The 42,206-nt window shown below is 68.5% G+C and carries 35 protein-coding genes; 17 read left to right on the plus strand and 18 right to left on the minus strand.

Translation table 11 applies throughout. The features are described 5' to 3' along the window. Both KDH83_RS09885 and KDH83_RS09890 read right to left on the minus strand, forming a co-directional pair. Positions 1 to 517, minus strand: a 517-nt coding sequence (locus KDH83_RS09885; RefSeq protein ID WP_212314942.1) for a TRAP transporter large permease subunit, incomplete at its 3' end; no start/stop codon positions are given. Between the two features lie 30 nt (positions 518 to 547). Further along, positions 548 to 1,090, minus strand: a complete 543-nt coding sequence (locus KDH83_RS09890) for a TRAP transporter small permease (RefSeq protein WP_212314944.1) — start codon at positions 1,088 to 1,090, stop codon at positions 548 to 550. Between the two features lie 156 nt (positions 1,091 to 1,246). Here KDH83_RS09890 and KDH83_RS09895 point away from each other — a divergent pair, with 156 nt between their 5' ends. Next, entirely contained in the window at positions 1,247 to 2,272 is a 1,026-nt protein-coding gene (locus KDH83_RS09895; RefSeq protein WP_212314946.1) for a LacI family DNA-binding transcriptional regulator, read from the plus strand. Between the two features lie 44 nt (positions 2,273 to 2,316). Here the strand turns inward: KDH83_RS09895 and KDH83_RS09900 are convergent, their stop codons facing one another. The 10 genes from KDH83_RS09900 to KDH83_RS09945 all read right to left on the minus strand — a co-directional run bounded on the left by KDH83_RS09900 (position 2,317) and on the right by KDH83_RS09945 (position 14,520). Next, entirely contained in the window at positions 2,317 to 3,216 is a 900-nt protein-coding gene (locus tag KDH83_RS09900) for a DMT family transporter (protein WP_212314947.1), read from the minus strand. A gap of 8 nt (positions 3,217 to 3,224) precedes the next feature. After that, positions 3,225 to 4,283: a histone deacetylase family protein gene (locus KDH83_RS09905; protein WP_212314949.1), complete on the minus strand. Its 1,059-nt coding sequence runs from the start codon at positions 4,281 to 4,283 to the stop codon at positions 3,225 to 3,227. A gap of 10 nt (positions 4,284 to 4,293) precedes the next feature. Further along, positions 4,294 to 4,590, minus strand: coding sequence for a cupin domain-containing protein (locus tag KDH83_RS09910; RefSeq protein ID WP_212314951.1), 297 nt, complete (start codon positions 4,588 to 4,590; stop codon positions 4,294 to 4,296). 31 nt (positions 4,591 to 4,621) lie between these two features. Then, positions 4,622 to 6,286 (minus strand): ABC transporter ATP-binding protein, encoded by a 1,665-nt coding sequence (locus KDH83_RS09915; protein ID WP_212314953.1) that lies wholly within the window; start codon positions 6,284 to 6,286, stop codon positions 4,622 to 4,624. A gap of 5 nt (positions 6,287 to 6,291) precedes the next feature. Then, complete coding sequence (locus KDH83_RS09920; protein ID WP_212314955.1) at positions 6,292 to 7,200, minus strand: ABC transporter permease; 909 nt, start codon at positions 7,198 to 7,200, stop codon at positions 6,292 to 6,294. A gap of 9 nt (positions 7,201 to 7,209) precedes the next feature. Beyond that, positions 7,210 to 8,151, minus strand: a complete 942-nt coding sequence (locus KDH83_RS09925; protein ID WP_212314956.1) for an ABC transporter permease — start codon at positions 8,149 to 8,151, stop codon at positions 7,210 to 7,212. A 41-nt stretch (positions 8,152 to 8,192) separates the two neighbouring features. Further along, positions 8,193 to 9,758 (minus strand): ABC transporter substrate-binding protein, encoded by a 1,566-nt coding sequence (locus KDH83_RS09930; RefSeq protein ID WP_212314957.1) that lies wholly within the window; start codon positions 9,756 to 9,758, stop codon positions 8,193 to 8,195. 82 nt (positions 9,759 to 9,840) lie between these two features. After that, the gene (locus KDH83_RS09935; RefSeq protein WP_212314958.1) at positions 9,841 to 11,349 is read right to left on the minus strand and encodes a M81 family metallopeptidase; all 1,509 of its coding nucleotides are present in this window, start codon (positions 11,347 to 11,349) and stop codon (positions 9,841 to 9,843) included. Between the two features lie 255 nt (positions 11,350 to 11,604). Continuing rightward, positions 11,605 to 13,098: a CoA-acylating methylmalonate-semialdehyde dehydrogenase gene (locus KDH83_RS09940; RefSeq protein ID WP_212314962.1), complete on the minus strand. Its 1,494-nt coding sequence runs from the start codon at positions 13,096 to 13,098 to the stop codon at positions 11,605 to 11,607. Between the two features lie 96 nt (positions 13,099 to 13,194). Continuing rightward, positions 13,195 to 14,520 carry an aspartate aminotransferase family protein gene (locus KDH83_RS09945; RefSeq protein WP_212314964.1) on the minus strand — a complete coding sequence of 442 codons (1,326 nt, stop codon included), beginning with the start codon at positions 14,518 to 14,520 and terminating at the stop codon, positions 13,195 to 13,197. 156 nt (positions 14,521 to 14,676) lie between these two features. Between KDH83_RS09945 and KDH83_RS09950 the strand changes: the two genes are divergently transcribed. Further along, positions 14,677 to 16,095, plus strand: a complete 1,419-nt coding sequence (locus KDH83_RS09950) for a PLP-dependent aminotransferase family protein (RefSeq protein ID WP_212314966.1) — start codon at positions 14,677 to 14,679, stop codon at positions 16,093 to 16,095. A 25-nt stretch (positions 16,096 to 16,120) separates the two neighbouring features. On the opposite strand, the gene KDH83_RS09955 is transcribed toward KDH83_RS09950, so the two are convergent. From KDH83_RS09955 to KDH83_RS09970, 4 genes are all read right to left on the minus strand, one after another. Continuing rightward, positions 16,121 to 16,606, minus strand: coding sequence for a dihydrofolate reductase (locus KDH83_RS09955; RefSeq protein ID WP_212314968.1), 486 nt, complete (start codon positions 16,604 to 16,606; stop codon positions 16,121 to 16,123). Positions 16,607 to 16,875: 269 nt separating this feature from the next. Then, a complete protein-coding gene (locus KDH83_RS09960; protein WP_212314970.1) occupies positions 16,876 to 18,939 on the minus strand; it encodes a bifunctional diguanylate cyclase/phosphodiesterase in 2,064 nt (687 codons plus the stop codon). A gap of 575 nt (positions 18,940 to 19,514) precedes the next feature. After that, positions 19,515 to 20,486: a thymidylate synthase gene (locus KDH83_RS09965; protein WP_212314972.1), complete on the minus strand. Its 972-nt coding sequence runs from the start codon at positions 20,484 to 20,486 to the stop codon at positions 19,515 to 19,517. A gap of 135 nt (positions 20,487 to 20,621) precedes the next feature. Then, positions 20,622 to 21,062, minus strand: a complete 441-nt coding sequence (locus tag KDH83_RS09970; RefSeq protein WP_103271101.1) for an OsmC family protein — start codon at positions 21,060 to 21,062, stop codon at positions 20,622 to 20,624. A gap of 120 nt (positions 21,063 to 21,182) precedes the next feature. Between KDH83_RS09970 and coq7 the strand changes: the two genes are divergently transcribed. The 10 genes from coq7 to KDH83_RS10020 all read left to right on the plus strand — a co-directional run bounded on the left by coq7 (position 21,183) and on the right by KDH83_RS10020 (position 34,034). After that, positions 21,183 to 21,848: a 2-polyprenyl-3-methyl-6-methoxy-1,4-benzoquinone monooxygenase gene (coq7, locus tag KDH83_RS09975; RefSeq protein WP_212314976.1), complete on the plus strand. Its 666-nt coding sequence runs from the start codon at positions 21,183 to 21,185 to the stop codon at positions 21,846 to 21,848. Between the two features lie 805 nt (positions 21,849 to 22,653). Continuing rightward, a complete protein-coding gene (locus KDH83_RS09980) occupies positions 22,654 to 23,757 on the plus strand; it encodes a glycosyltransferase (RefSeq protein ID WP_103271099.1) in 1,104 nt (367 codons plus the stop codon). Between the two features lie 101 nt (positions 23,758 to 23,858). Continuing rightward, positions 23,859 to 25,136, plus strand: coding sequence for a Vi polysaccharide biosynthesis UDP-N-acetylglucosamine C-6 dehydrogenase TviB (tviB, locus tag KDH83_RS09985; RefSeq protein WP_212314978.1), 1,278 nt, complete (start codon positions 23,859 to 23,861; stop codon positions 25,134 to 25,136). 10 nt (positions 25,137 to 25,146) lie between these two features. Then, positions 25,147 to 26,172: an SDR family oxidoreductase gene (locus tag KDH83_RS09990; protein ID WP_212314980.1), complete on the plus strand. Its 1,026-nt coding sequence runs from the start codon at positions 25,147 to 25,149 to the stop codon at positions 26,170 to 26,172. Between the two features lies 1 nt (position 26,173). After that, a complete protein-coding gene (locus tag KDH83_RS09995; protein WP_212314982.1) occupies positions 26,174 to 27,526 on the plus strand; it encodes a lipid II flippase MurJ in 1,353 nt (450 codons plus the stop codon). Next, complete coding sequence (locus KDH83_RS10000; protein ID WP_212314983.1) at positions 27,523 to 28,668, plus strand: glycosyltransferase family 4 protein; 1,146 nt, start codon at positions 27,523 to 27,525, stop codon at positions 28,666 to 28,668. Before KDH83_RS09995 ends, KDH83_RS10000 begins: the two co-directional genes overlap by 4 nt. Positions 28,669 to 28,715: 47 nt before the next feature. Then, positions 28,716 to 30,629 (plus strand): asparagine synthase (glutamine-hydrolyzing), encoded by a 1,914-nt coding sequence (gene asnB / locus KDH83_RS10005; protein WP_212314985.1) that lies wholly within the window; start codon positions 28,716 to 28,718, stop codon positions 30,627 to 30,629. Positions 30,630 to 30,634: 5 nt separating this feature from the next. Next, complete coding sequence (locus KDH83_RS10010) at positions 30,635 to 31,750, plus strand: glycosyltransferase family 4 protein (protein WP_212314987.1); 1,116 nt, start codon at positions 30,635 to 30,637, stop codon at positions 31,748 to 31,750. After that, positions 31,747 to 32,904 (plus strand): glycosyltransferase, encoded by a 1,158-nt coding sequence (locus KDH83_RS10015; RefSeq protein ID WP_212314989.1) that lies wholly within the window; start codon positions 31,747 to 31,749, stop codon positions 32,902 to 32,904. Before KDH83_RS10010 ends, KDH83_RS10015 begins: the two co-directional genes overlap by 4 nt. Continuing rightward, positions 32,901 to 34,034 (plus strand): glycosyltransferase family 4 protein, encoded by a 1,134-nt coding sequence (locus tag KDH83_RS10020; protein WP_212314991.1) that lies wholly within the window; start codon positions 32,901 to 32,903, stop codon positions 34,032 to 34,034. The genes KDH83_RS10015 and KDH83_RS10020 overlap by 4 nt, the downstream gene beginning before the upstream one ends. Before the next feature lie 45 nt (positions 34,035 to 34,079). On the opposite strand, the gene pgi is transcribed toward KDH83_RS10020, so the two are convergent. Both pgi and KDH83_RS10030 read right to left on the minus strand, forming a co-directional pair. Beyond that, positions 34,080 to 35,639 carry a glucose-6-phosphate isomerase gene (gene pgi, locus KDH83_RS10025; protein ID WP_212314993.1) on the minus strand — a complete coding sequence of 520 codons (1,560 nt, stop codon included), beginning with the start codon at positions 35,637 to 35,639 and terminating at the stop codon, positions 34,080 to 34,082. Between the two features lie 10 nt (positions 35,640 to 35,649). After that, positions 35,650 to 37,041 carry a phosphomannomutase/phosphoglucomutase gene (locus tag KDH83_RS10030; RefSeq protein ID WP_212314995.1) on the minus strand — a complete coding sequence of 464 codons (1,392 nt, stop codon included), beginning with the start codon at positions 37,039 to 37,041 and terminating at the stop codon, positions 35,650 to 35,652. A 287-nt stretch (positions 37,042 to 37,328) separates the two neighbouring features. Between KDH83_RS10030 and KDH83_RS10035 the strand changes: the two genes are divergently transcribed. The 5 genes from KDH83_RS10035 to KDH83_RS10055 form a co-directional block, all read left to right on the plus strand. Continuing rightward, positions 37,329 to 37,958, plus strand: a complete 630-nt coding sequence (locus KDH83_RS10035) for a BPTD_3102 family carboxylase-like protein (RefSeq protein ID WP_212314996.1) — start codon at positions 37,329 to 37,331, stop codon at positions 37,956 to 37,958. Between the two features lie 86 nt (positions 37,959 to 38,044). Next, a complete protein-coding gene (locus KDH83_RS10040; protein ID WP_212314998.1) occupies positions 38,045 to 39,460 on the plus strand; it encodes an FAD-binding oxidoreductase in 1,416 nt (471 codons plus the stop codon). A 68-nt stretch (positions 39,461 to 39,528) separates the two neighbouring features. Then, on the plus strand, positions 39,529 to 40,242 hold the full coding sequence (locus tag KDH83_RS10045) for a response regulator transcription factor (protein ID WP_212314999.1): 714 nt from the start codon (positions 39,529 to 39,531) through the stop codon (positions 40,240 to 40,242). A gap of 61 nt (positions 40,243 to 40,303) precedes the next feature. Continuing rightward, positions 40,304 to 41,629: a HAMP domain-containing sensor histidine kinase gene (locus KDH83_RS10050; protein WP_212315000.1), complete on the plus strand. Its 1,326-nt coding sequence runs from the start codon at positions 40,304 to 40,306 to the stop codon at positions 41,627 to 41,629. Positions 41,630 to 41,708: 79 nt separating this feature from the next. Then, a partial coding sequence (locus KDH83_RS10055; protein WP_212315001.1) for an acid phosphatase occupies positions 41,709 to 42,206 on the plus strand: 498 nt, incomplete at its 3' end.

Here is a 42,206-nt window from a genome sequence, read left to right on the forward strand (position 1 = left end):
GAAAAAAGAGTGGGGGGACCGACCGTTGGGGGGGGGCGCCGAAGAGGAGGAGGGGGACGGCGGGGGGGTGGTGGGGGGCGATGATGCCGCCGGCGGCGATCAGGCCGGGGGCCTGGCCGGCGGCGGAGCCTTTTTCGCGCAGCAGGGGGATCAGCAGCGAGCCGAGCGCGGGGGCGTCGGCCACCGCCGAGCCGGACAGCGCCGCCAGCAGCACGCTGGCGAAGATGGCCACATAGCCCAGGCCGCCCTGGATGTGGCCGACGAACATGCTGGCCAGGTTGACGATGCGGCGCGAGATGCCGCCGGCGTTCATCAGCTCGCCGGCCAGCATGAACAGCGGCACGGCCATCAGCGTGAAGCTGTTGGCGCCGGAAAGCATGTTCTGCGACAGGATCTGGGTATCGAAGAAATCCAGCTGGAACATCATGGCGATCGCGCTGAGCAGCAGCGCGAAGGCGATGGGCATGCCCAGGGCGATCAGCCCCAGCAGCACGATCAGGAAGACGGTCAGGATCATCTTTCGGGTCCGGGCGGTGTGGGGAGGGGATCAGTCCAGCGGATTCTCGGCGCTGGATTCGGCGGGCAGGGGGCCTCCCGCCAGGACGCGGATCAGGTCCACCAGGGTCAGCAGGCCCATGGCCGCCGCCGCATACAGCGCGGCGGCGTTGAACACCGCCAGCGGCAGGCCGGTGACCGGCAGCCGCGTGTCCAGGCCGATCAGGGTCTGGGTCCAGCTGCCCTCGGCCATCAGCCACAGCACCCACAGCGTCAGCAGCTGGCACAGCACGTGCGTCACGCGCCGCGCGGCCGGGCCGAAGCGCTCGACCAGCATGGTCACGCCGATGTGCTGGTGCTCGCGCAGCGCCAGCACCGAGCCCAGGAAGATCATCCAGACGAAGGCCAGCCGCGACAGCTCGTCGGACACGTTGATGCCGGAATTGAACAGGTAGCGCAGCGCGACGTTGCCGAACAGCAGCACGACCATGACCGCCAGACAGGCGACCATCAGCCAGGTCTGCAAGCGGGCACAGCAGTCGGCGGCGCGGGCCAGCGCGGATGCGCCGGGCCGGCCGGGCGGGGAAGCTCGCATGGGGGGTGTCTCCTTGTTTTTTCCGTCCGGAATCGGGTCCCGGCGGGTATTTGTGTTTTGGATGTTAGCGCTAACATTTTCCGTTTGGCAAGCCCCGCGCTTTCGTTCAGACTACGCGCTTCCGTCCGCCGTCCCGGTATGTCCAGGCCCAGGCCCATGTCGATCCGCAAACCCCGAAGCACCCGCGCCGGCCGCGTCACCATGCAGGAAGTGGCGCGGCGCGCGGGCGTGAGCGCCATCACCGTGTCGCGCGCGCTGCGCACGCCGGACAAGGTGGCCGAGCCCGTGCGCCTGCGCATCGCGCAGGTCTGCCAGGAGCTGGGCTACGTGCCCAACCACGCGGCTAGCGCGCTGGCCTCGGCCCGCTCGCAGACCGTGGTGGTGCTGATCCCGTCGCTGAGCAACGTGGTGTTCGTGGACATCCTCAGCGGCATCAAGGAGGCGCTGGACGCCCAGGGCTATCTCATGCTGATCGGCGTCACCGGCTATTCGCCCGAGGCCGAGGAAAACCTGCTGCGCACCTATTTGCAGCATGCGCCCGACGGCCTGATCCTGACCGGCATCGACCACACGCCCGGCGTCTGGAGCCTGCTGCGCGCGCAGCAGATTCCCACCGTCCACACCATCGAGACGCTGGACGACGGCGCGGACATGAGCGTGGGCTTCTCGCAGTTCGAATCCGGCTACGCGGCCGGCCGGCACCTGCTGGATTGCGGCTACCGGCGCATCGCCATCGTGGGCGCGCAGCTCGATCCGCGCTCGCTGCGCCGCTGCGAGGGCTGCCGCCAGTCGCTGCGCGACGCCGGCGCCTATGATCCGGCGCTGGAGATCATGACGCCGGAGAAATCCTCGATCGGCCTGGGGGCGGAGTTGATGGACCGGCTGCACCGCGAGCATCCGGATTGCGACGCCGTGTTCTTCGTCAACGACGACCTGGCCCAGGGCGCGGTGTTCCAGTGCGCGCGGCTGGGGCTGGCCGTGCCGGGCCGGATCGGGCTGGTGGGCTTTCACGATCTGGCCGGTTCGGCCTGGACCACGCCGCCACTGTCCACCATCGCCACGCCGCGCTACGAGATCGGGCTGGCCGCGGCCGGCCTGCTGATGCGCCACCTGGCAGGCGAGGCCATCGAGCGGCGCCACGTGGACCTGGGTTTCGAACTGGTGCGCCGGCAGACGACCTGAATCGTCCGCGCGGCGGCAAGGGACGGGCGCGGCGGTGGCCGCCGTCAGCGCCGCAGCGCCAGGAACATGCCCGCCGCCATGATCAGCAGCATGCCCGCCATGGCCAGGCTGTCGGGCGGACGCTGCAGCCAGAAGGTGCTGAAGATCACCGCCAGCAGCAGCTGGAAGTAGTTCAGCGGCGCCAGCGTGGCCGCCGGCACGCGCTGGAAGGCGGAGATCAGCAGGATCTGCGCCAGGCCGCTGCACAGGCCCAGGCCCACGATCAGCGCCAGGTCCGGCGTCGCCGGCCAGGGATCGGGCAGGAAGAAGGGCGCGGGCAGCGCGGTGGCGATCAGGCAGATCAGGGCGGTGTAGGCGTATTGCACCGGTCCCGGCACCGGGCCGGCGAGCTTGCGCGTCAGCACCTGGAACACCGCATAGCTCACCGCCGACACCGCCATCAGCAGCGTGCCCAGCCAGGGCAGGTCGGCGCCGGGCCGCACGATCAGCAGCATGCCGGCGAAGCCGACGGCGACGGCGGCCCATTGCGCCGCGCGCACCCGCTCGCCCAGCAGCCAGGGCGACAGCGCCACCATGATCAGCGGTGACGTGAAATAGATCGCGGTGGCTTCGGACAGCGGCATCCAGATCAGCGCCGTCATGAAGCAGGTGCCGACGGTGGCCAGCATCAGGCCGCGCAGCACCAGCAGCCCCTTGTACGGCGCGTCGCGCAGGCGCGGCCGTCCCGCGCGCCACAGCAGGAACAGCGCCAGCGTCGCCACGGCCGTGTAGCGCACCACGTTCAGGAAAGGCGCCGGATAGTGTTCCAGCAACCGCTTGGCGCCGGCGTCGAAGGTGGCGAAGGCGACCAGCGCGGCGAAGAACAGCAGCACGCCGGCGCGCCGCGAGGCGGCCGTGCCGGCGGCGGGCGAGGGCAGGGCCTCGGAGCGGGCGGGGGGCGGCATCGCGGCGTTCAGCTCCGGCCCAGGCCTTGCAGGAAGGCATCCAGCGCCGGCCCGATGGCCTCGACCATGTAGCCGCCTTCCTGCACCACCACGGTGGGCAGCCCCAGGGCGCCGATGCGCGCGCCGATCTCGCGGTACGCATCGATGTCCAGGCGCAGCACGCTGATGGGATCGTCCTTGTAGGTGTCGAAACCCAGCGCCAGCACCAGGGCCTGGGGCGCGTGGCCGGCCAGCGCCGCCAGCGCCGTGTCCAGCGCGCGCAGGAAGGGATCGTTGCCGGACCCATGCGGCAGCGGCAGGTTCAGGTTGAAGCCTTCGCCCTCGCCATGGCCGCGTTCATGGGCATAGCCGCTGTAGAACGGGTAGTAGCCGGCAGGGTCGGCGTGCAGCGACGCCGTCATGACGTCGGCGCGGCGGTAGAAGATCTGCTGCGTGCCGTCGCCATGGTGCGCGTCCACGTCCAGCACCGCCACGCGGCCGTGCGTGCGGCGCAGCCGGGCGGCGGCCGCCGCGCTGCTGTTCAGGTAGCAGAAGCCGCCGGCGCGGTCGCGGTGGGCGTGATGGCCGGACGGGCGGCACAGCGCATAGGCCGCGCCGCCGTGCGCCGCGACGTGGTCGGCCGCCGCGACCGCGCTGTGCGTGGAGCGCAGCGCCGAGCGCCAGGTGTGCGGGCCGATGGGGCAGGACAGGTCGCTCAGGTAATAGCCGGTCTGTGCGACGATGGACGGCGAGGGGCAGGGCGGCCGGCCATCTGCCTCGACACGGCCGCTCAGGTAGGGCGACAGGTTGGGCAGCACTTCCGGGCCGGGATCCACGCCCGGTCCCTTCAAGGCCTGCCAGCGGGCGTAGGCGTTTTCCAGATAGTCCAGATAATCGGCGCCGTGCACCGCCAGCAGCGGTTCGCGGCCGAAATCGGGCGGCGCCTGCACCGCGATGCCTCGGGCCGCCAGCGCGGCCTGCAGGCTGCCGGCGCGCGACGGCAGGTCGGTGGGCGCGCTGATGCGGCCCAGCCGCATGAACTGGCGCGGCTCGTGCAGCAGTTGTTCGTCGGAGAAAAAGGCTTGCATGGGGTTCCCGTCAGTGCGATGCCTGTTTGATCTCGACCTCGACGAAGACGAACTCGGCTTCGCCCGGGTTGATGACATTGTGTTCCACGCCAATCGAGCGATAGTACGACACGCCGGCGGTCAGCTGGCTGGTGACCGGGCCGTCGGGCGTTTCCAGCAGCAGCGGGCCGGTGGTCTGCGGCACCACCACGTAATTCATGCCGTGGCGGTGCCAGCCGGTCTCGCCGCCCGGCGGGAAGCGCCATTCGGTGACGGTGACGAATTCGTTGTCGATCTGCACGGTGGGTATGGCCTGGGGGCGTTGCATGGATGCGTCTCCTGTGTGGTGTGGGGTGTCGTCATGCCGCCTGGGCGCGGGCCTGGGTCGGATCCCAGTGCTGGCCGGGCACGGCGGCGATCAATTGCCGGGTGTAGGCGTGCTGCGGGCGGTCGAAGATCTGCGACGGCGTGCCGTGTTCCACGACCTTGCCGCGATGCATGACCAGCACGGCGTCGCAGATCTGGGCGGCCACGCGCAGGTCGTGGGTGATGAAGACCAGGGCGATGCGCAGGCGCTGCTGCAGCTCGCGCAGCAGCTCCAGCACCTGGGCCTGCACCGACACGTCCAGCGCCGATACCGATTCGTCGGCCACCAGCACCTTGGGCTCCAGCGCCAGCGCGCGCGCGATGCCCACGCGCTGGCGCTGGCCGCCGGAGAACTGGTTGGGATAGCGGTCGAAGGCGGATGGCTCCAGTCCCACCAGCGCCAGCAGCTCGCGCGCCCGCGCCTCGGCCGCCGCCTGCGGCACGCCGTTGGCGCGCGGGCCGTCGCTGATGATGCGGCCCACGGTGTGGCGCGGATTGAGCGAGGCGAAGGGATCCTGGAAGATCATCTGGATGTCCTTGCGCATCGGGCGGAAGCGCGATTCGGGCATGGCGGCGATGTCCTGGCCGTTGAACAGCAGCTGGCCGCCATCGATGCCGACCAGCTTCAGCAGGCATTTGCCGATGGTGGACTTGCCCGAGCCGGACTCGCCCACGATGCCCAGGATCTCGCCCTTGCGCAGCGTCAGGTTGACGTCGGCCGCGGCCACCACGCCGTGCGCCGGCTTGCGCGAGAACAGCGAGCCGCCGCCGCCATAGGTGCGGCCCAGGCCCTTGACGTGCAGCACCGGCTGGCCGGCGGGCGCCTCGCGGCGCGACGGCACCAGGCTGGGCACCGAGGACACCAGCCGCCGCGTGTAGGACTGCTTGGGTTCGGCCAGGATCTCGTGGCGCGTGCCGCTTTCGACCAGGTCGCCGCGGTTCATCACGATGATGCGGTCGGAGATCTCGGCCACCACGCCGAAGTCGTGGGTGATGAACAGCACGGCGGTCTTGTGCTTGACCTGCAGTTCCTTGATCAGGGCCAGGATCTGCTTCTGCGTGGTCACGTCCAGCGCCGTGGTCGGCTCGTCGGCGATCAGCAGGCGCGGTTCCAGGATCAGCGCCATGGCGATGACGATGCGCTGGCGCTGGCCGCCGGAGAGCTGGTGCGGGTAGGCGTCGTAGATGCGCTCGACGTCGGGCAGGTGGACCGAGCGGAACATCTCCAGCACCTTGGCGCGGCGCTCGGCGGCGGACATCTTGCGGTGCAGCCGCAGCACCTCGTCGACCTGCTTGCCGACCGTATGCACCGGGTTGAGCGCGGTCATGGGTTCCTGGAACACCATGGCCATGCGGGTGGCGCGCAGCTCGCGCAGGCGGCGCGGCGTGGCGGTGGCCACGTCCTCGCCCTCGACGCGGATCGAGCCCGCGCCGATCTTCAGGATGCCCTGGGGCAGCAGGCCCATGACGGCCAGCGAGGTGACCGACTTGCCCGAGCCGGATTCGCCGACCACGCAGACGGTCTCGCCGGCGTGCACGTCCAGGCTCAGGTTGCGCACGACGCGGCTGCCGGCGCCGGCGACTTCGACCGACAGGTTGCGGATGGCCAGGATGGCGGACGAGGTGTCGCCCGCGGGGGGAGTGGGGGAGTAGGTCATCGGCGTCAGGTCCTGCGCACCATTTTCGGGTCCAGCGCGTCGCGCAAGGCGTCGCCCAGGATGTTCACGCTGAGCACGGTCAGCGACAGGAACAGTCCGGGGAACAGGATCAGGCCCGGCAGCATGCGGAAGTACATGCGGCCCTCGGACATGATGTTGCCCCAGGACGCGATCTCGGGCGGCACGCCCGCGCCCAGGAAGCTGAGGATGGCTTCTGTCAGCATGGCCGAGGCGAACACATAGGTGCCCTGCACGGTCAGCGGCGCGATGGTGCTGGGCACCATGTGGCGCCACAGCAGCTTGGGCAGCGGCGTGCCCAGCGCCAGCGCGGCTTCCACATAAGGCTCGCCGCGCACGGTCAGGATCTGGCCGCGCACCAGCCGCACCACGCGCGGGATCTCGGGGATGGTGATGGCCACCAGCACCGTGGTCAGGCTGGCGCCAGAGACCGACACCAGCGCGATCGCCAGCAGGATGCCGGGGATCGCCATGATGGCGTCCATGGTGCGCATGATCAGGCCGTCCAGCGAGCGGAACCAGCCGGCGATGACGCCGATCACCAGGCCGAGCGCCACGCTGACCACGGCGGCGCCCAGGCCGGCGATCAGCGAGACGCGCGCGCCGTAGGCCACGCGCGACCAGACGTCGCGGCCGAAGGCGTCGGTGCCGAACAGGAACTCGGTGAAGGGCTGCTTCAGGCGCGATCCCGGGTTGATCTGCACGGGATCGACCGTGCCCAGCCAGGGCGCGAACAGGGCGATGGCGACGATGATGACCAGCACCGCCAGCGCCAGCATCACGGGCCAGCTGCGCAGGCCCTGGCGGATCTGGCGCCAGGCGGTGGTTTGCGGCGTGCCGCCGCCCGGCAGGTCGGCGGCGGCGGTGTTGTCGGCCGCGTCGATGGGGGTTTGCATGATGGGGCCTCAGTAGCGGATGCGCGGATCGAACACCGTGTAGGCGCAATCGACGACGAGGTTGATGAACACGTAGACAAAGGCGAAGAACAGCGTCAGGCCCTGGATCACCGGATAGTCGCGTGCCAGCACGGCCTCGACCACCAGCCGGCCCAGGCCGGGGATGTTGAACACCGATTCGGTGACGACCACGCCGCTGATCAGCAGCGCCACGCCCACGCCCACGACCGTGGCGATGGGCACGGCCGCGTTGCGCAGCGCGTGGCCCAGCAGCACGCCGGTCTCGGTCAGGCCCTTGGAGCGGGCGGTGCGGATGAAGTCCTCGCCCATGACCTCGATGACGCTGGTGCGCGTGATGCGCGCGATCAGCGCCACGTAGACCGTGGACAGCGCCAGGGCGGGCAGGATCAGGCGGTGCAGGAACAGCCAGAAGCCGTTGGCCAGCGGCGTGTAGCCCTGCACGTTGAACCAGCCCAGCTTGATGGCGAAGGCCCAGATCAGCAGATAGCCGGTGACGAACACCGGCACCGAGAAGCCGAGCACGGAAAAGCCCATGACGGCGCGGTCCAGCAGCTTGCCCTGGCGCCAGGCCGCCAGGATGCCCAGCGGAATGGCGACGATCAGCGTGAAGACCAGCGTCAGGACCGCCAGGCTGAGCGATGGCTCCAGCCGCTGCCCGATCAGCTGCGTGACCGGCACGCCCGACATCAGCGAGGTGCCGAGGTCGCCCTGCACGAGCTTGCCGGCCCAGATGAAGAACTGCTTCACCACCGGCTGGTCCAGGCCCATGATCTGGCGTATCTGTTCGATACGTTCGGGCGTGGCGCCGTCGCCGGCCATGATGACGGCCGGGTCGCCCTGGCTGGAGCGCAATATTGCAAAGACCACCACCGCGACCATCACCAGAACGGGGATGGTCGCGAGGAGCCGGCGTGAGACGAATGCCAGCATGTTTTCCCCCTTGTGCTGCTAGGCTATCTGCTTACTTGCCGTCAAGGCGCTTTCTTCACGTTCCAGAACGCGAACACCGGTGCATGCACCAGGCCCGAGAGCTTGGTCGAATACACGGTGGGCACGGACATCTGGCCGAGCGGCACGTACAGGCCTTCGTCGATGCCGATGCGCTGCAGCTCGTCGGCGATCTTCTTCTGCTCGGCCGGGTCGGAGGTCAGCGCGAACTTGGTACGCAGCTCTTCGACCTGCGGCATGTCGGGCCAGCCGAACCAGGCGTTATCGCCGCTGGCGGCGGCCGGCGCGGAACGCACCGGGTCCATCACGTCGGTGGCGTACCAGTTGGTGTTGTGGATGTTCCAGCCGCCCTCGGACGGCGCGGCCTTGGAGGCGCGCCGCGTGGCCACGCTCTGCCAATCCATGGCCATCAGGTTGACGTTGAAGCCGGCCTTGCGCAGCGCCTGCGCGATCACCACCGGCTGCGCCGACAGCGTGCCCACGTCGGTGGCGTGCATGATCAGCACGGGCGTGTTGTCGTAGCCGGCTTCCTTCAGCAGAGCCTTGGCCTTCTCGGTGTTCTGCGGCACCACCACGTCCTTGCCGATGTCGGTTTCCAGCGGCGTGCCGCAGCCCCACAGCGAGGCGCAGGTGCGCCAGTACTTGGGATTGCCGACCAGCGCCTTCATCACGTCTTCCTGGCCCACGGCGTACATGGCGGCCTGGCGGATCTTCTTGTTGTTGAAGGGCGGGTACTTGAAGTTGAAGCGGTACATCGTGAAGTAGCCGACCGGGCTGAGCGACTCTTCCTTCAGGTCCTTGTTGCCTTCGACCATGGGCAGCAGGTCGTAGGGGAACTGCTCGACGAAGTCGATCTCGCCGCCGAGCAGCGCGTTGGCGGTGGTCAGGGCGTCGGGCATGACGTTCCATTCGACCTTGTCGACGTTGACGACCTTGCCGCCGGCCAGGCCGCTGGCGGGTTCCTTGCGCGGCACGTAATCGGCGTTCTTGGCGTAGACGGTCTTCACGCCCGGCTTGAACTCGACGATCTTGAACGGACCCGAGCCGGTCATGTCGGTGATGGGCTGGCCGATGGCCTGTTCCGCGATGCGCTTGGGCATCATGAAGGGCGCGGTGCCGGTGGGCTTGGACAACGCGCGCAGCACCAGGTCGGTGGGTTCCTTCATGACGACGCGGAAGGTCTTGTCGTCGACGATCTCGATCTTGTCGGTGAACTTCAGCAGCGTGCGGCCCATGATGTCGCCGCTGGCCCAGCGCTTGATCGAGGCGACGCAGTCGTCGGCCGTCACGGGCTTGCCGTCATGCCACTTCTGGCCGTCGCGCAGGGTCATGGTGTAGGTCTTGCCGTCAGGCGAGACATCCCACTTTTCGAGCATCTGCGGCTGGATCTTGTTGTCGGCGTCGGTGGCCAGCAGCGTGTCGTAGATCATGTAGCCGTGCCACGTCGTGATGTACGCGGTGGTGGCGTGCGGGTCGGTCAGGCGCAACGGCGAATGCATGACCGACTTGATGACCGTGTCGGCGTAGGCGCCGTGGGCCATCAGGAGGGTCGCGCCGGCAAATGCGGCTGCACGGACAAACTTCAGCATGAATGTTCCCCTTGGATCGGTGTGGGCGGCGTTCGTCGGCCGCTACGTCGTTGGCGCGTCGCCGCATGGCGGCGCGAGAGGGTCAGGCATTGCCTGGCCGGCTGGAAAACGCCGGCCCGCAAGGTGCCATTCTGATGCCGGGACGCAGCCGTGTCCATGGTTGTTTTGCCGCGTCCATCAGCATGGAACCGGGCGCCGCGCAGACCAGGATGGCATGGGCGATGGACGTGAAGTCGGCGCGGAAGTGCGCCGAGCTTTTCACCACCAGGATCGCGGCGCGCGCGGGGTCCACGCCGGCAAAGCGGAACATCTCCTGGTCGGCCATCTGCACCTTGTTCGAGGCCACCACGATGCGCACGCCGCCCAGGCTCAGGCAGGCGCTGGGACCCAGGTCCATATGGAAGCCGCGATAGAACGCGCCATGCGTGTCGAAGCGGCCGTCGGATGTCTTCTCGACCAGGAATTCGGCTTCCAGCGGCGCATCGTCGGGAATACCCGAATGTCCACCCAATGCAATCCGCAGCGTGTTGCCCGCGCCCGCATGATGCGCGGCCAGCGCCGCTGCGGGATCGACGATCAGGCCGATGGCGGCATCGCGCGCGCCATGGCGGATCAGCGCGCGCAGCACGCCGGTGGTGTCGGAGCTGCCGCCCGCGCCGGGATTGTCCTGCGCGTCGGCGATGACGATCGGGCGCGACGCGTCGCGCGCCATGCGCATCGCGGTCTGCACGGCCTCGTCGGCGTCATGCAGCGTGCCGCCGAAAGCGGATTCGGCCGCCAGCACCGCGCGTTCCATTTCGTTCGCGGCCGCGTCGGCCTGCGCCTGGGTGGCCGCGTGCGCCCAGACGGCGGGCAGGCATTCGGGAAAATCCGCAGCGGGAAAACCCGTGGCGAACGACAGGCTGGCGCCGGTTCGCGCCTCGATGTCCGCCAGGCGCTGGTACAGGCCGCACGCGGGCTCGATGTCGGTGGACTGCCAGCACAGCGGAATCAGGTAGGGCAGCTGGCGCAGGGCGCTACAGGCGCGCGGCGCGCCGAGCAGCCGCGCCGCCAGCAGCGCGGCCGCGCGCTGCCCGGTCTCGGCCATGTCGATGTGCGGATAGGTGCGATAGCAGACCAGCGCATCGGCGTGGCGCAGCATCTCGCGGGTCATGTTGGCGTGCAGGTCCAGGCTGGCGACGACGGGCACGTCGGGTCCGACCAGTTCACGCACGCGCCGCAGCAGCTCGCCTTCGCCGTCGTCCAGGTGCTCGGCCACCATCGCGCCGTGCAGGTCCAGGTAGACCCCGTCCAGCGGCATCGCGGCCGACAGCCCTTGCAGGATCAGCGCGCTGATGCGCTCGTAGGCGTCGCGCGTGACCGGCCCCGACGGACTGGCCGCGGCCCAGGTGGCGGGCAGCAGCGCATGCGCGCCCATCGCCTCGATGAAGCCGGCCACCGGTATGTTGGCGCCGGCCACGGCCTGGAACATGGCCGGCCCGCTGACCAGCCGAGGCCAGCCGCCGCCCTTGTCCGCGAAATCCTCCCACGCCGCGCGCGACGGCGCGAACGTGTTCGTCTCATGCTGAAAGCCGCCTATCCCGATACGCATCAAATTCCCCTTGTGATACGGATGTCCGGACGCCGCGGGACACTATGCTGTGCTTATCCCCGCGCGTGTTTCAGTGCTTGTGGCGTGGCCTTTGCTCCATCCACGATATTTCAAACGAGCTCGACGTCATGACTGGCAAGAAGTGGCGCCACCGCCTGAAGAGATCGCCCCAAGCGGGGTCGCACGGAGCCGGCTTTGCCGGTCCGTAGCGACGCCCCCTGGGGGGAAGCGCGCAAGCGCTTCGGGGGGGGACCCTCACTCAGCCACAGGCATCGTGAATTCAGCGCCCTTGCCGATGCTGTCGGGCCAGCGCTGCATCACGCTCTTGTAGCGCGAGTAGAAGCGGATGCCTTCCTCGCCGTAGGCGTGGTGGTCGCCGAACAGCGAGCGCTTCCAGCCGCCGAACGAATGCCAGGCCATGGGCACGGGGATGGGCACGTTGATGCCGACCATGCCGACCTTGATCTGGCGCGCGAAGGCGCGCGCCACGCCGCCGTCGGAGGTGAAGCAGGCCACGCCGTTGCCGAATTCATGCGCGTTGATCAGTGCCACCGCCGAGGCGAAATCGGGCACGCGCACCACGCAGAGCACCGGCCCGAAGATCTCTTCGCGATAGATGTTCATGGCGGGCTTGACGTGGTCGAACAGCGTGCCGCCCAGGAAGAAGCCCTTTTCGTTGCCCGGCACCGTCAGGCCGCGGCCGTCGACCACCAGCGTGGCGCCCGAGGCGACGCCGTCCTCGATGTAGCCCACGACCTTGTTGCGGTGCTGCGAGGTGACCAGCGGACCCATTTCCGCGTCGCCCTGCATGCCGTCCTTGACCACCAGCGCCTTGACGCGCGGCGTCAGGCGCTCGATCACCTTGTCGGCCACGTCGCCGACGGCGACCGCCACCGAGATGGCCATGCAGCGCTCGCCGGCCGAGCCGTAGGCCGCGCCCATCAGCGCGTCGGTGACCTGGTCGAGGTCGGCGTCGGGCATGACCACCATGTGGTTCTTGGCGCCGCCCAGCGCCTGCACGCGCTTGCCGCGGCGGGTGCCTTCCGAATAGATGTATTCGGCGATCGGCGTCGATCCCACGAAGGACAGGGCCTCGACATCGGGATGCGCGATCAGCGCGTCCACCGCCTGCTTGTCGCCATGCACCACGTTGAACACGCCTTCGGGCAGGCCGGCCTCGCGCAGCAGCTCGGCCAGGCGCAGCGAGGCCGAGGGATCGCGTTCCGAGGGCTTGAGCACGAAGGTGTTGCCGCAGGCGATGGCCACCGGGAACATCCAGCACGGCACCATCATGGGGAAGTTGAACGGCGTGATGCCGGCCACCACGCCCAGCGGCTGGCGCATGCTCCAGTTGTCGATGCCGCCGCCGATCTGGTCGGTGTACTGGCCCTTGAGCAGATGGGGAATGCCGCAGGCGAATTCCACCACTTCGATGCCGCGCGTGACCTCGCCCTTGGCGTCGGAGAAGACCTTGCCGTGCTCGCGGGTGATGAGTTCGGCCAGCTCGTCCTGGTGCTTGTCCAGCAGCGCCTTGAAGTTGAAGAGGATGCGGGCGCGCTTGAGCGGCGGCGTTTCGGCCCAGGCGGGGAAGGCGGCCTTGGCGGCGCTGACGGCCAGCGCCACGTCTTCATTGGAGGCCAGCGGAATCGAGGACACGACCTCGCCGGTGGCGGGATTGAAGCCGTCGGCGTAGCGGCTGCTGCGGCCCTCGTAGTGCTGGCCGTTGATGAAATGCGGGATCTTCTTCATGGATGCAAAGCTCGAAGCGGGTTTCTTCAAAATGCCCGAGGGCGGCCGTTCAGGCCGCCCGCGGTTCAGGTCGGGACAGTAGCGCGTGCAAGCGCTTTATGCGACCTCTTTCAGGACCTTGCCGATCTGGTCGAAGATCTGGCCGATCTGGGCCTCGTCGATGATCAGGGGCGGCGAGACCGCGATGATGTCGCCGGTGTAGCGGACCATGAGGCCGCTGTCGAAGCACTTCTGGAACACCTCGGACGCGCGGGCGCCGGGCGCGCCGGCGCGCGGGGCCAGTTCGATGCCGGCCACCAGGCCGATGTTGCGCACGTCGATGACGTGCGGCGCGCCCTTGAGCGAATGCGCGGCTTCCTGGAAGGCGCCGGACAGCTTGCGGGCGCGGCCGAACAGGTCGTCGCGCTGATAGATGTCCAGCGTCGCCAGGATGGCGGCGGCGGCCAGCGGATGCGCCGAATAGGTATAGCCGTGGAAGAACTCGATGCCGCCTTGCGGGCCGTTGACGATGGCGTCATGCACCTCGCGCTTGACGGCGACCGCGCCGGCCGGCACGGCGGCGTTGCTCACGCCCTTGGCCATGGTGATCAGGTCCGGCGTGACGCCGAAGTAGTGCGCGGCGGTGGCTTCGCCCAGGCGGCCGTAGGCGGTGATGACCTCGTCGAAGATCAGCAGGATGCCGTGCTTGGCGGTGATCTCGCGCAGCTTTTCCAGGTAGCCGACGGGCGGCACCAGCACGCCGGTGGAACCGGCCATGGGCTCGACCACCACGGCGGCGATGGTGGACGCGTCATGCAGCGCGATGATGCGTTCCAGTTCTTCGGCCAGGTGCGCGCCCCAGGCCGGCTGGCCCTTGGAATAGGCGTTCTTTTCCAGGTTGTGGGTGTGCGGCAGATGGTCCACCGCCGGCAGCAGGGCGCCGGAGAAGGTCTTGCGGTTGGTCGAGATGCCGCCCACCGAGATGCCGCCGAAGCCCACCCCGTGATAGCCGCGTTCGCGGCCGATCAGGCGGGTGCGCTGGCCTTCGCCGCGGGCGCGGTGGTAGGCCAGGGCGATCTTCAGGGCGGTGTCCACCGACTCGGAGCCCGAGTTGGTGAAGAACACGCGGTCCAGGCCGGCCGGCATCAGGGCGGCGACGGCGGTGGCGGCCTCGAAGGCCAGCGGATGGCCCAGCTGGAAGCCGGGCGCGTAGTCCATCTCGCCCGCCTGCCTGGCGATGGCCGACACGATTTCCTCGCGGCAGTGGCCGGCGTTCACGCACCACAGGCCGGCGGTGCCATCCAGGATCTGGCGGCCGTCGGCCGAGGTGTAGTACATGCCCTTGGCGCCGGCCAGCAGGCGCGGCTGTGCCTTGAACTGCTTGTTGGCGGTGAAGGGCATCCACAGATGGGACAGGTCGGGAAGCTGGGCGCGGGCGTTCATGGCGACTCCTGGGAAAGGAAAACCGCGGGGCCTGCGAGGCGCGGGCGGCGGGATTGCGGATGATTCTGGTGTGTCCGGCCGGGATTGAAAATATACGATCCGTGCAAAGCGCCCTAACTGTATAGTTCCAACCATGACAACTGTACAGTTTTGCCGATGATCGATTTCCAGCCCCAGCGCGCGCGTGGCCAGGGGCCGACCCTGGTCGAGCAGCTGGTCGCCGCCGTGTTGCGCGCCATCGAGCAGCAGGTGCTGCGTCCGGGTATGTCCCTACCCTCGGTGCGGGAGCTCGCGCGCCAGTACGAGATCAGCACCTTCACGGTGGCCAGCGCCTACAGCCGGCTGGTGTCGCTGGGCTGGCTGGCGGCCCGGCCCGGAGCGGGCTACCGGGTCGCCTCGCCGGACGCGCCCGCGCGCCGGGGCGAGACGCCGTCCTGGGAGCCGCCCCGCTTGAACGCCGGCTGGCTGGTGTCGGACATCTTCGCGGACCATTCCATCCCCATCAAGTCCGGCTGCGGCTGGCTGCCGGGGGAATGGCTGAACGAGGAAGGGTTGCACGTGGCCCTGCGCCACCTGGGCCGGGTGCCAGCCATGCGCATCGCCAACTACGGCCATCCCTATGGCTACGCGCCGCTGCGCGAGACCATCGCCGCCAGCCTCAGCGCGCAGGGCATGGAAGTGGAGGTCTCGCAGGTCCTCCTGACCCAGGGCGTGTCGCACGGCCTGGACATGGTGATCCGCACCCTGCTGCGCCACGGCGACACGGTGGTGGTGGAACAGCCGGCCTACGCCAACCTGCTGCAGATGCTGCGGCTGGCGGGCCTGCGCGTGGTGCCGGTGCCGCGCAATGCCGATGGACTGGATTGCGAGGCGCTGGAGCGCGTGGCGGCCCAGCACCGGCCGCGCGCCCTGTTCATCAACACGGCGCTGCAGAATCCGTCCGGCGCCAGCATTGGCATGGCCAACGCCTTCCGCATCCTGCAGACGGCCGAGCGGCACGGGCTCTGGGTGGTGGAGGACGATATCTCGCGCGAGCTGGCGCCCGGCGTCACGCCCATGCTGGCGGCGCTGGACGGCGGTTGCCGCGTGGTCTATCTGGGCGGCTATTCCAAGGTGATCAGCCCGTCGGTGCGGGTGGGTTATGTGGTGGCGCATCGCGACCTGGTGCGCGATATCGCGCGCACCAAGATGGCCGTGGGCCTGACCTCGCCCGAGATCATGGAGCGCATCGTGCACCAGGTGATCCGCGAGGGCCGCTACCGCGCCCACATCGCGCGCACCCGCGAGCGGCTGGAACAGGCGCACGCCGCCGTGGCGGGGCTGATGGAAGCGCATGGCTTCGACATCCACACGCGGCCGCAGGCGGGCCTGTTCCTGTGGGCGAAAGTGGCGGGGCAATGGCGCGGGCGCGGCGCCAACGGCCTGGCCGAGATGGCCTTGAAGGACGGCATCTGGCTGGCGCCGGGCTCCTACTTCGAGGCCGACGAGGCAGACACGCCTTGGGTGCGCTTCAACGTCGCGTACTCGGAAGCGCCGGCGTTGTGGCGCTTCATGCGCAACGCCGGCGCCGCCTGAGGGCCGGCTCGCGCGGCGCGCCCGTTCAGGCGCGCTCGTAGGTCACGAAGTCGTATTCGTAGCCGTTCTCGGCCGGCTGCCGCTCGCGCGCGCTTTCCTTCCATTGGAAGGCCGGCAGCAGCGGGAAGAAGGCGTCGCCCTCGACCTGGGCATGCACCTCGGTGGCTAGCACGCGGCGCGCCAGCGGCAGGGCCTGCGCATAGATCTGCGCGCCGCCGATGACGAAGGCCTCGGCGACATCGCCGCAGGCCTGCGCCGCCGCTTCCAGCGACGCCACCACGATGGCGCCCTCCGGCGCGAAATCCGGATTGCGGCTGACGACGATATTGGCGCGCCCCGGCAGCGGCCGCCCCAGCGAATCCCAGGTCTTGCGCCCCATGATGATGGGGTGACCCAGCGTGCTGCGCTTGAAATGCGCCAGATCCCCCGGCAGCCGCCAGGGCAGGGCATTGTCGCGGCCGATGGCGCGGTTGTCGGAATAGGCGACGATCAGGGTCAGGCTGGGAGTCATGCGGACGCTATGGCGAGGTTCAAGGACGGCGCGGCAAGCGCGCACTGCCGTAAGCGTAGCAAATCCGCGCGCGCCGACGCGCGACCCTTCAACGTACCGCGCTCGCCCACATCAACGAGACATACCCGCAAGGCACCCCGATGAGGTGCATCCACGAGGCACACCCACCGCTCACCGCAAGCGCCCCGCAGCGGGGGGCCACTGCGGAGCCGGCTTTGCCGGTCCGCATGTGGCGCCCCTGGGGGTAGCGCCGCAGGCGCTTGGGGGGGTCAGATATTCGCGTGTTCGAGGAACTCGGTGGCAGGCATGGGCTTGCCCAGCAGGAAGCCCTGCAGCGAGTCGCAACCCAGGCCGGTCAGGAACTTCTGTTGTGCGGTGGTCTCGACGCCTTCGGCCACGATGCGCAGGTTCAGTTGCTGCGCCAGGGCGACGATGGCGGACACGATGGCCGCATCCTCGTTGTCGTTCTCCAGCTGATTCACGAAGCCGCGGTCGATCTTCAGCTCGGTGGCCGGCAGTCGCTTCAGGTACAGCAGGCTCGAATAGCCGGTGCCGAAGTCGTCGATGGAAATGGTCACGCCCAGGCCGGACAGGCGCTTGAGCACCGCCAGGCTGGCCTCGGCGTCGCGCATGGCCGTGGATTCGGTCACTTCCAGCGTCAGGCAGGACGGCGGCACGTTGTGCCGGGCGAGTGCGCCGCGCACCGTCTCGACCAGGCCGGCGTGCGCGAACTGCAGCGCCGAGATGTTGACGGCGATGGTCCAGTGGCTCTGGCCCGCGTCGATCCATTCGCGCATCTGGCGGCAGGCTTCATTGATGACCCAGTCGCCGATCGACAGGATCAGGCCGGTCTTTTCCGCCGTGGGAATGAACAGGTCCGGGCCGACCAGGCCGCGCGTGGGATGGTTCCAGCGCAACAGCGCCTCGGCGCCGATGATCGGGCCGGCCGGCGCTTCATATTTGGGCTGGTAGTGCAGCACGAACTGGCCGCGCTCCTGCGCCAGCCGCAGGTCGTGCAGCAGCTCGATCTGTTCGTGCGCGTCGGCGTTCATCGACGGCTCGAAGAAGCTGTAGCCGGTGCCGCCCAGGCGCTTGGCGTGGTACATGGCGGCGTCGGCGTTGGTCAGCAGCGCGTGGGTGTCCTCGCCGTCGTTGGGATAGATGGCGATGCCCACGCTGGATGTCACCAGCACTTCGTGGCCGTAGACCGTCACGGGCCGCGCGATGGCGTTGATCAGGCGGTCGGCCACGCTGGCGGCGTCGGTCGGCTCGCCCACTTCGCTCAGCACGATGAACTCGTCGCCGCCCAGCCGCGCCACGGTGTCCTGCGTCCGCAGGGTCTGGCGGATGCGTTGTGCGAGGTCGATGAGCAGTGCGTCGCCGGTATGGTGGCCGTAGGCGTCGTTGACCGCCTTGAAACCGTCCAGGTCGAAGAACAGCACCGCGAAATAGCCCTTGCGCCGGCTGGCGCTTTCGATGGCCTGCTCCATGCGGTCTTCGAGCAGGATGCGGTTGGGCAGCTTGGTGAGCGTGTCGTGCAGGGCCAGCTGCACCAGTTCCTCGTTGGCTTCGGCCAACGAGGATGCCAGGGCCGAGGTGCGGGCTTCCAGCCGGTTGTCCAGCACCGCCACGATCAGCGCGATGCCCAGCACGCTCAGGGTCACGGCGGTGACGGCGATGGCCAGCCAGCCGGCCGACAGGCCGCCGGTGGAGGCCAGGCAGACGCTATCGTCCGGAAAGCCCGCGGCCTGCATGCCGGTGTAGTGCATGCCGACGATGGCCAGCCCCATCGCCACCGACGCCAGCGGCCGCGAAAACGCCATGCGCGGCCCGTCGTGGCGCAGCCGGTAGGTGATCCACAGCGCCGCGCCCGACGCGGCCACGGCGATCAGGATGGACAGCGCGAACCAGCCGCCGTGATAGACGATGCCGGGCTGCATGCGCATCGCGGCCATGCCCACGTAGTGCATCGCGGCGATGCCCGCGCCCATGAGCAGGGCGCCGACCGCCAGGCGGCGTCGCGGCAGTTCGTCGCGGCACACCGTCCACAAGGCGAAGGCCGAGCAGCCGATGGCGATGGCCAGGGACAGCAGGGTCAGGGGGATGTCGTAGCCCATGTCGATGGGCAGGCTGAAGGCCAGCATGCCGACGAAATGCATGGCCCAGATGCCGATGCCCATCGCGAACGCGCCGCCCGACAGCCAGTACCGCGCCGCCGGCAGGCCGTTGGCCGCGCGCACGCGGTTCGCCATGCCCAACGCTGTATATGACGCCAGGACGGCGACCCCTAGGGATACGAGGACGAGCGAAGGGTTATATGTTCCAACGAGCATTTTTGGGGTCCTGTCCTGGGCGCATACCGCCGCCGCGCCGGCCTCAATTCACATCAATTCGTAGTCAACAGTTGCAAATAGCCCGCAGGGCAATCCTTGCTGTCGACGCTGGGGATTCACGTACTCTCTTTCTTTACTTTGGGCGGGGGGCTGCGGCCGGGCAACGAGGGCGACCGGCAAGGCCGGATGTCGCCCGGTCGCGCGGCGAGCGACGGGCACGGCGCAGCAGGGGCCGTTCGGCAGCAACGGGGCGCGTGCCATGCTGGACGCGCGTCCGGGGCTAAGGGATGGGTTATACAGAAAACGGGCTTTCAGAAGCTCACCAATCTTCACTTCGCGCGGCAGCGATGCGCTCCAGCTTCGCCGCGCTTGCGCTTACCCAAGCGCGGCGCGGTCAGCGCCACGCCATGCGACGCCGATCGGGACCCCAAGGCCATAGCCGGCCAGGAGCCCAAGCTATGGCGACAACCGTCAATTTCGCAAGGCCTCACACGACCGGGGCCGCGCGGAGCCGGCTTTGCCGGTCCGCAGCGGCGCCCCTGGGGGGAGCGCGCAGCGCTCGGGGGGGCCCCCTCCTACACAGCCATCGGCGCCGTGAGCGGTGCGTGGTGCGTATACCCTTCCAGCGTGAAGTCGCCCGGCTCGACCTTTTCCAGCCATTCCGGCTCGTAGCGGCCGGTGACGGCGAAGTCGGGGATGCGGTCGGACAGCACCAGGCGAGGGGCCTCGAAGGGCGTGCGGCTGAGCTGTTCGCGCAGCATCGGCAGGTGATTCTCGTAGATGTGCGCGTCGCCGATGAAATACGTGAACCAGCGCGGCGTGTAGCCCGTCAGCCGGCCGACCAGGTGCAGCAGCGCCGCGCCCTCGGTCAGGTTGAAGGGCGTGCCCAGGCCGACGTCGTTGGAGCGGATGTACAGGCACAGCGAGATCTCGCGCGTGCTGGCGTTCGGCAGGAACTGGTAGAGCAGGTGGCAGGGCGGCAGCGCCATTTCCTCGATCTGGGCCCAGTTCCAGCCGTGGAACAGGATGCGGCGATCGCCGGGGCGCTCGTGGATAGTGTCCAGGCACTGGCGCAGCTGGTCGACGGCCTTGTAGAGCAGCACCTTGGGGGCGCCGCCTTCGTCCAGGTCCGCGACCTTGGCGTAGCCGCGCGCCAGGGCGTCGCCGATCTGCGCCGGACGACCGGCGTCGAGCACCTTGTAGGCAGGCCACTGGCGCCACTGGACGCCGTATACCGGGCCCAGGTCGTCCGGGCCTTCGCGATAGGGGTTGGCCAGCCACTGGGCATTTTCATTGGCGTTCTGGTCCCAGACCTTGCAGCCCAGTTCGCGGAACTCGGCCGCGCTGCGCGTGGCGCGCAGGAAGCCCACCAGTTCGCCGATGGCGGACTTGAACGCCAGTTTCTTGGTGGTGACCGCCGGGAAGCCCTTTTGCAGGTCGAAGCGCAGCGAGGCCCCTGGCATGCTCAGGGTGCGTATGCCGGTCCGGTTCTCCTGCCACGCGCCGGTGTCCAGGATGGATTGAACGAGGTCCAGGTATTGTTTCATGGCGGTCCCTGGCGCCGTCCTGTCGGGCAGGGCGGCGCATGACGTCCCGCCGCGAGCGCGTCGCGGCGGGACGGTAAAAATAAACGGTGCGGAGGCTGAATTACACCATGCCGGCGGGCAGGGCCGCGGCGGGCCTCAGGCGGCCGCGGCTTCCCGGGTGTCGACGATGTCGACCGAGAAGGTCAGCTCTGCGGTCTTTTCCAGCATGGCCGAGGCCGAGCAGTATTTCTCGTGCGACAGCTGCACCGCGCGCTCGACCGCGGCGCGGGGCAGGTCGCGGCCGGTCACGGTGAAGGCGAAGTGGATGCGGGTGAAGACCTTGGGGTCGGCGTCGGCGCGTTCGGCCTGGAGCTTGACGCTGCAGCCGCTCACCGCGTGCCGGCCGCGCTTGAGGATCAGGACCACGTCGTAGGCGGTGCAGCCGCCCGTGCCGGCCAGCAGCATTTCCATGGGGCGGGGCGCCAGGTTGTGGCCGCCGCCGTCCACGGCGCCGTCCATCACGGCCACGTGGCCGCTGCCGGTGCTGGCGGTGAAGAGCATGCCCGAGGGGCCGCCCCAGTCGATCGTGCATTCCATGTGCGTGTGTCCTTGAGCTTGAGCGCAGTCAATGGCTGATGATACCCGTTGCGTACAATCCCCAGCACGAGAGTCCCGCCCCGCGTCAGGGGCGTTCGACCAGATTTCCAGGAGTTGCTCATGCCCGCTGCCACCTTCCCGTCGTTTTCGCGTCGTTCCGGCCCGCTGGACGCGCTGCTGGCCGAGGCGGACCGTGCGCTGCGGGTGCTGTCGGGCAACGCCACCGCCGGCCGGCCGAACCCGGCCAGCGCCGAAGAACTGCCCACCGCGCTGTCCGACAAGGAAAAACGCCACGCGGCGGGGCTGATGCGGGTGAACCACGTGGGCGAGGTCTGCGCCCAGGCGCTGTATCGCGGCCAGGCGTCGGTCTGCCGCGTACCCGCCGCCCGTGCCCTGTTGCTGGAAGCCGCGGCCGAAGAGGTCGATCATCTGGTCTGGTGCAATCAGCGCCTGACGGAGCTGGGCAGCCGGCCCAGTCTGTTGAATCCCGTCTGGTATGCAGGCTCCTACGCCCTGGGCGTGGTGGCCAGCTATGCCGGGGTGCCGCGCAACCTGGGTTTCATGGCCGAAACCGAGCGGCAGGTCGAAGCCCACCTGGATGGCCACCTGCAGACCTTGCCGCCGCAGGACGAGCGCTCGCGCCAGATCGTGCGCAAGATGAAGGAAGACGAGGCGCATCACCGCGCCAGCGCGGAAGCCGCGGGCGGCGTGCCTCTGCCCGCGCCCGTGCGCGGCGCCATGCGCGCCATGTCCAAGATCATGACCACGACGGCGTACTGGATCTGAGCGGTATCGGATTGCCGCCGTGCGCGGCGGCAATCCGAACGGTGTTTGTTGCAGTGCGCAAAAAATGCCGCACAATGGTGCCTGAGCACCGGTTTGGTGCAAAATTCGATCGGGGATTACCCGAAATGCACCAGGGTATGCCCGAAAGGGGTTAACCCGTTAAGCAAAAACCCGGCGTTTGGGTAGATCGTTGATTCATGCGGGTTTGCGCAGCGCCAGGCCGAACCTTGCTGCTAATTCACAACGCCCGACGCTCGCGATTCCAGGCTTAAAAATAATTCTTGCATCGCACAAAAAAGATCGGTACTATGCATCTCATCGGATGTTGAAACGCAGACGGCGCGGTGCAAACCCCGGATGCCAAGTCGAGCGAAAGCCGCTCCCAACATGCCACGGTTGTCTCCTCCACCCTCCTCCTTTGGTGGATTTAGCCCGAGATCTCACGATCTCGGGCTTTTTTTTATTTCCGCGAGATTTGTCCCTAATTTTATGGGTGAGGCTCGGCCCGACAGCAAAACGTCAGGTCGCAGCCCCTTATCGATATTCGCGTTTTCCCTTGGAGATTTCGCATGCGCCGGGGCGGAAAGCTCTACAATTACCCGATGATGATTGTGTCGCCGCAATGCCGCGGTTTCGCCGTATCCGACCGCCCTGTCGATCGGATCGGACGCGGATGGGTGGCCCGGCGCCGGGTGTTACGTTCTGTCCCGGTGATTTGCACTTCCTTATTGCTGCCATATATGAGCGTTACACCTGCCCCGGATAATGGCGGGCTTGTCTCGATAGACCAACCTGAGGTGACTCTGTGACCTGGCTGTACATCTGCGTGGTCGCGTTCATGGTGGGGGGACTCATCGTGGTGTCGGAGCGCTGGCATGGCGCATTCACCGGCGACAGCGATCTCAACAAGCCACAAGCGAACCATTCCCGCGCCACGCCGCGCGTGGGCGGGCTGGCGGTGCTGGCCGGCACACTGGCGGGCCTGCTGGTGCTGGGCCCGAGCAACATGACGCTGACCTGGCTGTGGCCGGCGCTGTTCGTGGCCGCGCTGCCCGTGTTCGTCGCGGGCCTGCTCGAAGACATCACCAAGGACATCGGCGCCAGCAAGCGCCTGCTGGCGGCGTTCGGTTCCGCCGCCATCGCCTGGTGGCTGCTGGGCGGCGTCAGTCGCGTGGGCATGGCGCCGGTCGATTATGTGTTGTCGTTCTGGCCGGTATCCCTGGTCTTCACCATGTTCGCCGTGGGCGGCTGTACCCATGCGCTGAACATCGTCGATGGCATGAACGGCCTGGCCGGCATGGTGGCCACCTTGATGGCGGTGTCCATCAGCCTGGTGGCCCTGCAAGTGGGCGACATGCCGATCTTCATGATCGCCGCCGCGCTGGCATCCGCCACGCTGGGCTTCCTGGTCTGGAACTTTCCGTTCGGCCGGGTCTTCCTGGGCGACGGCGGCGCGTACTTCCTGGGCTTCATGCTGGCCGAGCTGGCGGTGCTGCTGGTGGTGCGCAATCCCTCGGTGTCGCCGTTCTACGCCCTGGCGGTGCTGTTCTACCCCGTATTCGAAACCGGTTTCTCGATCTGGCGCCGCCGCTTCAAGCGCGGCGTGCCGGTGGACCAGCCCGACGCGCTGCACCTGCACCAGCTGGTGTTCCGCCGCCTGGTGCGCGTGACCTTCAGCCGCGGTCGCCGTCATGCGGTGCCGGCGCTGTGCAATGCGCTCGCTTCGCCCTACATGTGGGTGCTGGCCTTGATCGGTCTGGTGCCCGCCACCATCTGGTGGGACAACGCCTGGGCGCTGGGCGCGAGCCTGCTGGTATTCGCCGGCGTCTACATCTGGCTGTATGCGCGGCTGGTGTCCTGGCGCAGGCCGGGCTGGCTGCTGCTGCCTTCGGTATTGAAAACCCATTGAGGTCGCGATAGCCCCGGCGGCAGTCGCCGGGGCCGGGCCGTTCAACACACCAGTTCTTCATATTTAAGAATGCCATTGCGATCTATGGCTAAGGGAGAGTTATGTTGCGTATTCAGGATGTGAAACTCGCTGTCGTCGGCCTTGGCTATGTCGGCCTGCCGCTAGCCGTCGAGTTCGGCAAGAAGCGTTCTGTTATCGGTTTCGATATCAACACGCGCCGTATCGATGACCTGAAGGCCGGACGGGACCATACGCTGGAAGTCAGCGACGAGGAACTCGTCGAGGCCAAGCAGCTGAGCTACACCGCCGACCGCGCCGAACTGGGGCAGGCCAATGTATTCATCGTGACAGTGCCCACGCCCATCGATGAATACAAGCAGCCCGACCTGACACCACTGGTCAAGGCGAGCGAGACCATCGGCGCCGTGCTCAAGCGCGGCGACATCGTGATCTACGAATCCACCGTCTATCCGGGCGCCACCGAAGAGGATTGCGTGCCGGTGCTGGAGCGCGTGTCGGGCCTGAAGTTCAACGTGGACTTTTATGCCGGCTACAGTCCCGAGCGCATCAATCCGGGCGACAAGGAACACCGCGTCAGCACGATCAAGAAGGTCACGTCCGGTTCCACCCCAGAGGTGGCCGAATTGGTCGACCAGCTGTACAAGCAGATCATCACCGCAGGCACGCATAAGGCGTCCAGCATTCGCGTGGCCGAGGCCGCCAAGGTCATCGAAAACACCCAGCGCGACGTGAACATCGCGCTGATCAACGAACTGGCCCTGATCTTCAACAAGATGGGCATCGACACCGAGGCCGTGCTCAAGGCCGCTGGCACCAAGTGGAACTTCCTGCCGTTCCGTCCGGGCCTGGTGGGCGGCCACTGCATCGGCGTGGATCCCTATTACCTGACGCACAAGGCGCAGTCCATCGGCTACCACCCCGAGATCATCCTCGCGGGCCGTCGCCTGAACGACTCCATGGGCGGCTACGTGGTGTCGCAGCTGGTCAAGTCCATGACCAAGCGTCGCATCCATGTGCAAGGCGCGCGCGTGCTGGTGATGGGCCTGACCTTCAAGGAAAACTGCCCGGACCTGCGCAACACCCGCATCGTCGACATCGTCAAGGAACTGGGCGACTACAACGTGGACGTGGATGTGTACGACCCGTGGGTCGATCCGCAGGAAGCCGTGCATGAATACGGCATCACGCCGGTGGCCAAGCCGGAAGCCGGCAAGTACGACGCCGTGATCCTGGCCGTGGCGCATCGTCAGTTCGCCGACATGGGCGCGGCCGAGATCCGCAAGCTGGGCAAGCCCGAACACATCCTGTACGACCTGAAGTACGTGCTCTCGCCCGCCGAATCCGATCTGCGCCTGTAAGGATATCCGCATGAGCACTCGATTTGAAACCGTAGTCCAGGAACTCGCCGCGGCGCCTCGCAAGTGGCTGCTGACCGGTTGCGCTGGCTTCATTGGCTCCAATCTGCTTGAGACCCTGCTCAAGCTTGACCAGACCGTGACCGGCCTTGACAACTTTGCCACCGGTTTCCAACACAATCTGGACGAAGTCCGCGCCAGCGTGTCGCCTGAGCAATGGGCCCGCTTCACTTTCATTGAAGGCGATATCCGCGACCTGGAAACGTGCCAGCGCGCAGCGGCAGGCGCCGACTATGTACTGCATCAGGCCGCGCTGGGTTCGGTTCCTCGTTCGCTGAAGGATCCGATCACGACCAACGCCGTGAACATCGGCGGGTTTCTGAATATGCTGGTGGCCGCGCGCGATGCGCAGGTCAAGTCCTTCGTGTACGCGGCTTCCAGCTCCACCTACGGCGACCATCCCGCGCTGCCCAAGGTGGAAGAGAACATCGGCAAGCCGCTATCGCCGTACGCCGTGACCAAGTACGTCAACGAACTGTATGCGGACGTGTTCGCACGCTGCTACGGCTTCGAGACCGTCGGCCTGCGTTACTTCAACGTCTTCGGCAAGCGCCAGAATCCCAATGGCGCCTATGCGGCGGTGATCCCGAAGTGGACCTCGGCCATGATCCAGGGCGAGGATGTGACCATCAACGGCGATGGCGAGACCAGCCGCGACTTCTGCTATGTCGCCAACGCGATCCAGGCCAACCTGCTGGCCGCCGTGGCGCCGCAGGAAGGCCGCAACCAGGTCTATAACGTCGCCGTCAGTGGCCGCAGCACGCTCAATCAACTGTTCGGCTTCCTGGTGCAGACGCTGGGCCGGCAGGGCGTGGCCTACGGAAAGCAGCCCGTGTACGCGGATTTCCGCCCGGGCGATGTGCGTCACTCCCAGGCCGACGTCAGCAAGGCTGGCCGCTTGCTGGGCTATCAGCCCACGCACACGATCCTGCAGGGCCTGGAAGAGGCGATGCCCTGGTACACGCAATTCCTGCGTTGATTTGAAAGCACTCATCCGCAAACTCGGCGCTATCCACCCGGACCACCAGCGTATTTTCAAAGGCGCGTTCCGGGTGGCGGTGTTCCTGCTATTAGGCAAGGCCGCGGGCGCAGTGAAGGAAATGGCGGTGGCCTACCGCTATGGCGTCAGCGACGCGGTCGACGCCTACCAGTTCACCATGACCATGGCGACCTGGCTGCCCGTCACCATCGTGGGCGTGCTGTCGGTGGTGCTGATCCCCGTGCTGGTGCGCCTGCGCCGCGCAGACGGCGTCGAGCGGGGAGATTTCATTCGTGAATTGCAGGGCTGGGTGCTGGCCGCAGGGATCGCCCTGGCCCTGTTGACCTGGCTGGCCTGGCCGTATGCGCTGGGCTGGCTGGGGCAGGGACTGTCGTCGCAAGTGCGTGGCATGACCGGCGATCTGCTGCTGGCCTTCGCGCCGGTGTCTGCGTTGCTGCTCGTCGCCGGCATCAGCGCCGCGCGCTTGCGCGCGCACGAGCGGCACGTCAACACGTTGCTCGACAGCGTGCCCGCCGTGGCCACGCTGGCCTGGGTCATGCTGGCCGTCAGCGCCGAGGGCGTCGGGCCGTTGCTCTGGGGCACGCTGGTGGGGTACGCGATCCAGACGGTCTGGCTGGCCTGGCTGGCCGCGCGCGCCGACGCCGGTTTCTGGGGCTGGCCGCGATTCACGCTACGCTCGCCGCACTGGCCGGAGCTGATGGGCGCGGCCGGCGTGATGCTGATCGGCCAGGTGGCGATGAGCTTTGTCGGTCCGCTGGACCAGTATGCCGCCGCCAACCTCGGCGCCAATGCCAACGCGACGCTGGGCTACGCCAGCCGGCTGCTGTCCCTGATCCTGGGCATCGGCGCCGTGTCGGTGGGCCGAGCGGCGCTGCCCGTGCTGGCCGATGTGCAGAGCCGGGGAGACGGCGCGCGCGCGCGCGCCATGGCCTTGAAATGGTCGTTGTTGATGGTGCTCGCTGGCGCCGGAGCGGTCGTCCTGGGCTGGCTGTTGGCGCCCTGGGGCGTGTCGGTGCTGTTCCAGCGCGGCGCTTTCACCGCCGAAAATACGCAGGCCGTCGCGCAGGTGCTGCGCTGGGGCCTTTTGCAGCTGCCGTTCTATTTCGGCGTGCTGATCCTGGTCCAGCTGCTGGCGAGCCAGAACCGATACCGGCTCATGTCCGTCATCGCGGTCGCCAATTTTGCGCTCAAGGCCGCATTGAATGCCGTGCTGGCGCCGCGCATGGGCGCGGCCGGCATCATGCTGGCGACCAGCCTGATGTATCTGTTGTCCTTCGCCTGCTACCTGGCCGTGGCCTTGCGCCCGGTACACACCAAGGAGGCGGCTGAATGACCGATGACGCCCGCGCCATCCGCGCGCGCCGCGTGCTGCTGTTCATCCATTCGCTGCACGGCGGCGGCGCCGAGCGTGTGGCTGCCGACCTGAGCGCGCATTGGGCGCAGGCAGGCTGCGAGGTCATGATCGTGACGCAGGCCAGCGCCGAGGGCGACGTCTACGCGTTGCATCCCAAGGTGCGGCGCGCGGTGCTCAACACGGCGGGCGAAGGCGGCGGCCTGCGCGGCATCCTGAGCAATCTGCGGCGGGTGCGCGCGTTGCGCCGCGTGATCCGTGCATTTCGCCCCGATATCGTCCTGGGGATCATGGCCACGGCGTCCATGCTGGCGGTGCTGGCGTCGACCGGCCTGGGCTGCAAGGTGATCGCGACGGAGCACGCGCATCCGCCCTCGCAGGCCCTGTCGGGTTTCTGGCGGTTCTTGAGGCGGTTCACCTATCCGCGCGCCGCGCGGGTGGTCGCGTTGACGCGCGATACGGCCGCGTGGATCGAAACCCATGTTCCCGGATCCCGGCTGGCAGTGGTTCCCAACGCCGTGCACTGGCCCCTGCCTCAAGGCGAGCCGTGGCGGGATCCGATGCCTCGCCCAGGCCGCAAGCGGCTGCTGGCGGTGGGGCGGTTGCATGCGGAAAAAGGTTTTGATCGCCTGGTTGACGCGTTCGAGCGTCTCGCGCCCGTGCATCCTGACTGGGATTTGGTCATCCTGGGCGAAGGCGGGGAGCGCAGCGCGCTGGAGGCCCAGGTGGGCCGCGCGGGCCTGCGGGAACGGATCTGGCTGCCCGGCCGCGTCGGCAATGTCGGCGATTGGTATGCGAGCGCGGATTTGTATGTCTTGACCTCGCGCTTCGAAGGCCTGTCGAATACGCTGCAGGAATCCATGGCCAGCGGCCTGGCAGCCGTCTGTTTCGATTGCGACACGGGGCCGCGCGAGGTCGTGCGCGATGGCGTCGATGGCGTGCTGGTGCGGCCCAACGGCGATGTGCCTGCGTTGTGCGCGGCGCTGGACGCGGTCATGGGTGACAACGCGATGCGTGCGCGCATGGCGGCCGCCGCGACTGACGTGCGCGACCGTTTTTCGGCCACCCGAGTGTTGGCCCGCTGGGAAGAACTTTTTGACGGCGTGGCGCGGGCCGGCCGCTAGGCCGCCACGCAGCGCCGTCGCGATATGGTGACCACGAGAACCTGATCATGTGCGGAATAGTCGGAATTTGGGGCCCCTTGGCGGACAAGTCGCAGGTGCTGGCGGAAAGCTGCCGCCGCATCCGCCACCGCGGACCCGACAGCAATGGCTTCTGGGAGGACGCGGGCGCCGAGCTGGCGCTGGCGCACGTGCGCCTGGCCATCCAGGACCTGACGGAAGCCGGCCACCAGCCCATGGTGTCGGCCTGCGGACGCTATGTGATGGTCTTCAACGGCGAGATCTACAACCACCTGGACATGCGCAAGCAGCTCGAGCAGTCGGCGCTGGCGCCGTCGTGGCGCGGGCACTCCGACACCGAGACCTTGCTGGCCGGCTTTTCGGCGCTGGGCATCGAGGCCACGCTGCAGGCGGCGGTCGGCATGTTCGCCATCGCGCTGTGGGACCGCGCCTCGCGCAAGCTGGTGCTGGCGCGCGATCGCATGGGTGAAAAGCCGCTGTACTACGGCTATTCGGGCGCGGACCTGGTGTTCGCGTCGGAACTGAAGGGGCTGACGCCGGTGCCGGGATTCGGCCAGGAGCTGAACCGCAACGCGCTGGCGTCGTACATGCGGCACAACTACATCCCGGCGCCGCAATCGATCTACGCGGGCATCGCCAAGCTGCCGCCCGGTACCTGGGTCGAGTTCACCGCCGATGACACCCGCAGCCGCCGCATGCCGGAGCCGCGCGTGTACTGGTCGGCGCGCGTTGCGGCCGACACCGCCGCGCGCTCGCTGCTGTCGTTCGAGTCCGACGCGCAGGCCGTCGACGCGCTGGAGGGCGTGCTGTCCAAGGCCGTTGGCGGGCAGATGCTGTCCGACGTCAGCCTGGGCGCCTTCCTCTCGGGCGGCATCGATTCGTCCACCATTGTCGCGTTGATGCAGGCGCAGAGCGCCCAGCCCGTGCGCACCTTCGCCATCGGCTTCCACGAAAAGGGTTACGACGAGGCGCAGCACGCCAAGGCCGTCGCCACGCACCTGGGCACCGACCATACCGAGCTGTACGTCACCGCCGACGACGCGCTGGCGGTGGTGCCATCGCTGGCGGACATGTATGACGAACCCTTCGCAGATTCCTCGCAGATTCCGACGTCGCTGGTGACGAAGATGGCCCGCCAGCACGTGACCGTGGCGCTGTCCGGCGATGGCGGCGACGAGCTGTTCGGCGGCTATTCGCGCTATTTCCGCGTCAACAATTGGTGGCAGAAGTGCGAGCGCATGCCCGCTTTCCTGCGCCAGCCGGCCGGCGCCTTGTTGAGCGCGTCCACGCATCTGCCCGGCAAGGGCGCGTGGCGCGGCAAGGTCGGCAAGCTGGGCGAGTTGCTGCGCGCCGATACGCGGGGCGAGTTCTACCGCCTGTTCGTGTCCTATTGGTCCGATCCGGCCCGCGTGGTCAAGGGCGGCGTCGAGCCCGAATCCGAGTTCGCGCGCGCCATGCAGGGCTCGACCTTCGAATCCATGATGAAGCTGGACACGGTCACCTACCTGCCCGACGACATCCTGGTCAAGGTGGACCGCGCGGCGATGGCGGTCAGCCTGGAAACGCGCGTGCCGCTGATCGACCACCGCGTCTACGAGTTCGCCTGGAGCCTGCCGCATCAATACAAGGTGCGCGGCGGCACCGGCAAGTGGCTGCTGCGCCAGGTGCTGCACCGCCATGTCCCTCAAGCGCTGGTGGACCGTCCCAAGCGCGGTTTCGCCGTGCCGCTGGCAGCCTGGTTGCGCGGGCCGCTGCGTGATTGGGCCGAGGCGCTGCTGGATCCGGCGCGACTGCGCCAGGAAGGCTGGTTCGAGCCCGAACCGATTCTGCGCAAGTGGCGCGAGCATGTGTCCGGCCACCGCAACTGGGACAGCCATCTGTGGGGCGTGCTGATGATGCAGGCCTGGCTCGACCGCTATCGTGACGCCGCGCGAGGGGCATGAGGCCCATGAAGATCCTGATGCTGGTCAGCTCCATGCACGCGGGCGGCGCCGAGCGCGTCGCCGCGACGCTGGTCAATGCCTGGGCCGAGCGCGGCGACGAGGTCACGCTCACGCCCACGTACTCGTCCAAGGGCAGCTGCTTCTATCCGCTGTCGGACAAGGTGCGGCTGGCCTGGCTGGCCGATCTGGCGGGCACGCGCGCCTCGGGCGCGGCCGCCGCGTTCAAGCGTCTGCTGACGCTGCGTCGGCATGTGCGCGATACCCGGCCCGATGTGGTCGTGTCCTTCCTGACCAATGTCAACGTCGCCGCCATCCTGGCGACCCGCGGGCTGCGCGCGCCGCTGATCGTCTGCGAACGCACCAATCCCACCGTCGACACCACTACCGGACAGGTATGGCGGCGCTTGCGGCGCCTGTTGTACCCGCGCGCCGACATGGTGACCGTGCAGGCCGAGGCCACCGCCGGACCGTTCGCCAGGCAGGTGCCAGGCATCAAGCGGCTGGCGGTGATTCCCAATCCCTTGCCTGCGCCCCTGCTCGACGCGCCGCTGGTCGCGCAGCGTGACGGCGGCCCGCGCGAGCTGCTGGCGATGGGGCGGTTGGTGCCGGACAAGCAGTTCGATCTGCTGATCGACGTATATGCAGAACTGGCGCCGCGCTTTCCCGACTGGAACCTGCGCATCTGGGGCGAGGGGCCGCAACGCGCCGCGCTGGAAAGCCAGGTCGCGCGCCTGGGGTTGCAAGAGCGGATCAGCCTGCCGGGACGCACGGAGACGCCCTGGGAGGCCCTGGCGCAGGGGCAGGCCTTCGTGCTCAGTTCGGCGGTGGAAGGATTTCCGAACGTGCTGCTCGAAGCGATGGCGCTGGGCCTGCCCAGCGTGGCTTTGGACTGCCCCAGCGGTCCGCGCGAAATGACGCGCGATGGCCAGGATGCGCTGCTGGTGCCGGCAGGCGAGCGCGACGCCTTGCGCGACGCGCTGCGGCGCCTGCTGGAAGATCAGGCGCTGCGCTCGCAGCTGGGCGCGCGTGGCGCGCAGGCCGTGCGCCAGCGCTATGCCCTGGCCAGCGTGCTGTCTGAATGGGATGCGCTGTTCGACGCGGTGCGGGGAGCGCGGCCATGAGCGCCCGGCCGCTGCGCGTGCTGCACGTGATCACGGGCCTGGGGCAGGGCGGCGCCGAGTCGGTGCTGTTCCGTCTGGCCACCCATGCCGGCGAGCCGGTGGAGCATGTCGTCGTCTCCCTGACCGATGAGGGCATCTACGGCGAGCGCCTGCGCGCCGCCGGCATCGAGGTCCACGCGTTGGGCATGCCGCGCGGACGCGCCAGCCTGGGCGGGTTCCTGGCCTTGCGGCGTCTGATCGCCGGCAAGCGGCCCGATGCGGTGCAGACCTGGATGTACCACGCCGACCTGATCGGCGGCCTGGCCGCGCGCCTGGCCGGGGTGCGCGCCATTGCCTGGGGCATACGCAATTCCGGCGCGCATCTGGAACGCAGCAGCCGGTCGGCGCGGATGGTGCTGCGCGCTTGCGCCTTCCTGTCGCGCCGGGTGCCCCGCGCCATTGTGTGCGCGGCGCAGGACGCGGCCGAGCGCCATGCAGCCAAGGGCTATCGGCGCGATCGCATGACGGTGATCTCCAACGGCTATGACCTGTCGCGCTACGCGCCCGACGCGCAGGCCGGGGCGCGCATGCGGCAGCTCTGGAATGTGCCGGCGGATGCGCCGCTGATCGGCTGCGTGGCGCGCTGGGATCCGCTCAAGGACCACGCCAACCTGCTGCGCGCGGTTGCCGCGCTGGTGCGCGACGGCCGCGACGCGGGCCTGCGCTGCGTGCTGGTGGGTCGCGGCATGACCGGCGAGAACGCCGAGCTGGCCGCCTTGATCGAGCGTCTGGGCCTGGCCGAGCGCATCGTGCTGGCCGGCCCCAGCGACGACGTGCCGGCGGTGATGAACGGCCTGGACGTGCATGTGCTGTCCAGTTGCGCGGAAGGCTTTCCCAACGTGGTGGCCGAAGCCATGGCCTGCTCCGCCTATTGCGTGGTGACGGACGTGGGCGACGCCGCCTTCATCGTCGGCGAGACGGGCATCGTGGTGCCGCCCGAGCAGCCCGAAGCCCTGGCGCGCGGCATCGAGGCCGGGCTGGGCGAGGTGGCCGCGCGCGGTGGACGTCGGGCTGGCGAGGCGGGCAGGGCGCGCGTGTTGGCCAATTTCAGCCTGGCGCGCATGGTCGAGCAATACATCGCGGTGTGGCGCCGCATTTCTGGAGATCGTGCATGAGCGCCGGACGCCGCTTGCTGTTCGTGGTCAACAATCCGGCTTTCTTCATGTCGCATCGCCTGCCCGTGGCCCTGGCCGCGCAGCGCGCGGGCTATGACGTGCACGTGGCCACCATGGACGGGCCGGCCGTGGCCGATATCCTGGCCCTGGGCATGACGCACCACGCCATTCCCATGACGCGCAGCGGCAAGCATCCGCTGCAGGAGCTGGGTACCTTGCTGGCGCTGATCCGCCTGTTCCGCCGTCTGCGGCCGCAGGTGGTGCACCTCGTGACGATCAAGCCGGTGCTGTATGGCGGCATCGCCGCGCGCCTCGCCCGGGTGCCGGCCATGGTCGCGGCGATTTCCGGCCTGGGGTTCGTGTTCCTGTCGAACTCGTTGAAGATGCGGCTCGTGCGCGCCGTGGTGGCGCGCCTGTACCGCATCGCACTGGGGCACGGCAACAGCCGGGTGATTTTCCAGAATGCCAGCGACCGGGACCTATTGAAGTCCCTGGGCGCCGTGCGCGACGAACAGGTCGTGATGATCCGCGGGGCCGGGGTCGATCTGGCCGAGTACCGGGCATTGCCCGAGCCGCCCGAGCCGCCCGTCGTCGTCACCATGGTGGCGCGCCTGCTGCGCGACAAGGGCGTGAATGAATTCGTGGAAGCGGCGCGGCTGCTGCGCGCGCGCGGCGTGCCTGTGTCCATGCGCCTGGTGGGCGGCGTGGACGCGGGCAATCCCGCCTCGGCGACCCAGCAGGATGTCGAGGCATGGCAGACGGAGGGGTGTGTGCAGGCCCTGGGCGAACGCAGCGATGTGCCGGGGCTCTACGCCGCCTCGCATATCGCGGTGCTGCCTTCCTATCGCGAGGGGCTGCCGAAGTCGCTGATCGAGGCGGCGGCCTGCGGACGGGCCGTGGTCACGACCGACGTGCCCGGCTGCCGCGATGCGATCGAGCCGGACAAGACCGGCCTGCTGGTGCCCGTGCGTGACGCCGGCGCGCTGGCGGACGCCATCACCCGGCTGGCGGCCGATCCGGCGCTGCGCCGCGCGATGGGCGCCGCGGGTCGGGCCCTGGCCGAGCGTGAATTCAATATCGAGCGCGTGGCGCGCATCCACGTCGATCTGTACGACGCCTTGAGCGCTTGATGGCAAGCCGGGCGCGCAGCGCGCCCGGTTGCGGCTCGGGGCGGATCAGGAATGCCGCGCGATCGCGTCGATCCAGTAGCGGGTGGAGGGGTCCTGCTGCTCGGCCTGGGGCGAGGGCGCGTCCAGTTCGCGGATGATGCCGCGCGCCAGCGCCTTGCCGAATTCCACGCCCCATTGGTCGAAGGGGTTGATGCCCCAGATCACGCCCTGTGAGAACACCTTGTGCTCGTAAAGCGCCAGCAGCGCCCCCAGCGTATAGGCTTCCAGGCGCGGCAGCACGATCAGCGAGGACGGCCGGCCGCCGGGATGCACCAGGTGCATCGCCAGGATGCGGGCGCGGTCGGGGTCGCTTTCCTTGGCCGAGGTCTCGGCCAGCGCTTCCTCGAAGGTCTTGCCGCGCAGCAGCGCCGAGCGCTGCGCCAGGCAGTTGGCGATCAGCAGCTCGTGATTGCGCGCATAGGCGTGGTCCGGCTGCTCGCACAGGATGAAATCCACCGGCGCGCCGGCGGCGTCCTGGTGCAGCCATTGGAAGAACGTATGCTGGCAGTCCGTGCCCGGCATGCCCCAGACGGCAGGCCCCGTCGGCATGCCAACGGGACTGCCGTCGGCCGTGGCGACCTTGCCCAGTGATTCCATTTCCAGCTGCTGCGCCCAGGGCACCAGATGATGCAGGCGCGAGTCGTAGGGCGAGATGACCAGCGAGTCATAGCCCAGCACGTTGCGGTTCACCACGCCGGCGAGCGCCAGCTGCAGTGGCGCGTTTTCGGCGGCGGGCGCGTTGCGGAAATGTTCGTCCATGGCGGCGGCGCCGGCCAGCAGCTGGTCGAAGGTGTCATTGCCCAGCGCCAGCGCCACAGGCAGGCCGATGGCGGACCACAGTGAATAGCGGCCGCCCACCCAGTCCCAGATCTGGAAGATATGATCGGGAGAAATGCCCAGGTTCAACGCCGCCTCGACGTTGGCGGTGATGGCCACGATCTGCTTGATGGGATCTGCCACGCCCGCGTCCCGCAGCCAGTTCATGGCGACTTCGGCATTGGCCAGCGGTTCGGTGGTGGTGAAGGACTTGGAGGCGACGATCACCAGCGTATCGTGCGGGTCCAGCCGGCTCATCGCGTCGGCGACGGAGTGCGAATCCACGTTCGAGGCGAAGCGCACGTCGCGCCGTGCACCGCTGTGGCGCAGCGCCCGCGTGATCAGCCGAGGCCCCCAATCGCTGCCGCCGATGCCCAGGTGCAGCACGCTGGAATAGCGGCCGGCGGCGTCGGCGTCGCGCACGAATTGGCGCACGCGTTCGCGTTCGGACTGCACGGCGTGCGCGACCATCGCGGGGGGAACGCCGGCGCGCAGCGCCGTATGCCAGGCGGGGCGTCGCTCGGTCCAGTTGGCGTTGCCCCCGTCGAACAGCCGTGCGCGCGCCGCTTCGAAGTCCTGCTGCTGCAGCAGGGCGGCAGCCGCCAGTTCCAGCTCGGGAGATTGGGCCTGGCCGCTGAGGTCCAGTCGCAATCCGGGAGCATCGATGATACGCAGTCGCTCTCCGCGGCGCGAGGCGCTGCGGGCGGCTGTGGCGAAGGTCTTCCAGGCGGGGCTGTCGGGCAGGGACATGGGGCTGATTCTAGAATGGCAGGACGGCTTCTGGCGCCAGTTTGGCCAGTTCGCGTCGGAAATCGGCTTGGATGCGGGCCAGCGCCTCGGCGCTCTGCGCCTCGAAACGCAGCACCACCACCGGCGTGGTGTTCGACGGACGCGCCAGCCCGAAGCCATCCGGGTATTCGGCGCGCACGCCGTCGATGGTGACCACCCGGCTCGCGCCGGGGAACTGGCCGTGGTCCTGCAATGCGCGTACCAGCGCGAAGGGCTGGCCTTCCTCCATCTCCAGCTTCAGTTCAGGCGTGGACACGTCTTGCGGCAGGGCTTCGAGCGGCGCGCAGGCATCGGCGTGGCGCGACACGATTTCCAGCAGGCGGGCGCCGGTGTACAGGCCGTCGTCGAAGCCGTACCAGCGCTCCTTGAAGAAGATGTGGCCGCTCATCTCGCCTGCCAGCGGCGCGCCGGTTTCCGCGAGCTTGGCCTTGACCAGGGAATGGCCGGTCTTCCACATCATCGGCTGGCCGCCGGCGGCCTGTACCGACAAGCCCACGTGCCGGCTGCATTTCACGTCGTAGATGATGGTGGCGCCGGGATTGCGGTCCAGCACGTCGCGCGCGAACAGCACCAGCTGGCGGTCGGGCCAGATGATCTGGCCGGATTTCGTGACCACGCCCAGCCGGTCGCCGTCGCCGTCGAAGGCCAGGCCCAGCTCACAGTCGGTATTGGCCACGCAGTCGATCAGGTCGCGCAGGTTCTTGGGTTCGGCGGGATCGGGATGATGGTTGGGAAAGGTGCCGTCCACCTCGCAGAACAGCTCGGTCACTTCGCAGCCGAGCGCGCGGAACAGCTGCGGCGCCACGGCGCCGGCCACGCCGTTGCCGCAGTCGATGGCGATCTTCATGGGGCGGGCGAGCTTCACGCCGCTGGCCACGCGCGCGATGTAGGCCTGCACCAGGTCCAGTTGCCGGCGCGTGCCGGGATGCGTGGCGACGGGCGCCGCGCCGCCGTTCATGGCGCGCGCGAGTTCCTGCACGTCCTCGCCATACAGGGCGCGGCCGCCCATCATCATCTTGAAGCCGTTGTATTTGGGCGGGTTGTGGCTGCCGGTGATGGCCACCCCGGAACCGGTCTGCATGGTGTGCGCCGCGAAATACACCAGCGGCGTGGGCACCTGGCCGATATCGAGCGTATCGACGCCCTGTTCCAGCATGCCCTCCTGCAGCGCCGTCGACAGCATTTCGCTGCTGAGCCGGCCGTCGCGGCCCACGACCAGCGTCTGGATGCCGGCCTCGCGGGCACGCACCGCCAGCGCCGCGCCCAGCGCACGGGCAAAGCCGGCGTCGATCAGGTCGGGTACGGTGCCGCGGATGTCGTAGGCCTTGAATACCGAAGCGGGGAATGGCGTGGTGGCGCCCATACGGGATCCTTTGGCGGCGAAAAGGCTAGGGGAAATCCCTGGCTTGGAGGCCGCAAAATCAATAGGGTGTGCAAAAACCGATTATCGCGCAATTGTGGCGCGGTCTCTCGCACAGGCCGCGTGCACGGCGGGTTGTGGCCTGGAACGCCGAGCCGGGCAGGTGGAATCAGTCTGGTTTCGGGCCTCGTCCGACGACGCCGTCGGACTGCGCCGCAGAGCGCCGTGCCGATGCCCGTCATCCGAAGGTGATACGCTTGCCATGCAAGCAGAAAGACCGGGAGGGGCCTATGGCTGCAAAAGTTTCCACAGTCATATCTTCGGGCGGCGCCAGGAACCGGCGCGGCCCACCCACGGACCACGCCGGACCCGCGGCCGGACGCGAGCGCCGGCTGGACATCCATGTCGTGGTGCCGCCGGGCGGCGAGCCCCTGACGGGCCGCGCCTGGGAGCGCAGCGTGTGGCGCGAGGCGCGCGTGCTGATTGCCGAATGCCCGGCGCCGCATCTGCCCGCGTCGGTGGAAAGCGCGCTGCGGGCGGTGGCCGCCAGCGTGGCGCGCGACCGTGGCTGGCAGGGCATGGGCACCGTGGCGTTTTCGCTGGACGACCGCAGCGGCGTGTTCCGGGTGCTGTGCGCCCAGGCCACGCCCCTGTCGGGCGCGGCGGTGGCCGATTGCGAACCTGTCGCGGCGCATGCGCTCGAACTGCGCATCGACGGCGGCGGGGACCGCCATGCGCCGTGCACGCGCCTGCTGGTGTGCGGCGTGACGCGCGGAGACGCCCTGCGGCGCGCGTATCGGGCCCTGTCGGAAATGCCCGGCCCTGTCGCGGTGGACAGGGGGTTTCTGATGAATCTCATCGCTTCGCGGGCCTTCTGCTCGGGCCTGACCGGCACGCGGCTGGACCAGGCGGTAGGCTAGAGGCCGAGCCCGCCCCTACAATATCCGCATGTCTTCCGAACCGCGCCTGGACCCCGTGCCAGGCGCTCGACCTTGCGCGGCGCCCCATGACCCTGCTCAGCGAACTGCAGTCCCTGCTTGGACCCTCCCACGTGCTGACCGGCGCCGATGCCGACGGCTATGTGCAGGACTGGCGCCGCCGCTATCGCGGCGCGGCGCTGGCGGCGGTACGCCCCGGCAGCACGGATGAGGTGGCTGCCGTGGTCCGGCTGTGCCTGCGCCACGGCGTTCCAGTGGTGCCCCAGGGCGGCAACACCGGGCTGTGCGGCGGCGCCACGCCTGACGCATCGGGATCGGCGGTCGTGCTGTCCACCGCCAGGCTGAACCGCGTGCGGGCGCTGGATACCGACAACGACACCATCACCGTCGAGGCCGGTTGCGTGCTGCAGGCCGTCCAGGAAGCGGCGGCGGCGGCGGGCCGGCTGTTTCCGCTCAGTCTCGCGGCCGAGGGCAGCTGTACCATCGGCGGCAACCTGGCCACGAACGCCGGCGGCACGCAGGTGCTGCGCTATGGCAATACGCGGGATCTTGCGCTGGGGCTGGAGGTCGTCACCGCCGACGGCGAGGTCTGGAACGGCCTGCGCGGCCTGCGCAAGGACAATACCGGCTACGACCTGCGCGACCTGTATATCGGCAGCGAAGGCACACTGGGCATCATCACCGCCGCTACGCTGAAGCTGTATCCGCGCCCGGTGGCATCCTGCACGGCGCTGCTCACGCTGAGCGGCATCGATGACGCGGTGGAGCTGCTGTCGCGCGCCCGAGCCGGCTTCGGCGCATCGCTGATCGGCTTCGAGCTGATGAGCGGCGCCTGCCTGCAGGCCGTGGTGCGCCTGTTTCCGCAGCAGCGCCTGCCTTTCGAAGGGGATTCCGCCGCCGCGCCCTGGTTCGCGCTGCTGGAGCTGTCCGACAGCGAAAGCGAGCAGCATGCGCGCGAGCGTTTCGAAGCGGTGCTGGGCGCAGCCATCGAGGCTGGACTGGTCAGCGACGCGGCCATCGCCGCCAACGTGGCCCAGAGCAAGGCGCTCTGGCATCTGCGCGAGAGCATCCCGCTGGCCGAGGCCGAGCTGGGTAAATCCGTCAAGCACGATGTCTCGATCCCGATTTCCGCCATCGCCGGCTTTGTGGACAAGACCAACGCGCTGCTGCAGGCGCGCTTTCCCGGAGTGAGGCACGTGATCTTCGGCCATCTGGGCGACGGCAATCTGCATTACAACGTGGCCAATGCGGCCGGGCAGACCGAGGCCGAGCTGCTGGCGCTGCAGGGCGAGATCTATGGCGTGGTGCATGACAGCGTCCACGCGCATGCGGGCTCCATCAGCGCCGAGCATGGGGTGGGACAGCTCAAGCGCGACGAACTGCCGCGCTACAAGAGCGCGGTCGAACTCGGGCTGATGCGCCGCATCAAGCGCGCCCTGGATCCGCAAGGCCTGATGAACCCGGGCAAGGTCCTGCAGGACTAGGGCCGGACTGTCGGGCAAATACAAACTCCAAGGCCGGATGTTCCGGCGGAATTGACCAGGAGGACGGCATGGCGGCAGGTCCCGCAGCGGGGGCGAACCATCGGGTGCTGATCGTCGAGGACGACAGCATCATCGCAGGCAACCTGTACACCTTTCTGGAGGCGCGCGGCTTTTTGCCCGATGCCGCCTACAGCGGGCCGGCCGCGCTCAAGCGCCTGGGCGAGCAGCGCTTCGACGCGGTCATCCTGGACATCGGCCTGCCCGGCATGGACGGCAACGCGGTGCTGCACACCCTGCGGACCGAACTGCGCCAGGCCGTGCCGGTGCTGGTGCTGACGGCGCGCGACAGCCTGGAGGACAAGCTGGCCGGCTTTTCGCACGGCGCCGATGACTACCTGACCAAGCCCTTCGCGCTGCTCGAGGTCGAGGCGCGCCTGCTGGCGCTGATCCAGCGCGCCCGGGGCAACACCGTGAACACGCTGCGGGAGTTCGGGACATTGCGATACGACACGCGCAGCCGCGAAGTGTCCGTCGGCGGCGTGCCGGTGCACCTGACCCGCAAGGCGGCCGTCATCATGGAAGTGCTGTTGCGCGATCCGGGCCGCGTCGTCTCGCGCGAGGAACTGGAATCCGCGCTGTGGGGCGGCGAGCCGCCGTCCGCGGATGCCCTGCGCAGCCAGGTCCATCTGCTGCGCCGCGCCCTGGCGGATGCGGGCTTCGACGGCATCCAGACCATGCACGGAACGGGCTGGCGCCTGGTTCTGCCGGGAGAAGACGCGTGAACGCCGTGGGCGGCCAAGGCCGGGCGCCGATCGCCGGGCGGCCGTTGCCGGAGGAGCGGCGATGAGCCGGGGCGGCAGCGGCACGCTGACCCAGCGCGTGGTGTGGGCCCTGACCGGCACGGTCGCGCTGTTCGTGACGGCCCTGGCCTTGCTGGCCTACCTGACGTTCGACCAGATGGAAGACGATCTGGTCAACGACATCCTCAATACCGAGATGGACAGGCTGGTGCAGCATGCGCGCGTCAGCGACGAATTCCTGCCGCGGCGCGGACCGCGCGTGCTGGGCGGCTCCATGCGCGCCTGGCTGCAATCGGACGGCCAGGCGCCGGTTGGCATTCCCAAGGAACTCCTGGGCCTGGACAATGGCCTGCACCTGATCGAACCCGGGCCCTATACCTGGCATGTGATGGTGGCCGACACCGGCGGCGGCAAGGTCTACCTGCTCTACGATGCGACCGAAAACGAGGAGCGGGTGCATGATTTTGGCCTGATCGTGCTGGGCGTGGGGGCGATCTGCGTGGTCGGCGCCTATGCGCTGTCGCGGCGGGTGGCCGCCGTCGCGGCCGGGCCGCTGCTCGACCTGACCGACCGGCTGTCGACCTGGGCGCCCGGATCTCCGGACCTGGCCGTGACGCGTGACGACGAGGCGGGCAGGCTGATCGAAGCATTCAATCGCATGCAGAACCAGGTGGACCGGTCGATCGCGCGCGAGCGCGAGTTCGCGGGCAACCTGAGCCACGAAGTCCGCACGCCCCTGGCCGCCATCCGTTCCGACAGCGAACTGATGTTGCTGACGCAGGTCCTGACGCCCGACCAGCGGCAGCGCCTGGCGCGCATCGTGGACAACGTCGACGATGTGGTCGTCTGCCTGGAAAGCGCCCGCGCCATGGCGCGCGACCAGCTGCGGCCGCCCGAACCCGTGGATCTGGCGCAGTGCATGGCCGATGCCTGGCGCGGCCACGAGGCGCAGGCCGATTTAGCGGACCTGTGGCTGGACAACCGGATCCCCGAAGGGCAGGTATTGATCCTGGACCGCTATGCCCTGCTGACCGTGCTGCGCAACCTGGTGCGCAATGCCATCGAACATGCCGCGCCGGCCACGTTGACGGCCAGCCTGACCGGGGATGGCGCGTTGGCGCTGCGTGACGACGGCAAGGGCATCGACGCGGACGACCTGCCTTTTCTCTTCCGTCGCTATTTCAGCGGGCGGTTGCGGGACGCCGGCGGCCAGGGGCGGGATGAAACCGCCCATGGACTGGGCCTGGCGATCGCCAAGCGCGTTTGCGACATGCAGGGCTGGATGCTGGCGGTGGAATCGTCCAGGACGGGGCCGGAGCGCGGCACCTGCTTCCTGCTGCGTTTCAAGGACGAACCGGCACGGGTGTGATGCGAATTTCACGATTCTTCGACTGCGGCCTGCCTACACTGCACGGTTAATTCCATTTGCGCCTAGCCGCACTCCCGTCATGCCGCCTCTACCCACGCCCGGACCGCGCGGGCCGTCCAGAACGGCCTATTTGTTGACGCATGTGCTGGGCGTGCCGCTGCTGCTGGCCTGCCTGGCGTGGTGGATCAATGCGTCCGGGCTGGATATGACGATCGCCCGGACCCTGTTCGACCCGGCGATCGACGATTTCCCCCTGCATACCTCGCGCTGGCTGGAGCTTATCGGCCACCGCATGGTGCTGGCCCTGCCCGTCGGCGTGGGCCTGGCCGCGGTGGGCGTGGCGCTGGTCGCCTCCAGGGTGCCGGCCTGGAAGCCGGCGCGCGGGGTCGCCCTGGCCGTGGCGGCGACCTGCCTGCTGGGCCAGCTGGCGGTGAGCCAGCTCAAGCATTACACGACGCTGCCGCGTCCCTACGACCTGGAGACGCTGGGCGGCTATACGCCTTATCCGCTGCACTGGTGGACCTGGGTGCGAGCCCGGGCGGGCGGCGCGCTGCCTAGCGGGCATGCCGGCGCGGGC

This window comes from Achromobacter sp. Marseille-Q0513 (assembly GCF_018195695.1).
In the GTDB taxonomy this organism is placed as follows: domain Bacteria; phylum Pseudomonadota; class Gammaproteobacteria; order Burkholderiales; family Burkholderiaceae_B; genus Achromobacter.

Coding starts and splice junctions, on each gene's coding strand:
- KDH83_RS09895 (WP_212314946.1), top strand. CDS start 1,247: ATGTCGATCCGCAAACCCCGAAGCACCCGCGCCGGCCGCGTCACCATG.
- KDH83_RS10050 (WP_212315000.1), top strand. CDS start 40,304: ATGAGCCGGGGCGGCAGCGGCACGCTGACCCAGCGCGTGGTGTGGGCC.
- KDH83_RS09930 (WP_212314957.1), bottom strand. CDS start 9,758: ATGCTGAAGTTTGTCCGTGCAGCCGCATTTGCCGGCGCGACCCTCCTG.
- KDH83_RS09910 (WP_212314951.1), bottom strand. CDS start 4,590: ATGCAACGCCCCCAGGCCATACCCACCGTGCAGATCGACAACGAATTC.
- KDH83_RS09970 (WP_103271101.1), bottom strand. CDS start 21,062: ATGGAATGCACGATCGACTGGGGCGGCCCCTCGGGCATGCTCTTCACC.
- KDH83_RS10040 (WP_212314998.1), top strand. CDS start 38,045: ATGACCCTGCTCAGCGAACTGCAGTCCCTGCTTGGACCCTCCCACGTG.
- KDH83_RS10045 (WP_212314999.1), top strand. CDS start 39,529: ATGGCGGCAGGTCCCGCAGCGGGGGCGAACCATCGGGTGCTGATCGTC.
- KDH83_RS09935 (WP_212314958.1), bottom strand. CDS start 11,349: ATGCGTATCGGGATAGGCGGCTTTCAGCATGAGACGAACACGTTCGCG.
- coq7 (WP_212314976.1), top strand. CDS start 21,183: ATGCCCGCTGCCACCTTCCCGTCGTTTTCGCGTCGTTCCGGCCCGCTG.
- pgi (WP_212314993.1), bottom strand. CDS start 35,639: ATGTCCCTGCCCGACAGCCCCGCCTGGAAGACCTTCGCCACAGCCGCC.
- KDH83_RS09945 (WP_212314964.1), bottom strand. CDS start 14,520: ATGAACGCCCGCGCCCAGCTTCCCGACCTGTCCCATCTGTGGATGCCC.
- KDH83_RS10000 (WP_212314983.1), top strand. CDS start 27,523: ATGACCGATGACGCCCGCGCCATCCGCGCGCGCCGCGTGCTGCTGTTC.
- KDH83_RS10010 (WP_212314987.1), top strand. CDS start 30,635: ATGAAGATCCTGATGCTGGTCAGCTCCATGCACGCGGGCGGCGCCGAG.
- KDH83_RS09920 (WP_212314955.1), bottom strand. CDS start 7,200: ATGCAAACCCCCATCGACGCGGCCGACAACACCGCCGCCGCCGACCTG.
- KDH83_RS09965 (WP_212314972.1), bottom strand. CDS start 20,486: ATGAAACAATACCTGGACCTCGTTCAATCCATCCTGGACACCGGCGCG.
- KDH83_RS10035 (WP_212314996.1), top strand. CDS start 37,329: ATGGCTGCAAAAGTTTCCACAGTCATATCTTCGGGCGGCGCCAGGAAC.
- asnB (WP_212314985.1), top strand. CDS start 28,716: ATGTGCGGAATAGTCGGAATTTGGGGCCCCTTGGCGGACAAGTCGCAG.
- KDH83_RS09950 (WP_212314966.1), top strand. CDS start 14,677: ATGATCGATTTCCAGCCCCAGCGCGCGCGTGGCCAGGGGCCGACCCTG.
- KDH83_RS10030 (WP_212314995.1), bottom strand. CDS start 37,041: ATGGGCGCCACCACGCCATTCCCCGCTTCGGTATTCAAGGCCTACGAC.
- KDH83_RS10020 (WP_212314991.1), top strand. CDS start 32,901: ATGAGCGCCGGACGCCGCTTGCTGTTCGTGGTCAACAATCCGGCTTTC.
- KDH83_RS09960 (WP_212314970.1), bottom strand. CDS start 18,939: ATGCTCGTTGGAACATATAACCCTTCGCTCGTCCTCGTATCCCTAGGG.
- KDH83_RS09990 (WP_212314980.1), top strand. CDS start 25,147: ATGAGCACTCGATTTGAAACCGTAGTCCAGGAACTCGCCGCGGCGCCT.
- KDH83_RS09955 (WP_212314968.1), bottom strand. CDS start 16,606: ATGACTCCCAGCCTGACCCTGATCGTCGCCTATTCCGACAACCGCGCC.
- tviB (WP_212314978.1), top strand. CDS start 23,859: ATGTTGCGTATTCAGGATGTGAAACTCGCTGTCGTCGGCCTTGGCTAT.
- KDH83_RS09905 (WP_212314949.1), bottom strand. CDS start 4,283: ATGCAAGCCTTTTTCTCCGACGAACAACTGCTGCACGAGCCGCGCCAG.
- KDH83_RS09915 (WP_212314953.1), bottom strand. CDS start 6,286: ATGACCTACTCCCCCACTCCCCCCGCGGGCGACACCTCGTCCGCCATC.
- KDH83_RS09900 (WP_212314947.1), bottom strand. CDS start 3,216: ATGCCGCCCCCCGCCCGCTCCGAGGCCCTGCCCTCGCCCGCCGCCGGC.
- KDH83_RS09890 (WP_212314944.1), bottom strand. CDS start 1,090: ATGCGAGCTTCCCCGCCCGGCCGGCCCGGCGCATCCGCGCTGGCCCGC.
- KDH83_RS10015 (WP_212314989.1), top strand. CDS start 31,747: ATGAGCGCCCGGCCGCTGCGCGTGCTGCACGTGATCACGGGCCTGGGG.
- KDH83_RS09940 (WP_212314962.1), bottom strand. CDS start 13,098: ATGAAGAAGATCCCGCATTTCATCAACGGCCAGCACTACGAGGGCCGC.
- KDH83_RS09925 (WP_212314956.1), bottom strand. CDS start 8,151: ATGCTGGCATTCGTCTCACGCCGGCTCCTCGCGACCATCCCCGTTCTG.